54 protein-coding genes and 4 pseudogenes are annotated in these 53,656 nt (G+C 60.9%); 33 read left to right on the top strand and 25 right to left on the bottom strand.

Annotated features, from left to right (window positions below):
• Positions 1-263: 263 nt before the first annotated feature.
• Entirely contained in the window at positions 264-941 is a 678-nt protein-coding gene (locus VNX23_RS18715; RefSeq protein WP_325632411.1) for an alpha/beta hydrolase, read from the bottom strand.
• A 169-nt stretch (positions 942-1,110) separates the two neighbouring features.
• Positions 1,111-1,431, bottom strand: coding sequence for a hypothetical protein (locus VNX23_RS18710; protein WP_325632410.1), 321 nt, complete (start codon positions 1,429-1,431; stop codon positions 1,111-1,113).
• A gap of 449 nt (positions 1,432-1,880) precedes the next feature.
• Here VNX23_RS18710 and VNX23_RS18705 point away from each other — a divergent pair, with 449 nt between their 5' ends.
• The 4 genes from VNX23_RS18705 (at position 1,881) to VNX23_RS18690 (ending at position 5,039) form a co-directional block, all read left to right on the top strand.
• Positions 1,881-2,942: an amidohydrolase family protein gene (locus tag VNX23_RS18705; RefSeq protein WP_325632408.1), complete on the top strand. Its 1,062-nt coding sequence runs from the start codon at positions 1,881-1,883 to the stop codon at positions 2,940-2,942.
• A gap of 17 nt (positions 2,943-2,959) precedes the next feature.
• Positions 2,960-4,072 (top strand): amidohydrolase family protein, encoded by a 1,113-nt coding sequence (locus VNX23_RS18700; RefSeq protein WP_325632406.1) that lies wholly within the window; start codon positions 2,960-2,962, stop codon positions 4,070-4,072.
• A 232-nt stretch (positions 4,073-4,304) separates the two neighbouring features.
• The gene (locus VNX23_RS18695; protein WP_325632404.1) at positions 4,305-4,718 is read left to right on the top strand and encodes a Rieske (2Fe-2S) protein; all 414 of its coding nucleotides are present in this window, start codon (positions 4,305-4,307) and stop codon (positions 4,716-4,718) included.
• Between the two features lie 114 nt (positions 4,719-4,832).
• Positions 4,833-5,039, top strand: coding sequence for a hypothetical protein (locus VNX23_RS18690; RefSeq protein WP_325632402.1), 207 nt, complete (start codon positions 4,833-4,835; stop codon positions 5,037-5,039).
• Positions 5,040-5,864: 825 nt separating this feature from the next.
• Here the strand turns inward: VNX23_RS18690 and VNX23_RS18685 are convergent.
• Positions 5,865-6,257 (bottom strand): annotated as a pseudogene (locus tag VNX23_RS18685) (alkene reductase); the annotation flags it as partial.
• 316 nt (positions 6,258-6,573) lie between these two features.
• Here VNX23_RS18685 and VNX23_RS18680 point away from each other — a divergent pair.
• The 4 genes and pseudogenes from VNX23_RS18680 (at position 6,574) to VNX23_RS18665 (ending at position 10,458) form a co-directional block, all read left to right on the top strand.
• Positions 6,574-7,315: pseudogene (locus tag VNX23_RS18680) on the top strand (hypothetical protein).
• 145 nt (positions 7,316-7,460) lie between these two features.
• Positions 7,461-7,940 (top strand): GFA family protein, encoded by a 480-nt coding sequence (locus VNX23_RS18675; RefSeq protein WP_325632400.1) that lies wholly within the window; start codon positions 7,461-7,463, stop codon positions 7,938-7,940.
• A gap of 121 nt (positions 7,941-8,061) precedes the next feature.
• Positions 8,062-9,723, top strand: coding sequence for a thiamine pyrophosphate-binding protein (locus tag VNX23_RS18670; protein ID WP_325632398.1), 1,662 nt, complete (start codon positions 8,062-8,064; stop codon positions 9,721-9,723).
• A gap of 207 nt (positions 9,724-9,930) precedes the next feature.
• Positions 9,931-10,458, top strand: coding sequence for a hypothetical protein (locus VNX23_RS18665; RefSeq protein WP_325632396.1), 528 nt, complete (start codon positions 9,931-9,933; stop codon positions 10,456-10,458).
• A 132-nt stretch (positions 10,459-10,590) separates the two neighbouring features.
• On the opposite strand, the gene VNX23_RS18660 is transcribed toward VNX23_RS18665, so the two are convergent.
• Together VNX23_RS18660 and VNX23_RS18655 are read right to left on the bottom strand one after the other, a co-directional pair.
• Positions 10,591-11,967 carry an LLM class flavin-dependent oxidoreductase gene (locus VNX23_RS18660; protein ID WP_325632395.1) on the bottom strand — a complete coding sequence of 459 codons (1,377 nt, stop codon included), beginning with the start codon at positions 11,965-11,967 and terminating at the stop codon, positions 10,591-10,593.
• Between the two features lie 60 nt (positions 11,968-12,027).
• The gene (locus VNX23_RS18655; RefSeq protein ID WP_325632393.1) at positions 12,028-12,654 is read right to left on the bottom strand and encodes a carboxymuconolactone decarboxylase family protein; all 627 of its coding nucleotides are present in this window, start codon (positions 12,652-12,654) and stop codon (positions 12,028-12,030) included.
• Between the two features lie 133 nt (positions 12,655-12,787).
• Between VNX23_RS18655 and VNX23_RS18650 the strand changes: the two genes are divergently transcribed.
• The 9 genes from VNX23_RS18650 to VNX23_RS18610 all read left to right on the top strand — a co-directional run bounded on the left by VNX23_RS18650 (position 12,788) and on the right by VNX23_RS18610 (position 21,463).
• Positions 12,788-14,170, top strand: a complete 1,383-nt coding sequence (locus tag VNX23_RS18650; RefSeq protein WP_325632391.1) for a M20 family metallopeptidase — start codon at positions 12,788-12,790, stop codon at positions 14,168-14,170.
• A gap of 364 nt (positions 14,171-14,534) precedes the next feature.
• Positions 14,535-15,452: an amino acid ABC transporter substrate-binding protein gene (locus VNX23_RS18645; RefSeq protein WP_325632389.1), complete on the top strand. Its 918-nt coding sequence runs from the start codon at positions 14,535-14,537 to the stop codon at positions 15,450-15,452.
• A 161-nt stretch (positions 15,453-15,613) separates the two neighbouring features.
• Complete coding sequence (locus VNX23_RS18640) at positions 15,614-16,531, top strand: amino acid ABC transporter substrate-binding protein (protein WP_325632387.1); 918 nt, start codon at positions 15,614-15,616, stop codon at positions 16,529-16,531.
• An 81-nt stretch (positions 16,532-16,612) separates the two neighbouring features.
• Positions 16,613-17,344 (top strand): amino acid ABC transporter permease, encoded by a 732-nt coding sequence (locus VNX23_RS18635; RefSeq protein ID WP_325632386.1) that lies wholly within the window; start codon positions 16,613-16,615, stop codon positions 17,342-17,344.
• Positions 17,345-17,347: 3 nt separating this feature from the next.
• The gene (locus VNX23_RS18630; RefSeq protein WP_325632385.1) at positions 17,348-18,040 is read left to right on the top strand and encodes an ABC transporter permease subunit; all 693 of its coding nucleotides are present in this window, start codon (positions 17,348-17,350) and stop codon (positions 18,038-18,040) included.
• A gap of 13 nt (positions 18,041-18,053) precedes the next feature.
• Positions 18,054-18,785, top strand: coding sequence for an amino acid ABC transporter ATP-binding protein (locus VNX23_RS18625; RefSeq protein WP_325632383.1), 732 nt, complete (start codon positions 18,054-18,056; stop codon positions 18,783-18,785).
• Between the two features lie 255 nt (positions 18,786-19,040).
• Positions 19,041-19,898 carry a D-amino-acid transaminase gene (locus VNX23_RS18620; RefSeq protein ID WP_325632382.1) on the top strand — a complete coding sequence of 286 codons (858 nt, stop codon included), beginning with the start codon at positions 19,041-19,043 and terminating at the stop codon, positions 19,896-19,898.
• 346 nt (positions 19,899-20,244) lie between these two features.
• Positions 20,245-20,859, top strand: coding sequence for a hypothetical protein (locus tag VNX23_RS18615; protein ID WP_325632380.1), 615 nt, complete (start codon positions 20,245-20,247; stop codon positions 20,857-20,859).
• Positions 20,860-20,917: 58 nt separating this feature from the next.
• Complete coding sequence (locus tag VNX23_RS18610) at positions 20,918-21,463, top strand: heme-binding protein (protein ID WP_325632379.1); 546 nt, start codon at positions 20,918-20,920, stop codon at positions 21,461-21,463.
• A 49-nt stretch (positions 21,464-21,512) separates the two neighbouring features.
• Here VNX23_RS18610 and VNX23_RS18605 read toward each other — a convergent pair whose 3' ends face one another.
• The 10 genes from VNX23_RS18605 to VNX23_RS18560 all read right to left on the bottom strand — a co-directional run bounded on the left by VNX23_RS18605 (position 21,513) and on the right by VNX23_RS18560 (position 29,309).
• Positions 21,513-22,532 carry a tripartite tricarboxylate transporter substrate binding protein gene (locus tag VNX23_RS18605; RefSeq protein WP_325632378.1) on the bottom strand — a complete coding sequence of 340 codons (1,020 nt, stop codon included), beginning with the start codon at positions 22,530-22,532 and terminating at the stop codon, positions 21,513-21,515.
• A gap of 151 nt (positions 22,533-22,683) precedes the next feature.
• Entirely contained in the window at positions 22,684-24,417 is a 1,734-nt protein-coding gene (locus tag VNX23_RS18600) for a thiamine pyrophosphate-requiring protein (RefSeq protein WP_325632376.1), read from the bottom strand.
• Positions 24,414-25,214 (bottom strand): fumarylacetoacetate hydrolase family protein, encoded by an 801-nt coding sequence (locus tag VNX23_RS18595; RefSeq protein ID WP_325632374.1) that lies wholly within the window; start codon positions 25,212-25,214, stop codon positions 24,414-24,416. The genes VNX23_RS18600 and VNX23_RS18595 overlap by 4 nt, the downstream gene beginning before the upstream one ends.
• A gap of 14 nt (positions 25,215-25,228) precedes the next feature.
• Positions 25,229-25,522 (bottom strand): hypothetical protein, encoded by a 294-nt coding sequence (locus tag VNX23_RS18590; RefSeq protein ID WP_325632373.1) that lies wholly within the window; start codon positions 25,520-25,522, stop codon positions 25,229-25,231.
• A 57-nt stretch (positions 25,523-25,579) separates the two neighbouring features.
• Positions 25,580-25,717, bottom strand: a complete 138-nt coding sequence (locus VNX23_RS18585; protein ID WP_325632371.1) for a hypothetical protein — start codon at positions 25,715-25,717, stop codon at positions 25,580-25,582.
• A gap of 38 nt (positions 25,718-25,755) precedes the next feature.
• Entirely contained in the window at positions 25,756-26,055 is a 300-nt protein-coding gene (locus VNX23_RS18580; protein ID WP_325632370.1) for a hypothetical protein, read from the bottom strand.
• Positions 26,056-26,517: 462 nt separating this feature from the next.
• Complete coding sequence (locus VNX23_RS18575) at positions 26,518-27,477, bottom strand: DUF5996 family protein (RefSeq protein ID WP_325632368.1); 960 nt, start codon at positions 27,475-27,477, stop codon at positions 26,518-26,520.
• A gap of 176 nt (positions 27,478-27,653) precedes the next feature.
• On the bottom strand, positions 27,654-27,785 hold the full coding sequence (locus VNX23_RS18570; protein ID WP_325632367.1) for a hypothetical protein: 132 nt from the start codon (positions 27,783-27,785) through the stop codon (positions 27,654-27,656).
• Between the two features lie 91 nt (positions 27,786-27,876).
• Positions 27,877-28,476: an NAD(P)H:quinone oxidoreductase gene (wrbA, locus tag VNX23_RS18565; protein ID WP_325632365.1), complete on the bottom strand. Its 600-nt coding sequence runs from the start codon at positions 28,474-28,476 to the stop codon at positions 27,877-27,879.
• Between the two features lie 134 nt (positions 28,477-28,610).
• Positions 28,611-29,309 carry a pirin family protein gene (locus VNX23_RS18560; RefSeq protein WP_325632364.1) on the bottom strand — a complete coding sequence of 233 codons (699 nt, stop codon included), beginning with the start codon at positions 29,307-29,309 and terminating at the stop codon, positions 28,611-28,613.
• A 114-nt stretch (positions 29,310-29,423) separates the two neighbouring features.
• Between VNX23_RS18560 and VNX23_RS18555 the strand changes: the two genes are divergently transcribed.
• Both VNX23_RS18555 and VNX23_RS18550 read left to right on the top strand, forming a co-directional pair.
• The gene (locus tag VNX23_RS18555) at positions 29,424-30,347 is read left to right on the top strand and encodes a LysR family transcriptional regulator (protein ID WP_325632363.1); all 924 of its coding nucleotides are present in this window, start codon (positions 29,424-29,426) and stop codon (positions 30,345-30,347) included.
• 639 nt (positions 30,348-30,986) lie between these two features.
• A complete protein-coding gene (locus VNX23_RS18550; protein ID WP_325632361.1) occupies positions 30,987-31,301 on the top strand; it encodes a hypothetical protein in 315 nt (104 codons plus the stop codon).
• 157 nt (positions 31,302-31,458) lie between these two features.
• Here VNX23_RS18550 and VNX23_RS18545 read toward each other — a convergent pair whose 3' ends face one another.
• The 4 genes from VNX23_RS18545 to VNX23_RS18530 are packed head-to-tail and all read right to left on the bottom strand — an operon-like array spanning position 31,459 to position 34,548.
• A complete protein-coding gene (locus tag VNX23_RS18545; protein ID WP_325632360.1) occupies positions 31,459-31,917 on the bottom strand; it encodes a YbaK/EbsC family protein in 459 nt (152 codons plus the stop codon).
• Positions 31,914-32,654, bottom strand: a complete 741-nt coding sequence (locus tag VNX23_RS18540; RefSeq protein ID WP_325632359.1) for a haloacid dehalogenase type II — start codon at positions 32,652-32,654, stop codon at positions 31,914-31,916. Before VNX23_RS18540 ends, VNX23_RS18545 begins: the two co-directional genes overlap by 4 nt.
• A 54-nt stretch (positions 32,655-32,708) precedes the next feature.
• A complete protein-coding gene (locus VNX23_RS18535) occupies positions 32,709-34,232 on the bottom strand; it encodes a cation acetate symporter (RefSeq protein ID WP_325632357.1) in 1,524 nt (507 codons plus the stop codon).
• 4 nt (positions 34,233-34,236) lie between these two features.
• Positions 34,237-34,548 (bottom strand): DUF485 domain-containing protein, encoded by a 312-nt coding sequence (locus tag VNX23_RS18530; RefSeq protein ID WP_325632356.1) that lies wholly within the window; start codon positions 34,546-34,548, stop codon positions 34,237-34,239.
• Between the two features lie 169 nt (positions 34,549-34,717).
• On the opposite strand from VNX23_RS18530, the gene VNX23_RS18525 reads away from it, so the two are divergent.
• The gene (locus VNX23_RS18525) at positions 34,718-35,602 is read left to right on the top strand and encodes a LysR substrate-binding domain-containing protein (RefSeq protein ID WP_325632354.1); all 885 of its coding nucleotides are present in this window, start codon (positions 34,718-34,720) and stop codon (positions 35,600-35,602) included.
• Positions 35,603-35,726: 124 nt separating this feature from the next.
• Here VNX23_RS18525 and VNX23_RS18520 read toward each other — a convergent pair whose 3' ends face one another.
• Positions 35,727-36,611: an amidohydrolase family protein gene (locus VNX23_RS18520; RefSeq protein ID WP_325632353.1), complete on the bottom strand. Its 885-nt coding sequence runs from the start codon at positions 36,609-36,611 to the stop codon at positions 35,727-35,729.
• 273 nt (positions 36,612-36,884) lie between these two features.
• Between VNX23_RS18520 and ykgO the strand changes: the two genes are divergently transcribed.
• Positions 36,885-37,010 (top strand): type B 50S ribosomal protein L36, encoded by a 126-nt coding sequence (gene ykgO, locus VNX23_RS18515; protein WP_002718645.1) that lies wholly within the window; start codon positions 36,885-36,887, stop codon positions 37,008-37,010.
• A 213-nt stretch (positions 37,011-37,223) separates the two neighbouring features.
• A complete protein-coding gene (locus tag VNX23_RS18510) occupies positions 37,224-37,817 on the top strand; it encodes a tetratricopeptide repeat protein (RefSeq protein ID WP_414643030.1) in 594 nt (197 codons plus the stop codon).
• A gap of 222 nt (positions 37,818-38,039) precedes the next feature.
• Here the strand turns inward: VNX23_RS18510 and VNX23_RS18505 are convergent, their stop codons facing one another.
• A complete protein-coding gene (locus VNX23_RS18505) occupies positions 38,040-38,222 on the bottom strand; it encodes a hypothetical protein (protein ID WP_325632350.1) in 183 nt (60 codons plus the stop codon).
• Positions 38,223-38,492: 270 nt separating this feature from the next.
• On the opposite strand from VNX23_RS18505, the gene VNX23_RS18500 reads away from it, so the two are divergent.
• The 3 genes from VNX23_RS18500 to VNX23_RS18490 are packed head-to-tail and all read left to right on the top strand — an operon-like array spanning position 38,493 to position 40,104.
• Positions 38,493-39,536 carry an alpha/beta hydrolase gene (locus VNX23_RS18500; RefSeq protein ID WP_325632348.1) on the top strand — a complete coding sequence of 348 codons (1,044 nt, stop codon included), beginning with the start codon at positions 38,493-38,495 and terminating at the stop codon, positions 39,534-39,536.
• On the top strand, positions 39,499-39,765 hold the full coding sequence (locus VNX23_RS18495; protein WP_325632346.1) for a class I SAM-dependent methyltransferase: 267 nt from the start codon (positions 39,499-39,501) through the stop codon (positions 39,763-39,765). Before VNX23_RS18500 ends, VNX23_RS18495 begins: the two co-directional genes overlap by 38 nt.
• A gap of 9 nt (positions 39,766-39,774) precedes the next feature.
• The gene (locus VNX23_RS18490; RefSeq protein ID WP_325632345.1) at positions 39,775-40,104 is read left to right on the top strand and encodes a hypothetical protein; all 330 of its coding nucleotides are present in this window, start codon (positions 39,775-39,777) and stop codon (positions 40,102-40,104) included.
• Between the two features lie 57 nt (positions 40,105-40,161).
• Here the strand turns inward: VNX23_RS18490 and cycA are convergent, their stop codons facing one another.
• Complete coding sequence (gene cycA / locus VNX23_RS18485; protein ID WP_325632343.1) at positions 40,162-40,560, bottom strand: cytochrome c-550 CycA; 399 nt, start codon at positions 40,558-40,560, stop codon at positions 40,162-40,164.
• 233 nt (positions 40,561-40,793) lie between these two features.
• Between cycA and VNX23_RS18480 the strand changes: the two genes are divergently transcribed.
• The 3 genes from VNX23_RS18480 (at position 40,794) to glcF (ending at position 44,983) form a co-directional block, all read left to right on the top strand.
• The gene (locus VNX23_RS18480; protein WP_325632341.1) at positions 40,794-42,287 is read left to right on the top strand and encodes an FAD-linked oxidase C-terminal domain-containing protein; all 1,494 of its coding nucleotides are present in this window, start codon (positions 40,794-40,796) and stop codon (positions 42,285-42,287) included.
• 156 nt (positions 42,288-42,443) lie between these two features.
• Positions 42,444-43,673: an FAD-binding protein gene (locus VNX23_RS18475; RefSeq protein ID WP_325632339.1), complete on the top strand. Its 1,230-nt coding sequence runs from the start codon at positions 42,444-42,446 to the stop codon at positions 43,671-43,673.
• Positions 43,670-44,983 carry a glycolate oxidase subunit GlcF gene (gene glcF, locus VNX23_RS18470; RefSeq protein ID WP_325632337.1) on the top strand — a complete coding sequence of 438 codons (1,314 nt, stop codon included), beginning with the start codon at positions 43,670-43,672 and terminating at the stop codon, positions 44,981-44,983. The genes VNX23_RS18475 and glcF overlap by 4 nt, the downstream gene beginning before the upstream one ends.
• 445 nt (positions 44,984-45,428) lie before the next feature.
• Here glcF and VNX23_RS18465 read toward each other — a convergent pair whose 3' ends face one another.
• Entirely contained in the window at positions 45,429-45,797 is a 369-nt protein-coding gene (locus tag VNX23_RS18465) for a hypothetical protein (protein ID WP_325632413.1), read from the bottom strand.
• Here VNX23_RS18465 and VNX23_RS18460 point away from each other — a divergent pair.
• Positions 45,727-46,698 carry a TorF family putative porin gene (locus VNX23_RS18460; RefSeq protein ID WP_325632336.1) on the top strand — a complete coding sequence of 324 codons (972 nt, stop codon included), beginning with the start codon at positions 45,727-45,729 and terminating at the stop codon, positions 46,696-46,698. The genes VNX23_RS18465 and VNX23_RS18460 overlap by 71 nt on opposite strands.
• Before the next feature lie 68 nt (positions 46,699-46,766).
• Positions 46,767-47,204 (top strand): annotated as a pseudogene (locus VNX23_RS18455) (HPP family protein); the annotation flags it as partial.
• Here VNX23_RS18455 and VNX23_RS18450 read toward each other — a convergent pair.
• Positions 47,134-49,014, bottom strand: a complete 1,881-nt coding sequence (locus tag VNX23_RS18450) for an ABC transporter ATP-binding protein/permease (RefSeq protein WP_325632334.1) — start codon at positions 49,012-49,014, stop codon at positions 47,134-47,136. The pseudogene VNX23_RS18455 and the gene VNX23_RS18450 overlap by 71 nt on opposite strands.
• A gap of 300 nt (positions 49,015-49,314) precedes the next feature.
• Between VNX23_RS18450 and VNX23_RS18445 the strand changes: the two genes are divergently transcribed.
• The gene (locus VNX23_RS18445; RefSeq protein ID WP_325632332.1) at positions 49,315-50,979 is read left to right on the top strand and encodes an L-lactate permease; all 1,665 of its coding nucleotides are present in this window, start codon (positions 49,315-49,317) and stop codon (positions 50,977-50,979) included.
• 295 nt (positions 50,980-51,274) lie between these two features.
• Here VNX23_RS18445 and VNX23_RS18440 read toward each other — a convergent pair.
• Positions 51,275-51,907: pseudogene (locus tag VNX23_RS18440) on the bottom strand (recombinase family protein); the annotation flags it as partial.
• 172 nt (positions 51,908-52,079) lie between these two features.
• Between VNX23_RS18440 and VNX23_RS18435 the strand changes: the two are divergent.
• Both VNX23_RS18435 and VNX23_RS18430 read left to right on the top strand, forming a co-directional pair.
• The gene (locus tag VNX23_RS18435; RefSeq protein WP_325632330.1) at positions 52,080-52,877 is read left to right on the top strand and encodes a DUF3800 domain-containing protein; all 798 of its coding nucleotides are present in this window, start codon (positions 52,080-52,082) and stop codon (positions 52,875-52,877) included.
• Between the two features lie 465 nt (positions 52,878-53,342).
• Positions 53,343-53,645: a hypothetical protein gene (locus VNX23_RS18430; RefSeq protein ID WP_325632329.1), complete on the top strand. Its 303-nt coding sequence runs from the start codon at positions 53,343-53,345 to the stop codon at positions 53,643-53,645.
• The last annotated feature ends 11 nt before the right edge of the window (positions 53,646-53,656 follow it).

Raw genomic sequence — 53,656 nt, 5'->3', positions numbered from 1 at the left:
GACTGTTCGGGTTCGATGGACTGACGGACGGGGCACCTGTCTCACCCACGGTCTGCAACGACCTTGGGGTCTGCGGACTCCCGTCCGTCACCGCACCGTCTACAATACCAGACGAACGGACTTTCGACTTACAAGGGGGTTTAACCCGCCGAAAATGTCTAGACCGGGTACTGGACCGGCGCGTCAAACGCGCCGGTTGTTTCTCGCCACCGCCTTGCGACGGTCTCCCCTTGCGGCACGCCTGCCTATTGGTGTCAGGACATTCACACCGCGCTGGCGGCCTTGCGGATGACATCGAGCACCACATCCGGCTTCGACAACATGGGGACGTGCGAAGACGCGACTTCGGTCGTGGTGGCCTTCATGCGCTTGGAGACAAAGCGTTGCAGATCGGGGGGAACCGTCTGGTCCTGGGTGGCGAGGACATACCAGCTCGGCTTGGCGTTCCACGCTGTGCCCTCGACCTTTTGGTTGAAGAGGTCTGCCACCGGCGCCGCCTGCGTCGCATACACCAGCTTTTGTTCCGCCTCGGGCAGATCTCCCGCGAAGTGTTTGACGCCGCTTTGTTTGAGCCAGATGCGCCCTTCCGGTACATCGAGATGGCCGAACACGGGGGACGTCGGAAACTTGCCAAGCAGGCTCTGAGAGGTTTCGTCGGCATCCGGCGCGAGGGCCGCGATATAGACGAGCCCGGCCACCCGCGTATCGGTCCCGGCGTGCGTGATCAGCGTGCCGCCATAAGAGTGGCCGACGAGGATCGTGGGGCCATGGACGCGAGCAAGACACGCTTTCACGGCGGCGACATCGGTCGCGAGTGAATCGAGGCCGTGCTGGCTTGCCATCACCTCGTGGCCCTCGGCTTGGAGCGTCGGGATCAGCTTGCCGAAGCATGATCCATCGGCCCAGAGGCCATGTGCGAAAACGATGCTTGGTTTTGCCATGCTAGTCTCCCTTGGTTGGACGAAGGTGGGTTGACTTCCGCGCACTGGATGCGTTCGGATCGACGTTCATGTGGTATCGGACCGGACGATCGGGAACCGTCATCAGGTATTTATTCGGCGTGTGCGAAGCGGCGGCCGCGCGGACGTCCGGCACCCGCAGCGAACTTGCCTACTTTGCCGGGCACAAATTGAGCAACGGCTCACACAGCGCGTGCCATCCGTCTTGCCGAAAATGCGGAATGATCTGTAGAACGATGCCGGCGACAAACATCGACCAGCCCATGCGAGATAGCGTTCGGTTTTTTTGAACCGCGTGGTCCATTTGATCATCTACACCGCTGATCCGATCCGTGTCACCGTGGCCAACAAGCGAACCCAAAGTGGCTTCATGGGCGCGCAGCCATCTGTCGGTCACTCCCGCGACGATATCCTGGCCCGTTGCTATCAGCACAGCTCCAAATCCGCTAAGGATCAATCCCCATACATCCATTGCTGAATCCTCCAATTTCCTTCAAGTGCTCGCGCCCCAAAATATAGCGCCGAATGCCCAGTTTGGGTCATTCGCGACTGTGCCAGCAGCTCCCGGCTACCACTTGGAGGCCGCTTTGCGCCAAAATGCGCGCGGGGGCGGTCATTACCGGTTCCCTCCCGCACGGCGGACTCCGACAAGGTCCGACCGAGGGCGTGAACCAGTCTTTTGGCAGGGTCACTCTGCACAACCTCATCTTGCGCTGAAGCTTCGCGAACGGCACATTTGTTTGCAAAGCGCGCGGTCTAGAGCATGATCCGGACCCGAAGGGCCGCGTTAGCGCAAAGTGGAAACCGGTTTTCCGAAAGATCATGCTCGAATAAGGAGATGAGATCATGATGCGATTCCACTTAATCGCATCATGATCCAAGACCGCCAAGAACGATAACGGCGACCTTTCAGGAAACGACATGGTGGCCACGCGGATCGATTGCGATATCCATCCCGCCGTTGGCGGGACGCGCACCACGCTATTGCCTTACCTCGACGATCACTGGAAGGAGCAGGTGGTGAGCCGGGCCATCGATGGTCTCGATCTCGCCAGCTATCCGCCGAACATGCCGCTGTCCGCTCGCCCCGATTGGCGGCCGGCCGCCGGCAAGCCCGGCAGCGATCTGGCGATGGTGCAACGCGGGGCGTTCGATCAGCTCGGGGCGAGCCACGCGATCTGCAACGTGCTGTATGGCGCGCAGGCCGTCTATGATCCCTACATGGCCGCCGCCTTCTGCAAGGCGATCAATGACTGGATTGAAAAGGAATGGCTGGCGCGCGATTGCCGTCTGCGCGCCTCGATCGCGATCCCCTTGCAGGCGCCAGACCTGGCGATCGAGGAAATCGAACGTCGTGCCGGTGACAACAGGTTCGTCTCGGTTCTGGTGCTGGCGCAAGGCGAGAACCTGCTCGGAAGGCGGCATTACTGGCCGGTCTGGCAGGCAGCCGAGAAACACCGACTGCCGATCGCGATCCACGCCGGCAGCCAGTACCGCTACGCGCCGAGTTCGGTCGGCTGGCCGTCCTATCGATATGAATATTATCTCGCCGAGGCGCAGGCGTTTCAGGCCCAGGTGCTCAGTCTGATTTACGAAGGCGTGTTCGTGAAATTCCCCGACCTGAAGGTGGTGCTGATGGAATCCGGCGTCACCTGGCTGCCGGCCTTCATGTGGCGCGCCAACAAGACCTGGCGCGGCGTCCGCGTCGAGGTGCCCTGGGTCGACCGCGAGCCGGCATCGATCATGCGCGACCACATTCGCCTGACCACGCAGCCGTTCGACAGCCCGCCCGATGCGGCTGGTGTTGCCGACATCATCGACATGATCGGTTCGGACAGGATGTTCCTGTTCTCATCCGATTATCCGCACTGGCAATTCGACGGCGACGATGCGATACCGCCGCATCTGCCGCCAAGCATCGTATCGCGCATGTGTGCCGACAATCCGCTTGAAACCTTTCCGCGGCTTTCGCTTGCCGCTTGATCTTCGAGGAGGATCGCATGAGTGATGTCATCGACCGCCCCATGCTCGAGCAGGAGACGTCTGCAAAGAGCCGGCTCAGGATCATCGATTGCGATATCCATCCGAGCCTGCACGCGCGAAGCGACCTCAACCCGTTTCTTGCCAGGCGATGGCAGGAGCATCTGAAGACTTTTGGCGATCATCTGCGCACGCCCTATATCGGCACCACGCCCTATCCGAGGTCTTCGCCGCTGATCGCCCGCCGCGATGCGTGGCCGCCGACCGGTGGACCGCCGGGCTCCGACCTCGACTTCATGCGCAAGCAACATCTCGATCCGCTCGACATCGAGTTCGGCCTGCTGCAGGTGCTCGATATGTTCATCTTCTCGCAGCAGAATCTCGATTTCGGTGCTGCGATCCAGCGCGCCGTCAACGAATGGCAGCTTGCGCACTGGACCAGCCGGGAGCCGCGGCTGAAAGCGGCGATCCTCGTCGGTCAGGACGATGCCGAGGCGGCCGTCGCCGAGATGAAGCGCTGCGCCAGCATCGGCCAATATGTGCAGATCAACGTGTCGCCGCGGGCCAATGAGCCGCTCGGCCGCCATCGCTACTGGCCGATCTATGCGTGTGCGCAGGAGCTTGGCCTCCCGCTTGGCATTCACGTCGGCGGCTATGGCGGCCACGCGCCGACCGGCGGCGGCTGGCCGTCCTACTATGCCGAAGAGCACCAGTCGAATGCGCATACCATGGCGGCAACGCTGACGAGCTTGATTCTCGAAGGCGTGCCAGAGCGTTTCCCGCGTCTCAAGATCGTGTTCATCGAAGGCGGCTTCGGCTGGATATCGTCGACGATGTGGCGAATGGACCGGCATTTCGAACGCTTCCGCGCCGAGGTTCCGCATCTGACGCGTCGTCCGTCCGAATATGTGCGAGAGCATTTCTGGTTTACGACCCAGCCCATCGACGAGCCGGACGAGGCAAGGCATCTGCGTTCCCTGATCGAATGGGTCGGCCTCGATCGCCTGTTGTTCTCGTCGGATTATCCGCACTGGGATTTCGACGATCCGCGTTCTGCCTTCAGGACGCCGCTCACCGAGGCGGAGCGGCTGAAAATCTTCAACGCCAATGCGCGCGCGCTTTACAAATTGTGAGGCGCGTTTTCACCTCTCCCCAGCGGGGAGAGGTCGGCGCGAGGCGCCGGGTGAGGGGACGCAGCTCTCTCGAGAGACCTTAACCCCTCACCCGATTTGCATTGGACGATGCGGAGCCTGTCATCGGGCGCGCGGTCGCGCGACCCGTTGGCATCGCCAGGAGCAAATCGACCACTCCCGTCGGGAGAGGTAAGGTCGGCAACGTCATCTGGTCGAAGCAGTTGGGAGTCACATGGCCCGTCACATTGTCGCCCGCACCACGGAAATTCCGCCCGGCGGCAACAAGGTGGTCACGCTCGATCGCCGCGACATCGTCGTGTTCCACGTCAACGGCGAGTTTTTCGCGCTTCTCAATCGCTGCCCGCACGCCGGCGCGCCGTTGGACAAGGCGGCTTGCGTCGCGCGCCTGACTTCGCCAGAGCCCGGCGTCTATCAGCGCTCGCGGGTGGGCGAATTGCTCCGCTGCGCCTGGCATGGATGGGAGTTCGACATGCGCAACGGGCAATCCTGGTTCGATCCGAAGCGCGTCAAGGTCAGAACCTATCCGGTTGTCATCGAGGACGGCGAAACGCTCGCCAAGGGTCCCTATGTGGCCGAAACCTTTCTGGTCCACATCGAGGACAGCTACATCATCGTCGAGACGTGATCATTTGGTCGCCCCCATTCGGTTGCGGAGGGGTGCAATGCTGGCGAGGTCACTCGCAATACTCTATCGACGTGCTATAAGCCTCTCAACTTTCAACAGGCAGGTGCGGATCGGATGTCGAAGCAGTTGATGCGTGAAGAGGCCGAGCGCCTGATTCGTGAGACCATGGCGCGCAAGGCGCTCGTCGTGAAGCAGGGCGACACGCGCATCGAGGCGACCTGCGGCAAATGCGGCGCGCCAAACCGCGTCTCCGCCGAAAGAGGCGTCACGCGGGTGAAATTCGCCTGCAAGAAATGCGGCCACAGGCAAGAGACGCTGTGAAAATACGGCCCGTGCGCTTGATCCGGGCTCTAGTGCTCCGATTCCGAAGTTCGCAAGCTATCGCGGCGCCGTCTGATGCGAACTTCGGAATCATAAGGAGCACTAGCAACCTGGTGTTTTCTAGTGCGGGTTTTGAATTTGAAGTTCCTATGATTAGGTTGCAGCAAGACTGATAGGAACTTCAAATTCACCGCACTAGGCGGATTTCCCGAAAAAACCGATTTATTGAACCGTTTCAATCTGTTTCTACCTGTCCAGTCCCCTTCGCGAAAATATTTCGCTTCGCGTTTCACCCAAATCAAATTTAGACCTCCGCCGTTCCGCCTCCTATCGAGGGGCGTTTCGCGATCGTCACGAACGTAGAGCGCGGGATGCGATGGACGCGGGCTGCGCTTCTGACGAGGGCGCATCTCGTGGACGGCGAAGTCGTGGCGTCCTGATACCCCGACGCTGGTATCAAGTTTGCGGTGAATTCCGCAGGCGACGGAGACAACAAGCCCGGCTCTCCGGGGAGACCACGAAGGAAACCGTTAAAACCATTCGCGCAGGGAGTGCCGGATCGTTTCGGCGTACCTGTGGTGTACTTACTCGTGTGGTTTTTTCACCTCCACGCGAGGCTGCGGGTGTGCACGTCGCGCCCGGCATTCCCTGCGCCCTCTTCATTGGAGGGTCACGCGGCTTGCAAGCCCCGGGCGTCTTTCGCGTCGCGGGAAGGCGGAGCCGCGTCTTGAATCGCAGCGTTATTCCGGGATGGTCAGAGGAGCCCGCGTAAGACGCGAACTCTTCTTTACCCTCCCCTGGAGGGGGAGGGTCGGCTCACATGAGCGCCCCGCTCGATCGCGGCTCGATGAAATGCAGGTACGCAAGGCCGAGCTTGTCGAGCGTCTTGATGACGTAAGTATAAAGCGGCATCGGATCGACCTCGCCGCTGCCGTTGGCAACGCCGTATGGCGACAATCGCACGCCGACGCGCTCAGCGCCCCATATTTCGACCGAGGCTCGCGTGATTTCCATGAGCAGCCGCGCGCGGTTTTCGATTGAACCGCCGTATCGATCGGTGCGCAGATTGGTGTGCGATTGCAGGAATTGTTCGAGCAGATAGCCGTTGGCGCCGTGGATCTCGACGCCATCGAATCCGGCCTCTTTCGCATTGCCGGCAGCCTGGCGAAACGCTTCCACAATGTCCTCTACTTCGCCAGTCTCAAGCGCACGCGGCGAGGCGAAATGTGAGACGGGGTGGGGTGCGCGGTGCATGATCACCCCACCCCGATCGCTCATTCGCGATCGACCCTCCCCCTCCAGGGGAGGGTGACAGCAGGGCGGAGGGCGATGCGTTCGGTGGCGCAGCGGCAGAGCATGGCCGTTTGAGATTTGAATCGGTGACGGTTCAATTGCGTGCGAACGTGCGATTCTCAAGCGGTCGTCCGCGCGTTCGCGGGAATGACATCGAAGGGCTGCCCTGCCGCCCGCCGGCCTTTTGTGAACGACGCGAACCGGCTACAAATCGGAGCTCATCAGGACGTTCGGGGCAGGGATGAACTTTCCGCATCTGTTTTCGCCGCTCAATGTCGGCCCTTACCGGTTGCAGCATCGTGTCGTGATGGCGCCGTTGACGCGGATGCGCGCCGACCGCTCGAGCTTCGCGCCGCGCCCGCTCAATGCGGAATATTACGGACAGCGCGCCACGCCGGGCGGCCTGATCATCGCCGAGGCCTCGCCCGTCATGGTGACGGGGCGGGGCAATCCCGCAACGCCCGGCATCTATTCCGATGAGCAGGTCAGGGGATGGCGGGGCGTGGTCGATGCGGTGCACGCCAAAGGCGGGTTGATCTTCCTCCAGCTCTGGCACGTGCGCCGCGTCTCGCATTCATCGTTCCAGCCGGGCGGGGCGCTGCCGGTTGCACCCTCCGCGGTGCCGATCACGGGCAAGGGGATGCTGGCGATGACGGCCGATGGAAAGGTCGTGCCTTACGAAACGGGGGCGCGCCGAAGTCAACCATCAGAACGTGCCGTCGGCGATGGTGCTTTTCCGTCCCATCTGGCGCGGCGTCCTGATCTCGGCCGGCGGATTCACCGGAGAGGCGGCGGAAGCCGCGATCGCCCAGGGTCACGCCAATGCCATCGCGTTCGGTCGCATCTTCATTTCCAATCCGGATCTGCCGCGCCGCCTGCGGCACGGCTTTCCGCTGACGCCGTATAACCGCGCAACCTTCTACGGCGGCGAGGCGACGGGTTACACCGATTACGCGAGTTACGACGGGCTGGCGCCGGCTTGACAGTCATCGTCATTCCGGGGCGATGCAAAGCATCGAAACCGGAATCCCGAGATTCCCCGATGCGCAATTGCGCATCTGAGGTCTGGTGCTAACGCACCATCCCGGAATGACAACCGAGTGCCTTCATGACTGCGCGAGGTCGCCAATGGCAAAATCACCGGCAGCAGGAATAGCCCAAGGCCAATGCCTGTGCGGAAGCATCTCGTTCGAGATCGATGTTCCGGCTCGCTGGGCCTGGCACGATCATTCGGCCTCAAGCAGGCAGGCCCATGGCGCGGCCTACGCGACCTATGTCGGAAGCTGGCGCAAGCGCTTCCGTATTGTGCGCGGGGAAGCGGACATCGCGCATTTCGAGGACAGGCCTGCGAAGGCCACGCGCAGCTTCTGCAAAAATTGCGGCACGCCGCTCCTCTACGCGCGCTCGCGATCGCCACACATGGTCAACATTCCGCGCGCGCTTTTTTCCAGCCGTACCGGCCGGCAGCCGCTCTATCACGTGGCGATCGAAGAGCTGCAGGAATGGGCCTATACCGGCGAGAAGCTGGTGCCGCTGAAGGGCTTTCCAGGCATCGTCTGGCAGCGCTCGAAGACGAGGAAACGTGGGGATCGCGACGGCATGTTTTGATCGGCGGCGGTTGTCGCCGTGCAAGGCTGCCATGAGCACCCTTCCTTGCATCGCACCGTCAACTTTGATCATCATGCGATAGCACGATGGCTTTTGGAATCGCCGTCGGGCGGGAGGAAACATGAAGAATCGCATAACCGGGCGCTCCGCCTTCCTCGCGCTTTTGAAGGACGAGGGCATCACCCATCTGTTCGGCAATCCCGGCACCACCGAGCTGCCGATCATGCATGCGCTGAAGGATCATCCCGATCTGACTTATGTGATGGCGATGCAGGAGAGCCTCGTCGTCGCCATCGCCGATGGTTTTTCCCGCGCCTCGGGCCGCCTGGTTGCCTGCAATGTCCATGTCGCGCCTGGCCTCGGCAATGCGATGGGCTCGCTCTATAACGCGCAGTTCACGGGTACGCCGATGATCCTGACCGCAGGCCAACAGGAGCAGGGCCACGGCCTGATGGAGCCCTTGCTTTACGGCCCGCTGCTGCGAATGGCCGAGCCGCTGGTGAAATGGGCGGTCGAGGTGACGCGGCTGGAGGACTTGCCGCGGATCGTGCGCCGCGCCGCCAAGGTCGCGACCACGCCGCCGACGGGGCCGGTGTTCATCTCTCTGCCGGGCGATATTCTCAATTCCGAGGCCGGTATCGAGCTCGGCCGCTCGACCCGGGTCGATACCCGCGTCAAGCCGTCCGACGAGGCGCTGCAGTCACTGGTGTCGCGAATCCTCAAGGCCGAGCGACCGGTCATCATTGCAGGCGACGAGATCGTCAAAAGCGACGCGTTACAGGAAGCGGCTGCGCTGGCGCAAACGCTCGGTTGTCCGGCCTATCAGCAGTCAGCGCCTTATGGCGCGCATTTTTTGTCCGAAAGCCCGTGCTTCATGGGCGCGCTGTCGCGCTCGCAGACACAGGTGCGCGAGGTGCTTTCGGCTTACGATCTGTTGATCGTGCTCGGCGCGGACCCTCTTCGGATGTCGGTGCACAGCGAGGTCGAGCCGCTGCCTGACGGGATGCCGATCGTGCAGGTGGGTCTGGTCGACTGGGATCTGGCAAAAAATTTCGGCGCGGAGATCGCGCTGAAGGCCGACGTCAGGGAAACTTTACGCGCGTTGGTCCCCGCGCTGAAGTCCAAGGGCGGTGCGGCGTTGGAAGCGCGCGCCAGAGAAGGGGTCACCTCGCTCGCCTCGAAGAACTGGACCGCGAGACGCGCGGGCTTGGTCGAACAGATTTCCAAAGCGAGGGATCGCGCGCCAATCGATCCGGATTATCTCACCCTGCAGATCGTCGAGACGATGCCGGCAAACGCCATTCTCGTCGACGAGGGACTGACTTCCTCGCGTCCGATGCTTGCGCTCCGCCCACATCGCGAGCGCTATGGTTATCATGCGCTCGCCTCAGGCGGCATCGGCTGGGGACTGCCAGCGTCGGTGGGCGTCAGCCTCGCCAATCCCGGCCGGCCGGTGGTTTGTTTTTCAGGCGACGGCAGCGCGATGTATTCGATCCAGGCGCTGTGGACCGCGGCGCATCACAAGCTGCCGCTCAACGTGGTGATCGCCAACAATGGCGGTTACCGCATCATCAAGCAGCGGCTGCTCTCCTTCCATGGCGATGACAATTACGTCGGCATGGATTTTGCCGATCCCTCGGTCGACTTCACCGGCATCGCCAGATCGCTCGGGTTGGAAGCGATCCGGATCACGAAGCCGAAGGATTTGCAGGCTGAACTTGCTTCCGCGTTCAAGCGCCCTGGCACGAAACTGATCGAAGTCGTGGTCGACGGGAATGTATAGCGCTGTCATTCCGAAATGGTCCCAACGGGTCGCGCGAAATCGCGCCCGATGACAGGCTCCGCGCGCGCCGGCGCCGGCACTGAAAGTTCGGCTAAATTCACAATAGCGAACGAATGAGGCGCGTCATCTTTAATTGCTTGTTAGTTAATTGCGGTTCGTTGTTCCGCATCAGTCGGGATATGCACAGCCTTCGTGCGAGAGGATGACATGAGAGGATCGATAGTTATCACCGCGATCGCTTTTTTGCTCGCGCCGGCCGCTCTCGCGGCGCAGACAAGTGACTCCGATACAGCCGGCTGGCAAATCTACCGCAACGCATCCGGTGAGTATGAGTTTAAGTATCCCGACAAGCTAAAACTTGACCTGCCGACGGGAACGCGTTGCACCAATGGGGATTGCAAGGCCATAGAAGATGTAAGTTTGAGAGGCCAAACTGTCACGGACGGAAAAATTACCGTCAGGAATATGCTTTTCGTGATACAGAGAGGCATCAATCCTCAGCGTCTCCCCGTTCAGCAATGGTACGAGGCATTGGCGCATCGGCCGCTCAACGCCTCGGAAAGCGTCACTAGCCTTGGTGGAACGACGGCAATCCATCGCGGATATGTGCCGGACAACGCGACCTATGTGCCGCTCAATGAAACGGACATACTGACGATTGCTATCGTCAATGGGCCGCCCGAATGGACGGAGCTTTGCGACAAGGTCCTTTCCACGGTCACCGTCATCAGGTGAAGCGGATCATGTGTCTGGCAAGAGTGTGACAAAGCCGGCGGAAGGCAAGGAAACCTAAATCGAGCCGATGTCACACGATCGATGAACCCGGACGTCTACACCCAAGTCCATCTCGCAATGAGACCCTACTGCTTACTCCGCAGCCCTCGGCCGATACCTCACCGCCGGATGAGGCGCCTCAAGCCGCGCGCGGCCGGCGCCGAACAGTTTTTCGCGCAACGTGCCCTTTTGGTACGCCGGTTTGTAACGTCCGCGCCGCGTCAGCTCCGGCACCAGCATGTCGGCGATATCCTCAAAATCGCCGGGCGAAACCGCAAACGGCACATTCAATCCGTCGACGTCGGTCTGGTCGAACCAGGCTTCGATCGCGTCGGCCACCTGTTCGGGCGTGCCGACCACGACCGGTCCGATGCCGCCAATGCCGACATGCTGCGCCACCTCGCGCACGGTCCAGACCCGGTCCGGATCGGCGCGGGTGACGTTGTCCATCGCGCTGCGGCCGGCATCGTTCTCGACATGGCGAACTTGCTGATCGAGGTCGTAGGTCGAGAAATCAACTCCGGTCCAGCCCGACATCAGCGTGAGAGCGCCTTCCGCGCTGACATGGCTGCGGTAGTCTTCGTATTTGGCTCTGGCCTCGGCTTCGGTGCGGCCGAGAACGACGGTGAACATGGAAAACATCAAAATTTCACGCCCGTCGCGTCCGGTCTTCGCGGCGAGTTCGCGAATGCCCGCGACCCGCGGCGCGATGATCTTCGCCGATGGCCCTGACATGAAAACGCATTCGGCATGCTCTGCGGCGAACTGGCGGCCACGGGGCGAGGTGCCGGCCTGATACAGCACGGGGGTGCGTTGCGGCGACGGCTCGGACAGGTGAATGGCATCGAGGCGGTAGTTCTTGCCCTGGTGCAGCACGCGGTGCACCTTTGAGGGATCGGCGAAGACGCCGCGTGCGCGATCGCGCACCGCCGCATCGTTGTCCCAGCTTCCTTCCCAGAGCTTGTAGACGACTTCCATATATTCGTCGGCGACGTCATAGCGGTCGTCATGCGCGGTCTGTCTGTCCTTGCCGGCAGCCTTCGCGGCGCTGTCGAGATACCCGGTCACGACGTTCCAGCCGATGCGTCCTTCGGTGAGATGGTCTAGCGTCGACATCCGCCGCGCGAACGTATAGGGCGGCTCATAGGACAGGTTGGAGGTCACGCCAAAACCGAGATTTTCGGTGACGGCGGCCATCGCCGGGATCACCAGCAGCGGATCGTTGGCCGGCGTCTGTGCCGCGTTGCGCAGCGCCGCGTCCGGGCTGCCGCCGAACACGTCGTAGACGCCGAGCACGTCAGCCAGAAAAAGCCCGTCGAAGCGGCCACGTTCCAGCGTTCTTGCCAGGTCGATCCAGTACGGCAGGCGGTTATAACCGGCGGTACGGTCGCGCGGATGGGTCCACAGCCCCGGCGATTGATGCGCGACGCAGTTCATCGCAAAGGCGTTGAGCCGGATTTCTTTTTTCATGGCGGGATCTTTCGACAGCGCGTCACGCGGCACAGCGCCGTGCGACGATCGAAGGACAAATTAACGGCCGGCCTGCTGGAAGGGCAATTGCGCGTCTGCCGGCGGCTTCACATGCGCGACGTTTAGCGTCATCGAAACCACGTCGTAGTATCCGTTGACCGCGATGAGATCGATGATTCCATTTTCACCGAACTTTTCCAGCGCGCTGGCATAGATCGCATCGTCAACACCATGATCGCGCCGCAGCTGCGTGGTAAACTCCCAGACGATCGCCTCGTCGTCCTTCATGTTGTCGGGCTTTCGGCCGGCTCCGATCGCCGCAACGATGGCCGGATCGAGTCCAGCCTTGAGCGCCAGCGGCTCATGCGCATACCATTCATATTGCGAGCCCCACGCTTGCGCCGTCATCAGGATCGCCATCTCGTTGATGCGTTTGTCGAGCGACGTATTGAACCTGACATATTCGCCGACCTTTTGCAGGCGATCGGCCAGTTCCGGGCTGCGCAGCCATGCGTTGAAGGGACCACCGATCGATTTGCGCGGCCCCGACATGATCACATCGGCGACACTGCGCTGAGCGGCAGACATTTTGTCGAGCGCAATTTCCGGCATCCGTTCGCCGGTCAACGCCAAAGCGGAGCCGGCCAACAGCATGCTGATGGCCGAGACGCGCAGGACGGTTTTCATGGTGTTCTCCCTTTCTCAAGATTGAATGCCCGATTTTACGGGAAATTGTTGCATTCCCCTTTGGCTTTCGCAAAGGCAATTATCCCGATAACGTAATCCACCTGAACGCAGTGACCGAAAACAAGAAAAAGTCATGACCAGATCCGATGCCATCGCCCGGGCCCGCCGGATGCTTCAATCCGGCGAGTTTCTCGCCGAGCTCGACCGAAGGGTCTCCTATCAGACGGAAAGCCAGAATCCGGAAAAGCGGGGCGCACTGCGATCCTATCTGATCGAGGAGCTTCAGCCTGCCTTCTCGAAACTTGGCTTCTCGACCAGACTGATCGAATCCCCTGCCGGAAAAAATCCCTATCTCGTGGCGGAATACCTGGAAAGCGCAGCCGCTCCGACTGTTCTGGTGTACGGGCACGGCGACGTCGTCGACGGCATGGCCGGAGAATGGCGCGACAATCTCGATCCGTGGCGCACCACGATTTCAGGCAATCGGGTGTATGGCCGCGGTACTGCCGACAACAAGGGACAACACAGCATCAATATGGCGGCGCTTGCCGCGGTGCGCGAGACGCGCGACGGACGGCTCGGCTTCAACGCCAAATTCATCATCGAAACCGCCGAGGAAATCGGATCGCCGGATTTGCGGCAGGTTTGCGAACAGCTCCGCGACGAGTTGAAGGCTGACCTGCTGCTTGCCTCCGACGGGCCGCGGCTTTCGGCGGATCGTCCGACGCTCTTCCTCGGTTGTCGCGGCGGAATACGGCTTCATCTGGACGTCAACTTGCGCGACGGCGCGCATCATTCCGGCAATTGGGGCGGCGTCCTCGCCAACCCCGCAACCATCCTCGCAAGCGCCATCGCCACGCTTGTGGACGGTCACGGGCGTCTGCAGGTGGAGCCTTTGAAGCCGCCGCGACTTACCAACCAGATCCGCGCGGCCCTTGCAGATGTGAAGATCGAACCGATGCCGGACGAGCCGGCGCTCTCGGATGACTGGGGCGAGGAGGGCTTGTCTGCCGCCGAACGGCTCTATGCATGGAACACGCTGGAAGTGCTGGCGATGTCATCAGGCAATATCGACAAGCCCGCCAATGCCATTCCGGGACAGGCCTCAGCCGTCCTCCAGCTTCGCTTTGTCGTCGGGACAAGGGTAGACAACATTGCCGATGTGGTCAGGACCCATCTTTCCGAGCGCGGCTTTCCCATGGTCGAGGCGCGGGCAACCCAGAGCTTTGCGGCGTCACGAACCGATTTCAACAGCCCCTGGATCAACTGGACGGCGGAATCGATCCGCAAGACCACGGGAAAATCAGCCGCGGTTTTGCCGAATTTCGGCGGCTCGCTGCCGAACGATGTCTTCTCCGACACCCTCGGCTTGCCGACGATGTGGGTCCCTCACTCCTATCCCGGCTGCTCGCAGCACGCCCCCGATGAGCACCTGCTTCTGTCGGTCACCGAAGAGGCGCTTGGCATCATGGCCGGCCTGTTCTGGGACTTGGGCGAGTTGAAACATCCGTTGTAGAATCGGCGCTGGCGCGCGGGGTTACCCGGACGACTGTCACGACGGCCCCGGCCGGCCGGCGAGGGGCGTGACGGAGTGGCGCAGCCGGGCCCTGCCTTCAAAGGCGTCTTGCGATGGCCGCACGTTCGGACCATAAGATAGATCGCTCCGATCCGAAGACCCGTTGCGTTCGGCTACCAGTGTCTGCTTTGCAAAAAGTTCCTGCTTGAAGCGTATGGCCTCACCCTCGAATGCAAGCGATGCCGCACTCGCGAGCGTATTCGCGGACATTACGGAGCTGCTCGACCAGACCCCTGGCTCGATCCATCGCGGCGTTGAAAGAAATTCTCAGACAGACCTTATCCGACAAACAAGGAGTTTACGTATGAAACGCACGCGCATTTTCGGGCTTGCGCTGGCCGTTGCGTTCTGCGGCTGCGCGGCGAACGCCGAGGAGCTCACGGGCACGCTCAGGAACATCAAGGAAACCGGCGCGATCACGCTCGGATATCGCGACTCGTCGATCCCGTTCTCCTATCTCGACGACAACCAGAAACCGGTCGGCTATGCCATGGAGATTTGCTACAGGATCGTGGATGCGGTGAAGAAGGAGCTCAAGCTTGACAAGCTCGAAATCAGGCTCAACCCCGTCACCTCGGCGACCCGCATCCCGCTGATGGCCAACGGCACCGTCGACCTCGAATGCGGTTCGACCACCAACAACGCCGAGCGCCAGAAACAGGTCTGGTTCACCAACACGCATTTTCTGACCGCGAGCCGCTTCGTTTCGAAGAAGTCGAGCAACATAAAGTCGATCGACGATCTCAAGGGCAAGTCGGTGGTCTCGACATCGGGTACCACCAACATCAAGCAACTCAACGAAGCCAACTCGGCCCGTAACCTCGGCATCAACATCATCCCGGCCAAGGATCATGCCGAGGCCTTCCTGATGGTCGAGACCGATCGGGCCGCAGCGTTCGTGATGGACGATATCCTGCTGGCAAGCCTGGTTGCCGGTTCGAAGGATCCATCCGCTTATGTCATCTCCACCGATGCATTCTCGAAGGCAGAACCCTACGGCATCATGCTGCGCAAGGACGACGTGGCCTTCAAGAAAGTGGTCGATGCCGCTACCGCGGCTCTCTATCAGGGTGCCGACGGCCAGAAAATATACGACAAATGGTTCACGCAGAAGATTCCGCCCAAGGGGCTCAATCTCAACGTGCCGATGAGCGCGGAGCTCAAGCACGAATTCGCCAAGCCATCGGATTCTCCGGATCCCGACTCCTACAAGGCGATGTAGGGATTTATCGGCTTTGGCGGCGGCCCGGTCCTTGCATGAGAGGCGCTGAGCATGAGAAGCGCTGGGCGCCGGGTCGTCACCATGGCCTAGGCCGAAGGTTGCATTCCACTCAAGACGGAAGGAGGCAAACATTGCTCAACTGTTCAATCGGGGAGAATTCGATGAAACGTCTGCGTGTGATGGGCCTTGCGCTCGCCGCGAGTTTTTGCGCTGCGCAGGCCGACGCCGAAGAACTTTCGGGCACGCTCAGGAAGATCAAAGAGACCGGCGTCATCAACATTGGTTATCGCGACTCCTCGATTCCGTTCTCCTATCTGGACGACAACCAGAAGCCGATCGGCTTTGCGATCGATATCTGTCTGAAAATCGTCGACGCCGTCAAAAAGGAACTCAAGCTCGACAAGCTCACGGTCGAGTTCAACCCTGTGACCTCCTCGACCCGCATTCCACTGCTGGCCAACGGCACCATCGACCTCGAATGCGGATCGACCACCAACAATCCCGAGCGCCTGAAGCAGGTTGCCTTCACCAACACGCACTTTCTGACCGCGACCCGCTTCATCTCGAAGAAGTCGAGCAAGCTCAGTTCGATCGAGGATCTCAAGGGCAAGTCGGTGGCGTCAACGTCGGGCACCACGAACATCAGGCAGCTCACCGAAGCCAACGCGGCGCGTAACCTCGGCATCAACATCATCCCGGCCAAGGAGCATGCCGAATCCTTCCTGATGGTGGAAACCGATCGTGCGGTCGCGGCGGTGCTGGACGACATCCTGCTTGCAAGCTTTGCCGCGGGATCGAAGGATCCGGACGCCTATGTCATCTCCACCGACGCGTTTTCGAAGCCGGAGCCTTACGGCATCATGCTGCGCAAGGATGATCCGGCTTTCAAGAAAGTCGCCGACGATGCTACCTCGGCGCTTTACCGGAGCGCGGAAGGCCAAAAGCTCTATGACAAATGGTTCATGCAGAAAATCCCGCCCAAGGGCTTGAATCTCAACGTGCCGATCGGCGCCGAGCTGAAAAAGGCCTTTGCGAAGCCGACCGATTCACCCGATCCTGACTTCTACAAATCCATGTAGCGTGACCTTTGCTATGGCGGGAACATTGCTTGACCGGATGGCCAATGCAGCGGGCCGGCCGGTAGCTGCGAGGGGGCGGCTTTGAACTATCACTGGAACTGGCGCGTGTTCTGGGAGCCGGCCCCGAGCGGGACCGGCACCTATCTCGACATGCTGCTGTCCGGGCTTGTGCTCACGATCGAAACCGCGCTTTGCGCCTGGATCATTGCGCTCGCTTTCGGCGCGGTCATCGGCGTGCTGCGGACATTGCCTTCGAAGACCGCCAGCCTGGTCGGCTTTGCCTATGTCGAATTCTTCCGCAACATGCCTTTGCTGGTGCAGTTGTTCCTGTGGTACTTCGTCTTGCCCGAACTCCTGCCGCGAGCTTCCGGACTGTGGCTGAAGCAACTGCCCGGTGCGCCGTTTTACACGGCGGCGATCGGAATCGGCCTGTTCATGTCGGCGCGCGTCGCCGAGCAGACGCGCGCCGGCATCTCATCGCTGCCGCGCGGACAGAAACTCGCCGCCACCGCGCTCGGCTTGACCACGGCGCAGACTTATCGATACGTGCTGCTGCCGATGGCGTTTCGCATCATCCTGCCGCCGCTCACTTCCGAATTCCTCTCCACCATCAAGAACACTTCGGTGGCGCTCACCATCGGCCTGATCGAATTGACGGCCGAGGCGCGCGCGATGCAGGAGTTTTCCTTCCAGGTATTCGAGGCCTTCACCGCCGCAACGGTGCTTTACCTTTTGATCAACATCGTCGTCGTCATCGTCATGCGGTTCGTCGAGCGCGGCGTGGCGGTCCCCGGCTACATCACCGGGAAATAGAAAATGTTCGCCAATTTCGACTTCGACGTCATCCGCCGCTCGCTCACTTACCTGTTTTTCGACGGCATGACATTCACGCTGACGTTGACCAGCCTTGCCACATGCGGCGGCATCATCTTCGGAACGTTGCTTGCCATGATGCGGCTGTCCGGTTTCTGGCTGCTGTCGCGTTTCGCAGGTCTCTATGTCGATCTCATGCGCTCGCTGCCGCTGGTGCTGGTGATCTTCTGGTTCTATTTCCTCGTTCCCTATATCGGGCAGTGGCTGACCGGAGCCTCGCGACCGATCCGGGTCGGCGCCTTTGCCTCCTCGCTTGTCACCTTCACGCTGTTCGAGGCGGCCTATTTCTCGGAGATCATGCGCGCCGGCATCCAGTCGATCTCCAGGGGGCAGCCCGCCGCCGCCCAGGCGCTTGGACTTACCTACGGCCAGACCATGCGCTACGTCGTGCTGCCGCAGGCGTTTCGCAACATGCTGCCGGTATTGCTGACGCAGACCATCGTGCTGTTCCAGGACACCTCGCTGGTCTATGTGCTGTCGATTCCCGACTTTCTCGGTGCCGCCAGCAAGGTCGCCCAGCGTGACGGCCGGCTGGTCGAGATGTACCTGTTCGCGGCACTGGTGTATTTCGTGATCTCCTGTGTCGCGTCCTTCGGCGTCCGGCGCCTTCAGGCGCGCCTCGCCTTTGCCCGTTAGCTTGAGTCAATCGATGATCGAAATCCGCCACATCGACAAATGGTATGGCTCGAGTTTTCAGGCTCTGAAAAACTGCACGACCAGCGTCGCCAAGGGCGAGGTGGTGGTGGTGTGCGGCCCGTCGGGATCGGGAAAATCCACGCTGATCAAATGCGTCAACGCGCTGGAGCCGTTCCAGAGCGGGGAAATCGTCGTGGACGGCATCAAGGTCAACGATCCGAAGACCAACCTGCCGAAGCTGCGCGCCCGCATCGGCATGGTGTTCCAGCATTTTGAACTTTTTCCGCATTTGCGGATCATCGATAATCTCTGTCTGGCGCAGGAAAAGGTTCTGGGGCGATCGCACGATGAGGCGATCGCCAGGGGAACGAAACTGCTCAATCGCGTCGGGCTGCAGGACCACGCGCAGAAATATCCGGCCGAACTATCCGGTGGCCAGCAGCAGCGCGTTGCGATTGCCCGCGCGCTGGCGATGGACCCGATCGCCATGTTGTTCGACGAGCCTACCTCCGCACTCGATCCCGAAATGATCAGCGAGGTGCTGGACGTGATGGTGGACCTGGCGCGCGAGGGCATGACCATGATGGTCGTTACCCATGAAATGGGCTTTGCCAGCAAGGTCGCCCGTCGGGTCATTTTCATGGACCAGGGCGAAATCGTCGAAGACGCCCTCAAGGACGATTTCTTCGGCAAGCCGCGCAGCGACCGCGCGCAAAAATTCCTGTCGAAGATCTTGTCGCATTGATTCGGTCTTGTCCCTCCCCCGCGGACGCGCGGGGAGGGTGGCCGGCCGAAGGCCGGTCGGGTTGGGGCGTTCTTGCTCCCAACGCATCCCTCCGGACGTAGGCGAGCCAGAAGTACGTCAGTGAGGAAGCGTTTCTCAGAGTCCCCCACCCCGGCGCTACGCGCCGACCCTCCCCGCGAGGGGAGAGGGATCACTCGCACCGATTTTCGTATATGCTTCACGAGCATTGCTTTGTTGCCGGAAAGGAGAATGGGTTTGAGCGAGATTGCCTATGTCAATGGCGCGTATGTGCCGCTCAACGAGGCCAAGGTCTCGATTCTCGACCGCGGTTTCCTCTTCGCTGACGGCATCTACGAAGTATCCGCCGTACTCGAGGGCAGACTGGTCGACAACGCCTCGCATCTGGCCCGGCTGCAGCGCTCGGTCGGCGAAATATCGCTTCCCCTGCCGGAACCGCTGGAGCGCATCGTGGAAATCCAGCGCGAATTGATCGCGCGCAACAGCCTCGAAAATGGCCTTGTCTATATCGAGGTTACCCGCGGCGCCGATGCGGGGCGGGACTTTGCCTTTCCGAAGGGCGTCAAGCCCACCCTTGTCATGTTCACTTCCGTCAAGGACATCGTCAATGCGCCGGCGGCGAAGACCGGCATCGGCGTCATTACCGTGCCCGACATCCGCTGGGAGCGGCGCGACATCAAAAGCGTGGCGCTGTTGGCGCAGGTGCTCGCCAAGCAGGCGGCGGCGCAGGCCGGCGCCGGCGAGGCCTGGATGATCGAAGATGGCAAGGTCACCGAAGGCGGATCGTCGTCGGCGTTCATCCTGACGCAGAACGACGTGCTGGTCACGCGGGAGAACTCGTCGTCGATCTTGCCCGGCTGTACCCGCAAGGCTGTGGTCAAGCTCGCGGAAGAGCGGCAGCTGCGCGTCGAAGAACGCTCGTTTACCGTCGAAGAAGCGCTCGAGGCGAAGGAAGCCTTCATCACCAGCGCGTCCCTGTTCGTCCAGCCGGTCATCAGTATCGATGGCAAAGCGGTCGCCAACGGCAAGCCCGGGCCGATGGCAGCGCGCTTGCGCGAAATCTATATCGATTTCGCCCGCGCCACCGGGGTGTAAAGCTGGCGGTCCAATCGGAGGCTTGCAAAAGGCTTGGCGCGAATGACGGGCTGGTCAAGGTCGCGCGTCCGCCGGAAGAGCTTGACCGATATGTGCGCGGCGAGGAGGCACGCTGGCGCCGGGTGATTCAGGACGCCGGGATCAGGGGTGAATAGCGAATAGCAATGAGAATGACGGTGGGATGACATCCTGTTGCAGTGCGGCGGCGGAGCTTGCGGAGCCCTTCATTAGGAATATTCTCGCCAGCTTGGGGTTGCAGAAAGCGCTTGTTTCAGGCACTTGGCGGGACGGCCTTCGGCCCGGTAGTCGATCCGTCAGCCGACAATCAGACCCATGGAGGATAACAATGCCCAGTACGCTTCAGCGCACGCTCGCTGCTGCGAGTTTTGCCCTGCTCTGCGTCGCCCTGCCTGCATCGGCGCAGGAAACGGTCCGCATCCGCGGCACCATCGAAAAAGTCGATGGCGCGGCCTATGTAGTCAAGAACCGCGATGGCGCGGAGTACAAGGTGACGGTCAGCGATCCCGGCCTTTACGTTGGCATCGTGAAGTCGACCATGGCCGACATCAAGCCGGGCATGTTCGTGGGCTCGACCGGAACGACGCAGCCCGACGGCAGCCAGAAGGCGATCGAGGTGCACATCTTTCCGGAATCGATGCGCGGCACCGGTGAAGGCCACTACGATTGGGACCTCAAGCCGAACACCAAAATGACCAATGCCAATGTCGAGCAGACCGTCGCTGGCGTCGACGGACCGGTTTTGTCGGTCAAATACAAGGATGGCGAGAAGAAGCTGATGGTGAGCCCGGAAACCGTCGTCGTCACCTATGTCATCGGCGACAAGAACGATCTCAAACCGGGCACCAAGATTTTCGTCGGCGCCGGCAAGAAGCAGGCTGACGGCACGGTGCAGACCCCGCGCGTCACCTACGGCAAGGACGGCCTGACGCCGCCGATGTGACGGGGCAACACCGATTGGATCTACTACCACGAAAACAAACCTGAACAGGGAGATTGTTATGCGTTCGATTGTTTCGATGATACTGGCGGCTTGCGCCGTTGCGGCGATCAACTCACAAGCCTTCGCGCAAGCCCCTACACCGGCTCCTCCGCCAGCTCCGCCGTCTGCAGGCGGCACGCCGGACAAGATGCCCTTCGATATTCCCTATGGCATGTCGATCGGACTTGAGCAGGCCAAGCAGTTGATGGCGGCTGCCGAAGCGGAGGCCAAGAAGCGGAATTGGAAGATGAACATCGCCATTGTCGACACCAATGGCGAGCTGGTGCTGTTTGAGCGGATGGAAGGGGCACAAATCGCGTCGGTTTCGATTTCCACCAACAAGGCCCGCACGGCGGCTCGCTTCCGCCGCGAAACCCGCCTGTTTTTCAATGCCTTTGAGACCGGGCACGGCTACATCGCCACGCTCGATCCAACGCTCACGGCGAGCCCCGGCGGATTTCCGCTTGTTGAAAACGGCAAGATCATCGGCGGCATCGGTTGTTCGGGCGGCACCGGCGATCAGGATGCTGTGATCTGCAAGGTCGGTGCCGACCTCGTGAAATAAAAGCCAAACTGCCTCGGCGCTGCCCGCGCCGAGGCTCGATTGCGCAGCGCTAAGGCTCGATCCTGATATTGCCGGCCCTGGCGACGTCGGTCCATCGCGCGATATCGGCTGCAAGAATGGCTGCAAATTCCGCCGAGGTGTTGCCCACCGGCAAGATGCCGAGCGACTTGAGCCGCGCGACGACATCCGGCGACTTCATGATGCGCATCAGCTCGGCCTCGAGCTTCTTCACAATGGCAGGCGGGGTCTGCCGCGGCGCAAAGATGCCGCTCCACAGCACGGCATCGACATCGGCGCCGGCCTCTTTCATGGTCGGCACTTCCGGAAAGTCTTCGGTGCGGCCCGGAGCGGCTATCGCAAGCGCACGCACCTGACCGGATTTGACCTGGCCCGATACCGGACCGGCATCCGCAATCGTCGCGGTTACCTGACCGGAGATCACCGCCATCACGGAGTCGTTTGCGCCCTTGTAGGGGATCTCCTGCATCGGCGCGCCGGTCTTCTGCTTGAACAATTCCGTAACCAGCTGGAACGCTGCCGAGGAGCTCGAGTAGTTCGTCTTGTCGGGATTTGCCTTGGCAAAGGCGACGAGGTCGGCGACCGATTTGATTCCTGAAGACGCATTGACGATCAGGATTAACGGAAATGATCCGAGCTCGGAGACCGCAACGAAGTCCCGGACCGGATCGTAAGGCAGCCTGGTGTAAACGGCCGGATTGATCGCCATCGCGCCGCTGGCGCCGACGAGGAGCGTGTAGCCGTCCGGCGCCGATTTGGCGACATATTCGGTGGCGACGATCGCGCCGCCGCCGGGCTTGTTGTCGACGACGACGGGCTGTCCGAGATTTTGGGACAATTTCTGTCCCACGATCCGCGCGATGAGGTCGTTGCCTCCGCCCGGCGTGAAGCCGACGACGATATGAATGACCCGGGTCGGATATTTCGATGGGTCCTGCTGGGCGAATGCGGAGCCGGTCACCGCCGTGAGGAGCGTCATCCATCCGAGACACAGGCCGATCGCCGCGCAGATCGCTTCACCACTCCACTTGAGGGAGAGGTCGGATCGCATCGCCAGATGCGATCCGGGTGAGGGGTTCTGCCCTCTCGATGGACCGCACCCCCTCACCCCAACCCTCTCCCGCCAGGGGAGAGGGAGCGCACCGTCACTGCGGCGAAAGATGAATTTCATCTCTGGGGTCCCGCATTCTGTCCCGATCGTTTCAAAGCCGCGTGACGTGAACATGCAGCACGGCGGCCTGACCCTCGTCGAGTGCGGCGAGGCACCGGTCGATCGCCGCTGCAAGTTCGTCCGGCTCGGTGACGCACTCGCCGTACGCGCCGAAAGCCTTGGCAAGTTCCGAAAAATCCCTCCGCTCGCCCTGGCGGCCCGAAGTCAAACGCGACTGAAACTGGTCGGTTTCAGCGGCTACGCCCTGGGGGTAGACGCGTTGCACCGCCGACTTCACCGCCTGCCAGCCGCCATTGTCTACGACGACCGTGAGGATGGGAAGCCGGTACTGCTGCGCCACGGCGTAGACGCTGTCGGGAGAGGAGAAATGAAATCCCCCGTCACCGATCACCTGCACGATGCGGCAATCGGATTGCGCAAGCCTGAGGCCCAGCGCCATGCCGCCCGAGAATCCAAGTCCTCCACCGGCCAGTCCGACATAGCTGCGCGGCCTCGTGCGCGTGATGTGTTCCTGCAGGACGGGCGCGTTGCGGATCGCTTCGTTCACCACAATGTCGTCCTGCGACAGTTTTCCGTTCAGGGTTGCGAAGACGAAGGCGGGATTAAGCGCACCCGGGACGCCCTTGGTTGCGCTCGCAGCCGGGCGGCGCTTTGCGCTTCTCTCGCGGTCGCCGCTCCAGCTTGCTATTCGTTTCTCGACGCGGCGCCGCCACGTGTCATCGGCGCGCGCCTCGATGGCCTGAAGCACCTGGCCCAGCACGGTCGCGCAGTCGCCCTGGATCCGAAGGTCGGTCGGAAATCCCCACATCGGAAAATCCGACTTCAGGGGATCGATGTCGATCTGGATCCATCTGATGGCATCGGCTCGCTTGGCATATTGCGGAATGAACGGCACATCGCAATCCAGGAGCAGGCCGAGATCGGCCTGTTCGAGCAGGGGCAGGGGATCGAAGCCCGCGAAACACGGCGAGGCCTGCGAAATATTCAGATCGATCGAATTGAACTCCGCAACCCTGATGCCGCAGGTCAGCGCCAGGCGTTCGAGCACGGCGACAGCCTCCGGCTTGCGGCCGAGATAGGCCGTCAGCGCAATCGGGTTTTCCGCCGCCATCAGGGCATCCGCAATGGCACTGACCCGCGCCGGTTCGATTCCGCCGGTCCGCACACAGCCATAGCGCGAAGGCGGATACGCCGGCATGTCCGCGTCGTCCCATTGTTCGGCAAGCGTTTCGCGCGGCAACATCATGTAGACCGGACCCGGCGGATCGCTTTGGGCAAAGGCGCCGGCCCGTGCAAGCGCCTCCTTCACCACGATTCCAGAAGGCAGGGAATATTCCCACTTGACGTAAGGCCTGACGATGCTGGCGATGTCGAACGGATCTTGTACGAAGTGCACATAGGTGTCGCGTGAGCCCGGCAATTCGCCGCGCAGCGTAAAGGGCGCGCGACCGGCAAACATCAGGACCGGCAGGCGATAGCGAAACAGGTTCTGGATCGCCATGCAGGCATTCGCGGTGCCCGCATCGACATGCACGAACACGGCTTGCGCGCGTCCGGTCGCGAGCGCATAGCCCGCGGCCATGTGCACGGCGACGATTTCATGCGGGCACAGGATCACTTCGGGATGCTTGCGCCCTTGCTTGTCCCAGCTCGCCAGGGCCTCGATCAGAGACACGTGATCGGTGCCGAGATTGGCGAAAATATATTCGACGCCGAGATCGACCAGGCCTTCGAGGAAATAATGCGCGGTAGAGTGGCGGCTCATGCCGTTTTACCAGGCGAAGTCTCGGCAACAAACTTGTTGCGCAAGGTGCCTATGGCGGTGATCTCGATTTCGACGACATCGCCCGCTTTCAGGTCGGGCGAGCTGCCGTCGGTTCCCATCCAGATCACGTCGCCCGGCCACAACGTGAAATATTTCGTCATCTCGACGATGAATTCCTTGATGCCGAAGATCATGTCGTTGGTGTGGAAGCGATTGCTCTCCTTGCCGTTCAGACGCACGACGGTTTCCATCCTGTCGAGATCGACGGAGGTTTCGATCCACGGCCCCATCGGCTTGAACGTGTCGGCATTCTTGGACCGCCACAATCCGCGGTCTGCCTTCTGCCAGGTGCGTTCGCTCACATCGTTGCCGATGGTGTAGCCGAATACGCAGGCCATCGCGTCGCGCTCACCAAGGTGCTTTGCTTTCTTGCCGATGACGACGACCAGTTCGCCCTCGTAGTGAATCCTTTCGGTCGCATCGGCAGGAATGACCACGTTCTCATCGTGCGCGATCAGGGCATTTTGGGCGCGGTAACCGACCTCGGGCCGATCGGGGACGTTGGGCACCTCGCCGCGCTTGTCGGCGGCTTCCTTGAGATGCTTGAGATAGTTCAGGCCGACGCAATAGAAGGTGCGCGGAATGAGCGGCACTTCGATTTTCACGCTCATCAATGAAAAGGTTTGCGGCGTGCGTTGCCATTCGCCCATGGGATCGCCGCTGACCTTGATCACGCGATCGCCGTCGACGATCCCCCAGGACGTCTGCCCATTCGCGGTGAACTTGAGCCAGCGCACGCAATCGTCCCGTTTTATCTGCAATCCGGCGGCGATGAATGCCCGGGAAATCCGTCCGCCGAAGGCAGCGATCTTTGATCGGCGAACAGGTGAAGAAGAAAGCGCGCCCCGTCGGCGTAGGTCGCTCCCTCAGCGAGTTGCAGGCCCTCACACCATTGCCTCGGCATCGGCCTTGTGACATCGCGCAGCTCGATCGCCGTGCCCCACCACCATGCCGGGGCCGGCGATCTCGCCTGCTCGGGGATTGCGCGCCATTTGGCGAATTCGTCCAACGCGCGCTCGAATTGCACATTCGAACCCTGATGCATCAATCCTCCAGGTGGTTCTCCGAGCGAATTGCGGGCCAAGCCTGCGTGAGGCCTCGATCATTTCGAGCTTGCGGGAATGAACGGATTCGCGGTCGCCGGACCCTCACCCATGATCAAGAGCACGGCATCCTCGTCCTTGGCGCCGTCCCAGTGAACTTCTTTGGCGAAATGGGTGACGAAGCTTCCCGCCGGCATCGGCGTTGTTTTTGCCGGATCGAATTCTGGCCCCGTGCCTACCCACCATGTCCCCTGCAACACCACGATGTAGCGATCATTCGGATGGAAGTGCGGCCGGCTGAAGTGGTTCCCCTTGGTCCATTTGGTGTAACCATGTAAAAGCCGGTCTTGTTCGGGTCGCCGACCACAACGGCATTTTGCGCACCGCGCGGATCGACTGCGCTCCATGGAATCTGATCCGGCAATTTGTAGCTGATCGCGGCCGGATTTAGTTCGGCCGCCGAGCCAATGCTCAACATGCCGGCGAACGATATCGGCATCACAAGATATCGCCAGAACCGGTTAGTGGCCTTCATCATTTCCTCCATCGAGTCCCGCGGACTGAATGCCGCGCGTTGATCACCGCTTTCATGCCCGCACGGTGGATTTGACTTTTGCTTTTACCCTCGCTGCACACGACGCGAACGCAAGAAGGTGGACACTAGTGTCCCGATTCCGAAGTTCGCATCATTTTGCGGCACCTCGTTTGCGAACTTCGGAATCGGAAGGACACTAGCAAGTCATTGTTTCTAGTGTGGCTTTGGTTCAGAAATCCGCACGACGAACTCGCGGGCTGCAATGATGCGGACTTCTGATCCGCCACACTAACCGGTCTCGCTTCGGCGTTGCAAGAGGCGGTGTTGCATGCGTTACGCGCGCGGCGCTTTTTCAGCAAGAGCTGCGTCAGCCGTTCTAAAGCACGGCCGCTTGTCCGCAGCCTTTGGCAGCCCGCCGGCGCCCGCCGCCGATGTTTAAGGCGGATAGCGGCTGCTTCCGATCTAGATCTGCCGCACCACGCCCGGCTTGCCGAGCGCGCATTCCAGCGCGTCGCGATCCCATTTGGCGGCCTCAGCCGCGGCCTCATAGCTGCTCTGCAGGAATGCCAGCAGCGCCTGATCCGGATCTGACGCGGTGCGGACGGCGTCATAAGGCAGGATGAATTCGCCCAGGGCTTCGCTGAAGAACGCGGCCTCGGGCGCGATACGCGCGGAGCGGAAACCTGGCGGTTCAGGATAGGCGTAGGAATAGAAAGCGGGATAGTCGATCGCACCGGAGCCCGGCCAAAAGCCGGCGCTGCTGACCTCGTGCGAATAGGCCTCGCATGCGACGGCGTCCGATAAATTCGGTACGCCGCCGGGATGACGCGGCGCGCGGCGGCCCGAGAAACGGGTGACGGCGAGATCGAAACTGCCCCAGAAGAAATGTACCGGGCTCGCCTTGCCGATGAAGCCGGTGCGGAAGCGCTTGAACACGCGGTCGGCATTGACGAGGATTTGCAGAAAACGTCCCACCGCGTCCGGGTCATAGGATGCGTGCCGCTCATCGTCCGAAAACCGGATCGGGTCGGGCAGCTCGTTCGGCATCTCGTCGATGGCGATGTGAATGTCGAGTTCCGCGAGCGCGGTCAGAACGGCGGTGTAGAAACTGGCAACCGAGTGCCCGGCGAGCATCAGCCGCCGCGTCGCGCCGTCGCTGGTTGAAATCCTCAAATCATGATTGATGAAATCAAAATCGATCTGGAAGGTGCGCGTGCCGTCGGGGATCGGAGAGGTCGTCAAGCCGGACGTCGTGACGTAAAGGGCGACATGCCAGGAGTGATTGAGCCAGGGCGTTCGCGCCAGACGAATCTTGCCGACGATCTGGGTCCAGAGATGCAACGTGGCGCAGGTCTCGCGCCATGCTGCGGTCGGCAATTCCGGCCAGGGCGCGGCCGAGGAGCCCGGCAATGCGTTGCTCATAGATATCACCCTTACGCTACGCTGTGATCGGCTTCCGGCACGAAAAAGCCGGATGCAACCTTCCGCCAAGTATACAATTTGTGTCGTTGAATTGCGATCAGTGGCGGCAATGCGCGCAGGTATCGCGAGCCTCGCGCCCACAAAAGGCGTATCGCCGCTGGCCGAACTTCAGGGCCTTACGAATTGGTGCATTCCGCGCATCGGCGCCGTCCACGCGACACGCGGAACAGGTTTCGGCACCACCAGCGTCGCGCAGCCGCCTGCAGCGGCTTGCGCGCCATCTGGTAGATGAAGAGCAGTTCGATCATCTCGCCCGTTCTCTGCGCCTGGTCCGACAATCCTTCGATTGCCGGGGCAGGTAGGGCTGCTTACCGTGAAGGGAATACCGCTCAGGTCGGATCAGCCATGCAATTTCCTTGCGGTCTCGGCGATCACGCGGCCTTGATAGCGCGCGCCGGCCAATTCGTTTTCGGATGGCTGACGGCTGCCGTCGCCGCCTGTGATCGTGGTTGCACCATAGGGCGCACCGCCAGTGACTTCATCGAGCTTCATCTGGCCCGCAAAGCCGTAGTTGAGGCCGACGACAGTCATGCCGAAGTGCAGGAGATTGGTGATGATGGAAAACAGGGTGGTTTCCTGACCGCCATGCTGGGTCGCGGTCGAAGCGAAGGCTCCGCCGACCTTGCCGTGCAGCGCGCCCTTCATCCAGAGGCCGCCCGCCTGATCGAGGAAGTTCGCCATCTGTGACGACATTCGGCCGAAACGGGTGCCGGTGCCGACGATGATGGCGTCATAGTTGGCGAGATCTTCGACTTTCGCGATCGGAGCTTGCTGATCGACCTTGTAGTATGATGCCTTCGCGACCTCCGGCGGTACAAGCTCGGGAACGCGTTTGATGTCGACCGAAGCGCCGGCTTCGCGGGCGCCTTGCGCCACCGCGTTCGCCATGGCTTCGATGTGGCCGTATGCGGAATAATAAAGAACAAGAACTTTCGCCATGATTGTCTCCTTGAAATCAGGTTGACTTTGCAGCGCCAATCGCCGGCCTGACCGGCAATTCGCCGTTTGGGATTTCCAATGCGCGGGAGCTACATCCCGCGCATGACGTCGTTGCTTTTCGAGCGCCGCGGTTCCTACGCAGCGTCCACCAGCACCAGTTCGGAATTTTCCAGCGCGGTTATCTTCAGCGCGGCTTCGTCGCGGATCGCGACGCCGTCGCGCGCGTTGACGCTGATGCCATTGATCTCGACCTTGCCGGCCGCCGGCACCAGATAGAGATGGCGTGCTTTGCCGGGCTTGTATTGCGCGCTCTCGCCGGCTTTTAGCGTGGTCGCAAGAACCCGCGCGTCGGCACGGATCGGCAGCGCGTCCTTGTCGCCGGCAAATCCGCTGGCAATGATGACGAAATTGCCGGAGCGGTCGGCCTTCGGGAAAGGCTTGGCGCCCCAGGTCGGCTGACCGCCTGGCTTCGTCGGTTCGATCCAGATCTGGAAGATCTTGGTCAGTTTCGGCTCCAGATTGTATTCGGAGTGACGAATCCCGGAACCAGCACTCATCACCTGAACGTCGCCTGCTTCGGTGCGGCCCTTGTTGCCGAGACTATCCTGGTGGGTAATGGCGCCTTCGCGGACGTAAGTGATGATTTCCATGTTGGCGTGCGGATGTGCGGGAAAGCCGGTGTTCGGCGCAATCTCGTCGTCATTCCACACACGCAAGGCGCCGTGGCCTATGTTGTCGGGGTCGTAATGACTGCCGAATGAAAAGTGATGCCTGGCCTTCAGCCAGCCGTGGTCGGCCGCCCCTAGTCTGTCGAAAGGTCTGTGTTCGATCATCGGAAACTCCGTTGAAGTCTGATTGAGCATCTGGATATGCGCTTCCCGATCGTGCATAAATAGAAACAATTGAAACTTATTGTTTCCGTTTATTAGCCATTGCGGAGCATCCAGATGACGAAACTTCCCGATTTCGAGGGGCTGGCGATTTTCGCAAAAGTCGTGGAATTGCGGTCATTTGTGGCGGCGGCCAGCGAATTGGCGTTGTCCAAGGCAACGGTTTCGAAAGCCGTCGGCCGGCTGGAGAAGCGGCTCGGCGCGCGGCTCTTCAACCGCACGTCGCGGCGGCTCGCCTTGACCGATGCCGGGCAGAAATTGTCCGCGCGCGCCCAACGTCTGCTCGCCGACGGCGAAGCCGCGGAGAACGAAGCGCTGGCGCTATCGGTGTCGCCGCGCGGCCTTGTTCGCCTCGCGGTGCCGATGACGTTCGGCGTGAAATCGGTGGCACCGATCCTCCCGGAATTTCTGCACGCCTATCCCGACGTTTCCGTCGATCTGCACCTTAGCGACGCCATGGTGGACTTGATCGGGGAAGGGTTTGATGCGGGCTTGCGGATCGCGCGGCTGCCGGATTCGTCACTGATTGCGCGAAGGTTATGCGGGGTCGCACGTTACACCGTTGCGGCGCCGTCCTATATCAAGCGCCACGGCCGGCCGACCCATCCGATGCAGCTCGCGCAACACAAGTGCTTTGGCTACGCCTATATGACCACGCCCGAAGTCTGGCACTACAGCAATGCGGCCGGAGAGCAGGCGAGCGTGCGGCCGGCAGGCCAGTTGCGCGTCAACAACGGCGAAGCACTGTTGCCGGCTGTGATCGCAGGGCTCGGTATCGCCGATCTGCCGGACTTCATTGTCGACGACGCGATCGAATCCGGTGAAATTGAAGTGATCCTCACAGGCTGGAAGCAGGCCGAAGGTGCGGTGCACCTGGTGACGCCGCCCGGCGGTCCGCGTCCGGCGCGCGTCGAGGTGCTCGCGGATTTTCTGGCCAGGCATTTTGCCAAGGCAAGGCGATTGAAAAAGCAAAACGGCTGATCGCCTCAACGACAGCACGAGACTGGGGCGCCTTTGCCCGTGTGCCGGTTCACGCTATAGGCTGTGACCGCCACAACCTTTTGATCGTTGATATCACGTGTGATATGGGCAGTCCCGTCAAAGCTGTCGTGATGCGCGCCTGCTGCACCTGGGCGAGGGACGACAAATCCCGCAAAGACCTGCGCGCGCCGGAATCTGGATGCGCGATGACGCGCCCCCGGCGTCAACAACATAGGCGACGCCTCGATTGCCGACCTTGGTCTGTTGCACAATGTCCGACACTTGGCTGAGATTGAGCTCGACGCACGCTTAGCGAGTCTGCCCAACGTCAGCTCGCACCAGCGGACATTTAAAAAGGCAGGCCCTTCTCATGTCGCGGGCCTGAAGCCCGTATCATGGTGCCGCCTATTCCTCGTACGGACTTCTAAACCAAGACCGCGCCAGATCCATAGGTTGGCTCGCGCCCCTTCGATTCCGAAGTTCACAAATGAGAACCGCACAATCGTTCGGAATCGGAACACCAGCGCCCCTCACATTTTGTTGTTCGAGGAGAACCATCGCTTGGCCTCATTGCTTTGACTAGCTTGCTTGGGCCGGCTGAACCGTTTGAAGAGCATGCCAATCGAAGGAAAATCGGACATGCGAGAGCACCGGGTTATCCTGAGCTTTGTGGTTTCGATCGCGATCCTCGCCGCGAGTGGAACTTCCGTCTTTCCACAGGAGTATCGCGGAACCATGGAGCAGCAGATGGCCTGCACGCCCGACGTGTTTCGGCTGTGTGGGGCACAAATACCGGACGTGAACAGGATCGTTGCCTGTTTGCGGCAAAACACGCCGGTGCTCAGTGCACCGTGCCGCGCGGTGTTTGAATCAAGCAACAGCGCCGTCAATCCGCCGCCGCCGACTCCGCCGGCGCCAGTGACGCCGCCGGTTCGGCGCAACTACCAATATTGACCAAGGCGCGCGCGTCCTTAGAGCCTATTCGGTTTTGATAGAATCAAAACCGAGGCTCGAATCTTTTGTTTGACGCGTTTTCTTCACGCGAACCGGTTTCCACTTCGCTCGAAAACGCTTTAGGGCGTGCGATGAGATGATGCGAAAGAACGTTCTGCTATTCGCAGACGTCGACCCATTCGGCGGCGACCAATTCCGCCATCCGTGATGGCGCGATCCGCACAGCGCTGTGGATCGAGCCCGCCGCCGGCACCACCTCATCGAATTCCCGCAGCGAGACGTCGCAGTAGACCGGCAATGGTGCCTTCAGTCCGAACGGGCAAACACCGCCGACTTCATGGCCGGTGATGTCGGCGATCTCGTCGAGCCCCAGCATTTTCGGCTTGCCGCCGAAACGCGCCTTGACCTTCTTGTTGTCCATCCGCGAGGTGCCGCTGGCGACGATCAGGATCACCTGGTCGCCGATCCTCAAGCTCAGCGTCTTGGCGATTCGCGCCGGCTCGACGCCATAGGCTTCCGCGGCGAGCGCCACGGTCGCCGAACTCTTCGGCGATTCGATCACGGCGATGTCGGGGGCGTTCTCGGCGAAAAACGCGCGGACGGATTCAAGACTCATGAACGGGCAATAAGATCGGGCAATTCCGAAAGCGCGTGAATACGATAATCCGGTTTGACGCCAAGTTCGTCCATTTGCGTGCGGAGCGCCTTGAACATCGTGAGCGGGGGAACGACGTCGCTTTTGACGCAGGCCAGCGCCATGGCTTCGGGGGTCACCCGCTCGATCCAGGCGACATTTAGTCCAAAGGCTTTCGCTCCACAAGCGTCCCACGGGTTCGACGAGACGAACAGGACCTCGGCGGGACGCACGCCGAGCCTTGCTTCGATCAGGGCGTAGGTGTCTGGCGACGGCTTGAATATTTTTTGCTCGTCGACGCTGATGGTGGCGTCCAGAATGCGGTCGAGGCCGGTGTTGTGCACCAGCGTGTTGAGCATGCCGCTCGAGCCGTTGGAAAGAATCGCGAGCTTACGGCCTTTCAGCCTCTCAAGCGTGGCCCTCACATCGGGATAGAGATCAAGGTGAAGATATTTGTCCATGATGCGCTCGAAGGTTGCCGCATCATGCGTCAAGCCGAGCAGTCCGATGGTATAGGCAAGCGAATCCCCGGTGATGACCGAGAAATCCTCGTAGCGGCGCATCAGCGAGCGAAACCAGGTGTATTCCAGTTGCTTGATGCGCCAGATCTGGGTGATGATCTCGCCATATCCGGGAAATGCCTCCTCGGTAACGGTGGCCACCGACTGGATGTCATAGAGCGTGCCGTAGGCATCGAACACAACAGCTTGGATCGTCACGGAATATCTCTCTCGTTAACAAACAAATGAATCGGCGTCGCCGTGGTGGCGCATCTATTTTGATGCGACCCCGGTATGGACCTGCAGCAGGAATGCGTCAAAACGCTGCTCGTTTTTGACGTCGCGTCCCCACATCAAGGTCCCGAGAACGGCACCTAAAAAGCCCAGGGGCAATGATACCACGGTCGGATTGACCAGTGGCCATAACGCGTCGGCGCCGCGCATTGCCGGGCCGATCATCGCCAGTACGACCGAAGATAGTAGCCCAACCGCCATTCCGCCGACCACCCCGCCGGTGTTGAAACGCCGCCAGAACAGCGAAAGGATCAACACCGGAAAGTTGGCGCTGGCGGCGACGCAGATCGCCAGAATGACCAGCACCGCGACGTTGACGCCTTGTGCGAGAATGCCGAGTGCAATCGCCAGCACGCCGATCACCACCGCGGTCGCGCGGGCCAACCAGACCTCCTGCCTGCCCTCCACCCGACCACCTTTGACCCAGTTGACGTAGAAGTCGTGCGCGATCGCGCCCGAGGTCGAGAGCGTGAGCGCGGAAACCACAGCGAGAATCGTCGCGACCGCCACGGCCGCGACAAAGCCGAGCATGAGGTCGCCGCCGAGGCTACCTTTGCCGCCGCCGAGATATTGCGCCAGAAGCGGCAGCGTCAGGTTGCCGCCCTTGTCGGCCGCGCGGATGACATCCTGTCCGACGAGGTTCGCAGCCGCCAACCCGAACAGGGTTGTACCTGCGAAAAAGGCGCCTGCCAGAAACATCACCCACACCACCGAGCGCCGCGCGGTCCTGGCGTCCGGGACGGTGTAGAACCGCGTCATGACGTGCGGCAACCCGGCAAGGCCAAGCGTGTAACCCAGTCCGAGCGATATCTGGTCGAACGGATTCTTCAGATAGTTGCCCGGGAGCAGGAATTTTGCGCCGTATTTCTGTTCGGCGTCCGCAAACAATGTGAGCGGATTGAAATGGATCATCGACAGGATCATGATCAGGATGATCGCGCCGGCGCTCAACATCAGCACCGCCTTGACGATCTGAACCCAGGTGGTCGCCAGCATGCCGCCGAAGGCGACATAGACGATCATGCTGACGCCGACAAAAATCACCGCCCAGTCGTAGGAGATGCCAGTGAGCAGGCGCACCAGCACGCCGGCGCCGGCCATTTGCGGCATCAAATAGGCGAAGTTGACGACCACCGTTCCGGCGATCGCCGCCAGAAGCGAGGTCCGCGTCTGCATGCGGCTGCGGATAATGTCGCCCAGCGTATACTTTCCGGTATTTCGCATCGGCTCGGCGATCAGGAACAGCACGGTGCAGAACGCGACCAACGGTCCGAGCGCATAAAACGCGCCGTCCATGCCGTAAAGCGCCGTCAATCCGGTGAAGCCGAGAAAGGCGGCGGCGCTGCACCAGTCGCCGGCGAGCGCAAAACCGTTCTGCGCGGCGGTCAATCGGCTGTCGGCGGCGTAGAAATCGGCCGTCGTCGAGGTGCGTTTTGCTGCCCAATAAGTGATGCCAAGCGTGATCAGAAGGATCAGGCCGAAAATACCGAGCGTCAGGTTCATTACATTATCCCCGATCGGTGGTTTCGCTTGCGGCCTTTGCCGCAAGCGGGTCGAACCTGTCCGCGGCGATGCGCCCGTAGACGATCGCCAGCACCCACGACAGCAGGTAGTTGAATGCGATCAACGTGAAGCCGAGATTGACCGAGCCGACTACCCTCGTTCCCATCAAATCCTTCGCGAAGCCGGCAAGCCCGGTCAGGCCGATGTAGCCGACCACGAAGATGATGGTCATCGGCACCAGAAACCTGAGCTTCTCGGCGATCAACCGCCTGACCGAGGCGTGCGCAGCCTCAAGCGATGCGCCGTCGCGAGCCATGATCCCTCCCTCGATGTCCTGAGTCGCCCCGCACTCCGGCGGGTTGGCTGGAAGCGTCGCGCAACCAAAGCGCCTGTTCCGAGCCAGGTTTGGTTATCCGCAAAATTTGAAGTGACAAAATGAATAATCGTGATGATCAATATCGCGTTTGACGATGATGGAGCGTGCTATGAATTTCGATATCGACTGCCTTCGTTCATTCATGGTGGTCGCCGACACCATGAGCGTCTCGCGCGCCGCCGAGAGCGTCGGCCGTTCGCAGTCGACCGTCAGCCAGCAGATCGCCAGGCTCGAGGCCCAGATCGGCAAGAGCCTGTTGAGCCGGCGCAAGGGCCGCGTGATCAACCTGACGTCGGAAGGCAGCAAGCTCGTGCAATACGCGCGCCGCATCCTTCAGCTCAACGACGAGGCCTATGCCTCGATGTCCGACGATGTGCTGAGCGGCTTTGTCCGGCTCGGCGTGCCGCTCGACTTCTTCGGCCGCGACTTCACCTCGTGGCTGGCGCGATTCAAGAACAGACATCCGATGGTGGGGCTCGAAGTGGAAGCCAACCAGTCGGAAAACCTGATGAAACGCAGCGCCCGCGGCGAATTCGATCTGGCGTTCTTCAAGCAGCCGACCGGCGCAAGGAGCGGCACCGTCGCGCTGCGCGAGCAACTGGTGTGGGTGAGTGGCCCCAACTATTCCGCCGATGCGGCCGCCTCCGTGCCACTCATCCTGTTTCCGGAAGGTTGCGCCTATCGCAATTGTGCCGTCGCCGCGCTGAGGGATCACAAGCAACCGTGGCATCTCAGTTTCGTCAGCCCGAGCTTTGAATGCCTGAAATCGGCCGCCGTGGAAGGGATGGGGATCACGGTGCTGGCGCGGGCGCTGGTCACACCGCCGCTGCGCGTGGTCCCTCACGGCTTGCGCTTGCCGCAACTTCCGACCATTGAACTGGCCTATTCATTCGGGCGCCGCAGCAATTCCCGCCTCGTCGGCGAACTCGCCCATTATCTGGCCGACAGTCTGGTCAATGCCGGAACCACGCTGGCTCCAAGGATGGCATCCTGATCGGCCCGCGCAGGTCTCGAGCAATCGCCGCCGCACATCGCTGCATGCTGGTGTGGCGGTTCAGAAGTCCGTATCGTTACGGCTGCTAGTTCGAACTTCGGAATCGGGACACTAGGGACGAAAATCAAATATTCAGTAACCTGCGCGCATTGGCCTTCAGCACTTTCGGCCTGATCTCATCGCGGATGTCGAGCTTGGCGAAGTCCGACAACCAGCGGTCCGGTGTGATCACCGGCCAGTCCGAGCCGAACAGCATCTTGTCCTGCAGGATCGAATTGATGTAGCGCACGAGAATCGGTGGAAAATATTTCGGCGACCATCCCGAGAGGTCGATATAGACGTTCGGCTTGTGGGTCGCGACCGAGAGCGCCTCCTCCTGCCAGGGAAAGGACGGATGGGCGAGGATAATCTTGAGGTCGGGAAAATCCGCCGCCACATCGTCCACATGCATCGGATTGGAATATTTCAGCCGCATCCCCATGCCTCCAGGCATGCCGCTTCCGACCCCGGTCTGGCCGGTGTGGAACAGCGCGATGGCGCCGCCGTCGCTGATGGCCTCGTAGAGCGGATAGGCCATGCGGTCGTTCGGATAGAAGCCCTGCATGGTCGGATGGAACTTGAAGCCCCTGACGCCGAACTCCTCGATCAGCCTTCTCGCCTCGCGAACACCGAGCTTGCCCTTGTGGGGATCGATGCTGGCGAAGGGGATCAGCACGTCGGAATTCTGCGCGGCGACCTCCAGCATCTCGTCATTGTTGTAGCGGCGGAAACCGGTCTCGCGTTCGGCATCGACCGGGAAGATCACTGCCGCGATCTTCTTGGCGCGGTAGTAAGCGGCCGTCTCCGGCACCGTCGGCGGATGCTTGTTGGGGGACTTGAAATACTGCGCCATCTGCGCCTGGAAATCGTCATACCCGTCGTCGCCATGCATGCCGCAGGGTTCTTCGGCGTGGGTGTGGATGTCGATCGCCACGACGTCTTCGACATTGGGCAGCTTCAGGTTGGCCATTTCAGCTCCCGGGGACGACGGTCTCGAAATTGATTATACCATATAACGATATGGCCGGCACGGACAGGACCGTTGAAAAAGGCAGATACCCGGTGGCGGGCCAGGCGATGCGGCTCCACGAGGACCTGTTTGGATTGACATTTGCGGGCGCAATGGCTTAGAAACCGCGCGTCCCGGGCGGCGCGGCCGCCGGCGGGGGAAAGATGATTTGCCATTTTGGCTTTCCCGAACGATCGTGCCGGACGCGGCCTTTCAAAGCATCAGGATTGTCTCATGAAGGTCCGTAACTCGCTGAAATCATTGCGCGGTCGTCATCGCAACAACCGCCTGGTCCGCCGCAAGGGCCGGGTGTACGTGATCAACAAGGTCCAGCGCCGTTTCAAGGCGCGCCAGGGCTGATCTGACGCCGATCCGCATCAAGGCTGATAGGCTGATCCGAATTCCAACCCAATCGGGCTTGACTGCCGTTTCGGCCGCCGTCCGTCTGTTCCCTTTCACGGGTCTTTGACGCGCCGTTGCTTTGCAAGCGGCTTTCCCTGCGTCTAGACTTCGAAAATGGTTACGAGATTCCACGCCGAGCGAGGTTGCAAGATAGCCGTTCTTGTCGCCGCGATGACCGTTGCGGCGCCGGCCCTTGTGCCGGCACAGGACTTGGGGACGCCGCCGAAGCAGCAGAAGAAATTGCCCGAGGCGCCAGGCAAGCTGCCGAAGGTCGGTGCAGACAAGACGCGCGGGCTGGATTTCCTGTTCGGCGCGCTGAAGGCCGCTCCCGACGAGGCCAGCGCCAAACATGTCGAAGCCCGGATCTGGGCGATCTGGTTGCAGACGCCGAGCGATACCACGGCTTTGCTGATGCTGCGCGCCAAGGCGGCGATGGAAGCCCAAAAGTCCGATGTCGCGCTGAAGCTTCTCGATGCCGTGGTCAAGCAGCGCCCCGACTACATCGAAGGATGGAACCGGCGCGCCACGCTGTATTATCTGAAGAACGACTACGCCCATTCACTGCGCGACATCGAGCAGGTGCTGATCCGCGAACCCCGCCATTTCGGCGCGTTGGCGGGGCTCGGGATGATCATGCAGGATCTCGGTGACGACAAACGCGCGCTCGATGCGTTCCGCAAGGCGCTCGCCATCAATCCACACCTCGAGAAGGTCCCCGAGCTGGTCAAGACGCTGAGCGAGAAGGTCGAAGGCCGCGACATCTAGTGAATTTGAGGTTTCTATCGGTATTGCGGCAAGTTCGTAACAGGAACTTCAAATTCAAAGCCGCTACTCAAATCAACAAGTTGCCAGAGCTCCTTTGATTCCGAAGTTCGCATCAGAGGTCGCCGCAATGGCTTGCGAACTTCGGAATCGGAGCTCTAATCGTGGCGATCCGACATCCGCTTGCTTAAAGGCGTGACAGCGGTTCGCCCGGCAGATCGCGCTTTAGTGCAAAAGACCGCTGCCTTGTGCCGTCAGGCCGCCATGTGCCACCGCCGCCTGGAGCTGTTGAAGCTCAGCTTCGAGCTGCTCATTGATCAAAAGAAGCGCCTGCAGCGCTCCCCGAATGTCGCCGTTGCACCTGGCGACGATCTCGTCGATGGCCGATTCGTTCAATCTGGAAGTCATCGAAAACCCTCCAATGTTGGCGGTGCGATAATGCTTCTATGACAAAAGCGTTGCTGTGAATTGCGAGGATAAGCGAGGCGGTGAAAAGTTTGAGGGCGGCTCGCGAGAGTTCCAGCTGCGCTTATAGAAAGCCGGCGATGACGGCTGTATGAAGTGCGCTGCGGTATGCCTTCCGCGCGGTGGAAAACCCTTGGGGTCGCAGGCCAGGCGAAACCCGCCTGTTTCCCCGCCGTAACATTGTCCGTGCCCAAACCGATCCGGATTCCCTTGATGATAGTGGTCATATTCGCGACGGCGCTGTTGATACTGGCGCTGGTCACGTGGGGTGGTGTCATCGCCCTGCAACGTATCTATCCGGCACGGGGTGTGATGATCGACGTCACGGGCGCCACGCTCAACGTCGTCGACATAGGACCGCGCGGCGGCCAGCCCGTCGTGCTGATCCATGGGGCGAGCTCGAATCTCGAAGCCATGCGCAAACCGCTCGGCGACAGACTGGCCGAAAAGCATCGCGTGATCCTGATCGATCGGCCCGGCCATGGCTGGAGTTCGCGCGCCCGCCGCGAGGATTCGACGCCAGAGGCCCAGGGCCGAATGATCGAGGAGGCGCTGGCGAAGCTTGACGTCGGGCGCGCGATCCTGGTGGTGCATTCATGGTCCGGCGCGCTGGGTGCGCGGATGGCGCTTGATTTTCCACAGCGTATCGCGGGTCTGGTGATGCTGGCCCCGGTCGCCTATCCATGGCGAGGTGGCGTCGGCTGGTACAACGAGCTCGTCACCATGCCCGTGATCGGACCTCTGCTAGCCTATACGATCACGCTGCCGCTTGGCCTGTTCCTCACCGCGCCGGGCGCCCGCAACGTGTTCCTGCCGCAAATCATGCCGGACGATTTTGTCCGCGAAAGCGCGACGCCCCTTTTGCTTCGTCCGCGCGAATTCCTTGCCAATGCTCGCGATCTGGTGACGCTGAAGGCGGCCGTAGCAGAGCAGGCGCCGCTCTACGCGGAAATAAAAGTGCCGACCGTGGTGATCTCAGGGGATGTCGACAAGACCGTGTCGACCAACATTCACTCGCGGCCGTTCGCCTCTGCCGTCCCTGGTGCAAAGCTGATCGTGCTGGAAGGCATCGGGCACATGATCCAGAACGGCGCGCCGGACGTCGTTGTGTGCGAGATCGATGCCATGATCGAAGCGCAAGCGCGCGGAACCGCCGTTGCGGCCGACTATTGGTCCGGTCAGGATTCGCAAGTCCAGGTCACCCATGACGCATCACCCCATGACGCATCCGGCAGGCCGTATCATCCGCCACTATGAAAAACACGCGATCGCGTGGGCCGGCGATCGGCGGAATAGTTTATGGAACGACAAGGTCTGGCACGACCGCTTTGTGGAAGCTTTGGCGCCGGGCGAGAGCGTTCTCGACCTTGGCTGCGGGCCGGGTTTTCCCGTTGCGGCCCATTTGCAGGCACATGGGCTGAAAGTGACCGGCGTCGACTCGTCGCCGACCATGATATCGCTTTGCCGGCAGCATCTGCCCGATTAGGAGTGGATCGTGGGCGACATGCGCAACGTTTCACTTGACCGACGCTTTGGTGGCATCCTTTCGTGGGACAGTTTCTTTCACCTGGATCATGAACACCAGCGGAGGATGTTCGCGGTGTTCGCGGCGCACGCATCACCCGGCGCGATGTTGATGTTCAACACCGGCCCGCAACATGGAGAGGCAATTGGTGATTACCGCGGCGATCCGCTGTATCACGCCAGTCTCGCGCCGGAGGAGTACCAAAGCCTGATCAACCAGTCAGGTTTCGAAACGATCGACCATGTTGTCGAGGACCCGCAGGCCGGCGGACGTACGGTTTGGCTTTGCCGATCGCGCTGAGGGTATGGCAAATGCCACGGAGGAGGGGCCTCGCGCCGCTCCCCCACGCCCGATGGCTTATTTGCCCTTGGTCTTGCCGTCCTTGTCGAATTGCGAAAGATAGGCCCAGAGGTCGTTGACCTCTTTCTCGTTCTTGATGCCTGCAAAGACCATTTTGGTGCCCGGAATCTTCGCCTTCGGGTCCTTGATGTATTCCTTGAACTGGGCCTCGTTCCAGGTAATGCCGGAATTCTTGTTGGCATCGGAATAATTATAGTCGGCCGCGGTGCCGGACTTGCGGCCGTCGATCCCGTTGAGCTCCGGTCCCACCTTGTTCTTCGCGCCCTCTCCGATCGCGTGACAGGCGAGGCACTTGTTGAACGATGTCTTGCCGGCCTCCGCATCCTGCGCCAGCGCAGCGGTTGCGGCCGCCGATGATGCGATGATGACCAGCGCGCTCAATGCAAATTTTTTCATTATCTGCCCTTCGTTGCTTCGGGGTTGCACATGTGGCCTTCCACTGAGCATGCTTGTGGCATAGGGCGTGCCCGATGGACAAGGGCTGCCAATACCGGCGGCTTGGCAGAGCCGTCGGATATTGCCGGCACCTCCACCGCTTGCGGCCTATCCAAACCTTTCCAGACGTGCTTGATTCCTCTTCATAAATCGGCAATGTCGCGGACCTTCTTTGCCCGCCGGGAGGAGCTCACATGGCCATCATGATGCCCGCGCCGGACCAGGCGGTATTGGACCGCCGCGCCACCATCGTCAAAGCGTTGCGCGCGATCGTGCCGGGCGAAGGCGTGATCGACAGCGCCGCCGAAATGGTCCCCTACGAGTCTGATGGCCTGATGGCCTACCGGCAGCCGCCGATGGTGGTGGTGTTGCCGGACACCACTGAACAGGTCTCACAGGTTCTCAAATATTGCTTCGAGCAGGGCATCAAGGTGGTGCCGCGCGGGTCAGGCACCTCGCTGTCCGGCGGCGCATTACCGCTTGCGGACGCGGTGCTGCTGGGTCTCGGCAAATTCAATCGCATTCGCGAGATCGATTTCGACAACCGAGTGGTCGTTACCGAGCCGGGAGTGACCAATCTTGCGATCAGCCTGGCGGTTGCGCACGCCGGCTTCTATTATGCACCCGATCCGTCGTCGCAAATCGCCTGCTCGATCGGCGGCAATGTCGCTGAGAATTCCGGCGGCGTGCATTGCCTGAAATACGGCATGACCACCAACAACGTGCTCGGCTGCGAGATCGTGCTGATCACCGGCGAGATCGTTCGCATCGGCGGCAAGTGCGCCGAGAGCGGCGGTTACGATTTGATGGGGATCATCACCGGTTCAGAGGGCTTGCTCGGTGTCATCACCGAGATCACCGTGCGAATCCTGCAGAAACCTGAGACCGCTCGCGCCCTGATGGTGGGCTTCGCCGAGGTCGAAGCGGCGGGCGAATGCGTAGCGCGGATCATCGGCGCCGGCATCATTCCGGGCGGCATGGAAATGATGGACAAGCCGGCGATCCACGCCGCCGAGGCTTTCGTTCATGCCGGATATCCGCTCGACGTCGAGGCGCTCCTCATCATCGAACTGGACGGTCCCGGCATCGAGGTCGATCAATTGATCAGGCGCGTGGAGACGATCGCGCAAGCGTGCGGCTCGACGTTCTGTCAGATCTCGAATTCGGAAGTCGAACGCAACCTGTTCTGGGCCGGGCGCAAGGCGGCGTTTCCGGCCGTGGGGCGGATTTCGCCGGACTATCTCTGCATGGATGGGACCATTCCCCGCGGAGCGCTGCCGAAGGCCCTGGCGAGAATTCGCGAGCTGTCGCAAAAATACGATCTGCGTGTCGCCAACGTGTTTCATGCCGGCGACGGCAATCTGCATCCGCTGATCCTCTTCGACGCCAATCAGCCCGGCGAGATGGAGCGGGCGGAGGCCTTCGGCGCGGATATCCTGCGGGCCTGCGTCGAACTCGGCGGGGTGCTCACCGGCGAGCACGGCGTTGGCATCGAAAAGCGCGATTTGATGGGCGAGATGTTTTCCGAGATCGATTTGAACCAGCAGCAGCGATTGAAATGCGCTTTCGACGCGCAAGGTTTGCTCAACCCCGGCAAGGTGTTTCCGACGCTGCACCGCTGCGCCGAGCTTGGCCGCATGCATGTGCACGCCGGCAAGCTCGCTTTTCCCGATATTCCACGCTTCTAGCCGGATGAATGACGAACTTGCCATGCGGCACTATGTGTTATCAGCCCATTTGAAGCGCCACTCGTTTCTATCCCTCCCCACATGGGGGAGGGATAAGAGAGTGCGCATTCGAATGCGAACGCCCTGCCTTTGCCGAGAAGGGTATGCGGAGCGATCGTGGATATTCTGAAAGTACGTGACGCAAAGGATGTCGAGCAGGCGGTACGCGCGGCCATTGCCGGCGAGCAGCCGCTCGAAATCATCGGCCACGGCTCGAAGCGGTTGATCGGTCAGCCAATGACGACCAATGCGGTGCTCGATCTTTCGGCGCTCAATGCCGTCAAATCCTATGAGCCGAACGAGCTGATCATCACGGTTGAAGCGGGAGCGCCGCTCAATGACGTCAAATCGCTGATCGATTCCAAAAATCAGCAGTTTGCATTTGAGCCGATCGACACCGCGCCGCTTCTAGGAGCTCCCGCTGTCGGTACCATTGGCGGCACGATCGCCTCGGGCCTTGCGGGGCCGCGCCGTATCCAGGCGGGAGGTGGGCGCGACCATCTGCTCGGTGCGCATGCGGTGTCCGGGTTCGGCGACAGCTTCAAGACCGGCGGGAAGGTGGTGAAGAACGTCACCGGATATGATGTTTGCAAGCTGCTGGCGGGCTCGTGGGGAACGCTCGCAGTCATGACTGAGTTGACGCTGAAGGTCGTGCCCAGGCCGGAGAGCGAGCGCACCCTCGTGTTGCGCGGACTTGACCACACCGCGGCGAACAAGGTGATGACGGCGGCGCTGGGCTCGCCGTTCGACGTTTCCGGTGCGGCCCATGTTCCGAAATCGGCATTTCGCGGCGCCTCGGGCGCACTTGGCCAACTCGGTTCGCCGCTACATGCGGTGACGCTGTTGCGCCTGGAAGGCATCACGGAATCGGCGGTCCATCGCGCGGCCGCACTTGCAAAGGCACTCTCGCCGTTCGGAGCCGCCGAGATCGTCGAAGACGGAACCTCGGCCTCGGTATGGGCTTGCGTTCGCGATGTCGAGCCGTTCGAGGTCAAGGGCGCGCTCGGCGCGTGGCCGGTGTGGCGGATCGTCTGTCCACCCGCCGCCGGCGGCGCACTCGGCGAGGGGCTGGCGCGCGATACCGGCGGCGACGTGATCTACGACTGGGGCGGTGGCCTGATCTGGGCGGCGCTGCCTCCCAAGCCGGACGCCCAGGCAGCCCTGGTGCGGACGCGCGCCGACGCGGCAGGGGGCCACGCCATGCTACTGCGGGCGTCCGAGGAAGTGAGGTGCAACGTGGAGGTGTTCCATCCGTCAGAAAGCGGCGTCGCCGCGTTGAGCGAACGGGTCCGTCAGAGCTTCGATCCCAGGAACATTCTCAACCGCGGCCGGATGACACGGGCATGAAGACCGAATTCAGCCTCTCTCAGCTCGCCGATCCCGATATCGCCGAAGCCGACAAGATCCTGCGCAAATGCGTGCATTGCGGGTTCTGCACCGCGACCTGTCCGACCTATGTGCTGCTTGGTGACGAGCTCGATAGCCCGCGCGGCAGGATCTATCTCATGAAGGAGATGCTGGAAAAGAACCAGCCGCCGACCGAAGAAGTGGTCAAGCACATCGATCGCTGTCTCTCCTGTCTTGCCTGCATGACCACCTGTCCGTCGGGCGTGAACTATATGCATCTGGTCGATCAGGCGCGGGTCAGGATCGAACGGGAATACAGGCGGCCGCTGCCGGAGCGGCTGTTGCGCTCGGCGCTTGCGCTGGTGCTGCCGCGGCCGGCCTGGTTTCGCTTCAGCATGAGGCTGGCGCGACTGGGCCGGCCGCTGGTTGCCTTGCTGCCGCCAGCAGGGCCTTCGGCCTCGCCGAGCCTGTTGGGGCGGATCAGGGCGATGCTGGCGTTGGCCCCGGGCCGCCTGCCATCGCCCGGCGCCGCAGCTGGCAGCGTGTTCCCGGCCACAGGCGAGCGGCGCGGACGGGTCGCGCTGCTGCAGGGGTGTGCGCAGCAGGTTCTGGCACCGCGGATCAATCAGGCCGCCATCAATGTTTTGACGCGTCATGGCATCGAGGTGGTCCTGGTCCGGGATGAGCAATGCTGCGGTGCGCTGACCCATCACCTCGGACGGGACGACGACGCGTTGGCGCGCGCCCGCGCCAACGTCACGGCCTGGCTGACCGAGGCCGAACGCGGCGGCCTTGATGCGATCCTGGTCACGACATCGGGCTGCGGCACCGTGATCAAGGACTATGGTTTCATGCTGCGCAAGGACCCCGGTTTTGCGGCCGGTGCCGCGCGGGTCTCGGCGCTGGCCAAGGACGTCACCGAATATCTTGGCGGCCTCGATCTGATGCCGGCACAGCATCTCGGCGAGATTGTCGTCGCCTATCACGCGGCCTGTTCGCTACAACACGGGCAGAAAATCACGCAAGCCCCGAAAGAATTGCTTTCCAAGAACGGATTCGTGGTGAAAGATGTGCCCGAGAGCCATTTGTGTTGCGGTTCGGCGGGGACCTACAACCTTCTCCAGCCTGACATTGCGAACAAATTGCGCGATCGAAAGGTCGCCAATATTGCGATGGTCAAGCCGGATATGATTGCCGCAGGCAATATCGGATGCATGGTGCAGATTGCCGGCGGCACGTCAGTTCCTGTGGTGCACACGATTGAGCTTCTCGATTGGGCGACAGGGGGTCCCCGGCCAGGATCGAACTGATCGATTGGCGTTGCATGGAAGCAGACGACCTCAAGCGCTCGATAGACACGGCTCAACAGGAGGATCACGATGGCTAAAGGCAGAAAGAAAAAAGGCAAGAAGGCTAAGAGCAAAAAGGTAATGGCAGCGAAGAAGAGATCGGCCAAGAAATCTGTCAAAAAATCCGCCAAGAAGTCCGCAAAGAAATCGGCGAAGAAGGCCAAGAAATCTGCAAAGAAGGCCGCCCCCAAAAAATCGGCCAAGAAGGCCAGCGCGAAAAAGGCATCCGCGAGAAAGGCCGCTCCCAAGCCGGCCGCACCCAAGCCGGCAGAGGCGCCTACTCCGGCTCCGTCGGAATCAAGCTGGGCGATGCCCAGTTCGCCTTCATCGAGCCCCGCGCCGTCGTGGGAGCATTCGCCCTCCTCCGGCGGGGAAGAAAGCCAATAGAAGGAAACTTCCTTCGGGCTCATTCACCTTGATCGAAAGGCCGCAGCCCGCGTTCGCTGCGGCCTTTCGCCGTTATGGGCCGAGCCGATTCGCCGGTGATCGGGGTGCGAGACCGAGCAGTAATCCAGCACTTGTCCCCGGAAAAGCTGTTGTCGCCATACAACAGTCGCAGGATATGATTCCAAACGCGCATGAAAAATGTGCATCTGATCACTTCTTTTGCCTCATAATCGAAATACCCCGCAACAGATTGCAGCTCTTTGATTGGGCCGCCGTCCTGTCGTTCCGACGCCGGGGCGACAGTGATGGGACTTCCAATGAAAAAGATGGCTGTATTCGCCACTCTGTGGGCGATGACCGGTTCGGCTTTCGCCGCGGATTTGCCCATGAAGGCGACGCCGCCAGCGCCGTTCGATCCCTGGGATATCGCGTTCGGCGGCGCGGTCATGAACGACTACATCTTCCGCGGCATCACCCAGTCCAATCACAAGCCATCGGTCGCGGTCTATTTCGAGCCGCGCTACAACATCAACAAGGACTTGCAGCTCTACGTCGGCACGGCCGCGGAAAGCATTTCCTTTGCCAACCACGCGGCCGCCGAGGTCGACGTCTACGGCGGTATTCGACCGACCTTTGGCGCTTTCGCCTTCGATGTTGGTCTTTGGGGCTATCTCTACCCGGGCGGACAGTGCCAGGAGAGCTTTCCCGGCGGCGTTCCCGTTTGCCCGCCCGGTTCGCCTTTGGCGCAGGGCCCCGATTTCACCCAGATCAAGCAGAACCTCAGCTTCTTTGAGGCTTACGGCAAGTTCAACTGGACCATCAACGACACCTTCGCGGTTGGTGCCAATGAATTCTATACGCCCAGTTTTTTGAACTCAGGCGCCTGGGGTGATTACGCCTCCGTGACGGCACGGGTAACGGCACCGAAGCCGTGGTTCGGATCCAGCGGGGTCGGCGCCTACCTGTCGGGTGAATTCGGCCGTCAGTGGTTCGGGACAACGGATGCATTTTATCGCATTACGGCGGCACCCGTCGGGATTCCCTATCCCAGCTACAACACCTGGAATGTCGGAATCAGCTTTACCTACAAAGTGTTCACCCTGGATTTGCGCTATTCGGATACGAACCTGAGCAAGGGCGATTGCGCCTCCCTCACCAGCGCGTTCAATGCAAACATTCCAGGCAATGTGACCCCCGTCAATCCAAACGGGTTCGGCTCTGACTGGTGCGGCGCAGCCGGCATCGTCAAGCTCTCGGCCGACCTGACCGCGGTGAGCAATCTGAAGTAGTTTTTCTTCCATGATGTCGTAGAAGGAGCGGCAAGGGCGTTTGCCGCCTTTTCGTTTTGGGGGGACCGATGGTTCCAGACTGGCAGGAGGTCGCGAAGAAGGCGCATCGCCGCGTCGACCCCTCCAATATCGCACAGGCGGCCGCTGCAGGGCTCGGAGTGGCCTTTGCCATCGGCGGCATGGAATGGTCTTCGCTGGCGGCCCACTACCCGCTGGTCCTCATTCCCTTCGCCACCTCCATCGTCCTGGTCGTGGGATCGCCGGATGTGGAGCCGGCCCAGCCCCGTGCCTTGGTGGGCGGCCATCTGGTGGCGACGCTGGTCGGACTTCTCGTGCTCCACCTGGCGGGGCCGCAAGCCTGGGCCGCCGCCGCCGCGGTCGGATTGGCCGTGCTCGCGATGTACCTCACAGGAACGTTCCACCCGCCGGCCGGAATCAATCCCCTGTTGGTGGTCTCCGGCGGCCTTCCCTGGTCGTTCCTGGTCGCACCGGTGCTCTCGGGGGCGCTGTTGCTAATGGCGTTCGCTTATCTCTGGCATCGCCTGATTCTGGGCCGAGCGTGGCCGCTGCGCTGGCTGTAGAGGAAGGCTCGACGCCCTGGTCCAGTAGCGCAAATCGGTCTCCCTTTGGGGCCAGCACGACCTTGCGCTCGTGGAAGGCCTCGAGCGTGCTTCGGTGGCCGATCGAGACCACCGTGGTTGCCGGAAGCTTCTCGGCAAGGAGACGATAGAGCGCGGCTTCAGAAGTCTCATCGAGCGAGGCGGTCGCCTCATCGAGGAACAGATATTGCGGCCCGTGCAGGAGCGCACGTGCGATCCCGAGCCGTTGCTGTTCGCCGAGCGATAGCATCCGGTTCCAGTGCCCGTCCTCTTCCAGCCGCGATGCGAGTTGCGGCAGGCCCACCGACCTCAACGCGTTTGCAACGGCCAGCGAATCGTATGTGTCCGGTTCGGAGGGGTAGACGATGGCCGCCTTCAGCGTGCCGACCGGAAAATACGGTCGCTGGGGCAGCATCATCAACGTGGCCTTGGATGGGATCGTGATCACGCCGGTTCCGAACGGCCAGATGCCTGCGATGGCGCGGAACAAGGTCGACTTGCCGGCTCCGGACGGGCCCGTGACCAGCGTGCGCTGGTTGCTTCGAATGTCGAAACAATCGGCTGCGACCAGGGGTTTTCCGTTGGGCAGGCGGAGCAGAAACCGCCGGATCTCGATCCGGTTCTTGTCGTTTGAGGCCTGGATGTCGATCGCGTCGGCGGCCAGTTTTGCGGCGCTGGCAATCGCCTCCTCGAAGCCTTCGAGGCGCGCGATCACCGCGCGCCATTCGGCGAGCGCGCGATAGACAGAGACGAAAAACGACAGCGACTGTTGCACGGTGGAAAAGGCGGATGCGGTCTGCGTCATACCGCCTAGCTGGATCTTGTCCGCGAAAAAGGCCGGCGCAACCAGAATGTAGGGGAAGACTACCGCGGCTTGAGCATAACTTGACGTGAATGCCGTCAGCCGCTTGGTCCGCTCCATTATCTTATACCAGTTCTGGACGACGTGGCCGAAGCGCTCCGAAAGCCGCTGCCGTTCCGCGCCCTCGCCTCGCAACAGCGCGATCTGCTCGGCGTTCTCGCGCACCCGAACGAGGTTGAAGCGGAAGTCGGCCTCGAAGCGCTGCTGTTGAAAATCAAGCGCGACCAGCGGCGAGCCGATCCAATGGGTCAGCGCGGTTCCGAAGATGGCGTAGATCAGCGCGCCCCATACCAGATAACCGGGGATGTGCAACTCGCTGCCGGATATCGTCAATGGAGATTCAGCCGACAGGCCCCAGAGGATGACCACAAAGGAAGCCAGCGTCACCACCGCGCTCAAAAAGCCGACGCTGATGGTCAGGGTTTGATCGACGAACATTTTGACGTCGTCGGTAATGCGCTGGTCCGGATTGTCGGCGGCATCGCCCTGAAGCTGCATCCGGTAGTGGTTGGCGTCATGCAGCCATTGGCCGAGGTAGCGGCGCGTCAACCAGTTCCGCCAGCGGATCTGAAGCCATTGGTTGAGATAGAGTTGGTAGACAGCGAGTGCGATGTAGCAGAAGGCCAGGATGCAAAAGATACCGATCTCCCTGACAAAGCTGTCCCAATTCTTCTCCTGCAGCGCAGTAAAAAAGCGGTTGTTCCACTGGTTCAAGAGGACGTTGATCCCGACCACCAGCAGTTCGATCGCGATTACCGACGCCAAGAGCAGGCGGCCTGCAAATTTGTCTTCCGAGCGGAAATAGGGAGCAGCGATCCGCCATACGGTCGCGGGCCTGAAGCGGATGTTGTTCACAGATTGCGGTCTCCGGGAAATGGCCGCAAGGCCCGAAATTTCAGCGAAAAAAGGAGCTTCTAGACTAAAGTTGTAATCTCCGCAGTCTGCGTTCGCTTGTCCCGGGCTCCGAGTCAACCCTAGCATGCCGATTACGGCGAAGGGCAGGGGGCCTTCACACGTCGCGCGTTTGTGAGCGGGCTTGGCAAAGCCAAATTCGCCTCGGATTTCGTGCTTTGCCAGAAAGACCCCGACAATCGCGCCAGGCGTACCGACTGTTCACGCGGGTTGGGTGTAAAACAGCGCGTGGGAGGAAACCTAATGTGGAATCAGGTCTATAATCCTTTCGGCAACACCGTGTTATCGACGATCGCCGCGGCGATACCCGTCGTCACGCTGCTGGTTTTGATCGCAAGCGGCAAAGTCAAGGCGCATATCGCTGCCATCATTGCGGTGATCCTGACCAATCTCATCGCGATCTTCGTATTCACGATGCCGGCGAACATGTCGATTCGCGCCTCACTGCTCGGCGTGGTGGCGGGTTTCTTCCCAATCGGCTGGATCGTGCTGAATGTCATCTTTCTCTACCAGCTTACGGTCGCAACCGGTCAATTCGAATTATTGAAGCGAGCCGTCGGTGGCGTCACGGAAGATCGTCGGCTGCAATTGCTTTTGATTGCTTTCTCGTTCGGCGCCTTCTTTGAGGGGGCGTCGGGGTTCGGAACGCCGGTGGCGGTGACCGGTGCCGTCCTGATCGGTCTTGGCTTCTCGCCGCTTGCGGCCTCCGGTCTGTCGTTGATTGCCAACACGGCGCCTGTTGCCTATGGCGCGCTTGGTACGCCGATTCAGGGCCTTTCTTCAGTCACCGGTCTTGATCCTTACATCCTCGGTGCGATGGTCGGCCGGCAGTTGCCAGTGTTCTCGCTGATCGTTCCGTTCTGGGTGGTGTGGGCCTTTGCGGGCTGGAAAGGCATGAAGGAGGTCTGGCCGGCCATTCTGGTCACCGGCGTCTCGTTCGCGGTCCCGCAATTCGTGATCTCCAACTTCATCAATCCGTGGATCGTCGATATCGGCGCTTCGCTGATTTCGATGGGGTGCCTGATTCTGTTCCTCAGGGTGTGGCAGCCGAAACAGCTTTGGTTGTCGCCGGCACTGCGTGGCAATGACGAATCCATGGCGACGATGACGCCGGCGAAGCCGCTTGATAAGACACCCCTAACTCAGGGGCAGCTCTGGAGCGCTCTGTTGCCATGGATCATCGTCTGCATCGTGATGCTGATCTGGGGGAGCGGCGAGTTCAAAACCTGGGCGAACAAGATCTTTGTCTGGAATTACCAGGTCCCCGAATTGCATCAAATGATCAACAAGGTACCGCCGGTGGCTGCGAAGCCGACGCCGGAAGGGGCGGTGTTCGGGTTCACCTACCTGTCGTTCACCGGAACGGGCATGTTGATCGCGGCGATCATCGCTGGCTTCCTGGCAGGATTTTCGCCAGCCAAGATGATCGCGGAGTATGGCCGCACTATCAGGCTTTGCGCGATTTCGTTGATCACGATCTCAGCAATGCTTGCGATCGGCACACTGACGCGCCTCTCCGGCATCGATGCGACGTTGGGCCTCGCGTTCGCGGCGACCGGCATTCTGTATCCGTTCTTCGGCACGCTGCTCGGCTGGCTCGGTGTCGCTTTGACCGGATCGGATACCGCATCGAATATTCTGTTCGGCAATCTGCAGAAGATCACCTCGGAGCAGCTGGGTCTGTCGTCGGTCCTGATGGCCGCGGCGAACTCATCCGGCGGCGTCATGGGCAAGATGATCGACGCGCAGTCGATCGTCGTCGCCTCCACCGCCACCAACTGGTACGGACATGAAGGCTCGATCCTGCGTTTCGTCTTCAAGCATTCGATCGCGCTGGCCTGTCTGGTCGGCCTCTATGTGATGCTGCAGGCCTATGTCTATCCGTTCACGCTGATGGTCTTGAAGTAGAGCATCAGGGGCGGAATCAAGTCGGCCAGGTCCCCGCGTCTTTCGGCCGCGGGGTCCGGGGTTCGATCCCCCGCGCACTTACCAGCAAAATAAAGCACTTACCACTGATCTCTCACCGGTCCCGGTCCTCGGAAATCGCCCGTAGGACCGCCATAGGACCGGCCCGTGCGCGCGGCGGAGCCACCCAGGCGCGCGGGCGGGCTGGGACACCGGCCAAGGGTCAAACCCGCGCCAGCGACCGCCGTACCGGGGCGTTCTGCCGCATCGCAGGTTCGTCGGGATAGGCGTGTTGGTGCTACGCGGCGTCCAGGCTATTTGCTTCGCTTGCGCCGCCCTCGACGAAAGGGTCGAGGCGTTCCAGTACGCGCTGGACCTGGACGGCCTGCCATTCGCCGTTGCCGCGCGCAGTGGGAATGCCCTTGGCATTCAACCCGTCCGCAATGGCCCTCAGGCTCGTCGCGCCGGCGTCCCGGAGCGCTTTGATTGTCGGGCCGATGTCCGCCGCCCTCGCATCAGCACGCGCCTGTAGGGCCGCCCGAGACAAGGCCCGCATCTTTGCGGTTGGTTTCACGCCGCGATTTCCGCCAAGCTTCTTGCCACGCTTCTTCGCCGCCGCCAGGGCCGCCTTGGTTCTGGCTGAGATCATGCCGGCTTCCAGTTCGGCGACAGCAACCATCTGCTGCAACATGAAACGCCCGGTAGCACCCTCAATCTGAGGCAGGTCGGCGAAGCGGACGTCGACGCCAGCCTCCAGCAATCGCGATAGGAAGGCCACAGAGCGCGTCAGGCGATCGACTTTGGAAACAACCAAAGAGGCCCGATGAAGCCGTGCAGCGGCCAGGGCCTTCTCCAGGGCGGGCCTATCCGACCGCTTCCCGGACTCGACTTCCGTGTGCTCGTCAACGATCTGCCAGTCGCCGCCGTTGAGGTAGGTTTTGACGCGCCGTCACTTCGACTGAATCGGACAGAAGGCTACAGCTTTTTACTTTCGTTAGTTTTACTGGAAATCTCTCCGAGCACTTCATCGGAGCGTTCGTCGTCGTCAATTTCGAGACCGCTCGCGGCTTGTTTAAACTTGTCGAGTTGGCTCTGTTAAGAATATGACATTCATCCATCCCACACGCCGGTACAGACTGTACTTCGACGAAACCGGAACTGGCGATCTTAAGGCGCATAGGAAGGACCAGAATCAGCGGTACCTCAGCTTAACCGGCATTGTCTTTCGGCAAGACGTGCACGATTTGACCTTCACCGTTCGACTTTCCGCTCTGAAACGACGCATCTTTAAGAGCACCGACGTTATACTTCACAGAAGAGAATTGATTGCCCGAGAAGGCATTTTTTCGGTCCTAAGGGATGAAGCCCTCAGAACCAAATTTGACGAGGAGTTTTTAGATCTGATCGGGTATTTGCCTGGTCCTGCCTTTACAGTTTCGATCGACAAGCAATCGCACTTTGAAAAGTATAAGGCCTGGCACTTCGATCCTTATCACTACGTTCTCAGGTGCCTGGTAGAGCGGTTTATCCTATGGCTGACCCGCAATGCTGCCCTTGGCGATGTGATGGGAGAAGCCAGAGGTCCTTGGCACGATATGCGATTGCGCCGCGCCTTTCGTTACCTGTACGACAACGGGACCGACTTCATAAAGCCTCACATCGTGCAGGCGCGGCTTATCTCCCGCGAACTACGCCTTGAGCCCAAGACTGCAAACGTCGCCGGATTACAGGTGGCGGACCTGGTTGCTCACCCCGCCCACCGAACATTCAAGTTCATGCAGCAAAACATCACGATTCCTGATGACTATGGAGCGGCGATCATTCAGGCGCTGGAAAAAGTCTATGACCGCCACCCCACGAGCAAGCTCATAAGGGGATGCGGCAGAAAATGGCTGCCATAAAAGAAAAACGGGGGCCTTACGCCCCCGGCGATCGCAAGCGATCTCCCTTCGACCGCAGCCGAATTGATTCTAATATAGCGAATTGACCTCCCTTTTTGAATCGTGGGGATAATTATTTTTTCCGGTCCGCTTTCTTAAGCATTTGGAAAGGCATGCCCCAGTTCCTGCTTGCACCAGGATACATCTCGTCAATCGAAAGACCGGCAAGCTTTTGGGGCACGAGGACGAATAGGACCCGCGTTGCCCCGTTGCGGATGGTTTCAGTGCAGCACTAGGGACGGCGTCGGCGACGGCGCCGTTTCTAATTGCGGTACTGCAGCATCCACCTGTTGCAGCGAGCGTTGAGCGCGCTTGCGCCGTCAGTACCATCAGATCGTTGAAAGTTGGTGACCGAACCATTACCGATGTTCGCGCCTGTATAGCAGATGTGAACGGCTCGCTACTGCTGGGATGGCCTAACCCGCTATGACCCTTCTCATCATCATCCATCTTGTTGGTCCGATATGGGAATGGCCGATGACAGGGATGGTAGAATGCAATGTGATGGCCGCAGCACTTGAGCGTAGCGACAGGCTCCTTTACTGCATCAATGTCGCTGCCGGTTATACGCCGCTGGTTGATTATAGCCCAGGTCGGCCAGATGATATGCCAGCGTTTTCTTTCCCGACGCCGCATTCTCTTGAAAAAATACAGCCCATACCGCCTTCTCGGAGAGAATTATTCCGTGAGCACATTCACCGCATCAAGTTCGAGCATCTGAAGCGATGACCGTTCCAGTG

The sequence above is a fragment of the Bradyrhizobium sp. genome, assembly GCF_035570375.1.
In the GTDB taxonomy this organism is placed as follows: Bacteria; Pseudomonadota; Alphaproteobacteria; order Rhizobiales; family Xanthobacteraceae; genus Bradyrhizobium.
Note: the sequence above shows the minus strand (reverse complement) of the source record. Positions and strands in the feature narration are given on the sequence as shown.

Excerpts from the sequence above, each read along its gene's own strand:
- ykgO (WP_002718645.1), top strand. The coding sequence starts at position 36,885 with ATGAAGGTCCGTAACTCGCTGAAATCATTGCGCGGTCGTCATCGCAAC.
- VNX23_RS18625 (WP_325632383.1), top strand. The coding sequence starts at position 18,054 with ATGATCGAAATCCGCCACATCGACAAATGGTATGGCTCGAGTTTTCAG.
- VNX23_RS18675 (WP_325632400.1), top strand. The coding sequence starts at position 7,461 with ATGGCAAAATCACCGGCAGCAGGAATAGCCCAAGGCCAATGCCTGTGC.
- VNX23_RS18525 (WP_325632354.1), top strand. The coding sequence starts at position 34,718 with ATGAATTTCGATATCGACTGCCTTCGTTCATTCATGGTGGTCGCCGAC.
- VNX23_RS18575 (WP_325632368.1), bottom strand. The coding sequence starts at position 27,477 with ATGAGCAACGCATTGCCGGGCTCCTCGGCCGCGCCCTGGCCGGAATTG.
- VNX23_RS18430 (WP_325632329.1), top strand. The coding sequence starts at position 53,343 with ATGACCCTTCTCATCATCATCCATCTTGTTGGTCCGATATGGGAATGG.
- VNX23_RS18530 (WP_325632356.1), bottom strand. The coding sequence starts at position 34,548 with ATGGCTCGCGACGGCGCATCGCTTGAGGCTGCGCACGCCTCGGTCAGG.
- VNX23_RS18570 (WP_325632367.1), bottom strand. The coding sequence starts at position 27,785 with ATGATCGAACTGCTCTTCATCTACCAGATGGCGCGCAAGCCGCTGCAG.
- VNX23_RS18445 (WP_325632332.1), top strand. The coding sequence starts at position 49,315 with ATGTGGAATCAGGTCTATAATCCTTTCGGCAACACCGTGTTATCGACG.
- VNX23_RS18700 (WP_325632406.1), top strand. The coding sequence starts at position 2,960 with ATGAGTGATGTCATCGACCGCCCCATGCTCGAGCAGGAGACGTCTGCA.
- VNX23_RS18715 (WP_325632411.1), bottom strand. The coding sequence starts at position 941 with ATGGCAAAACCAAGCATCGTTTTCGCACATGGCCTCTGGGCCGATGGA.
- VNX23_RS18545 (WP_325632360.1), bottom strand. The coding sequence starts at position 31,917 with ATGAGTCTTGAATCCGTCCGCGCGTTTTTCGCCGAGAACGCCCCCGAC.
- VNX23_RS18580 (WP_325632370.1), bottom strand. The coding sequence starts at position 26,055 with ATGAAGGCCACTAACCGGTTCTGGCGATATCTTGTGATGCCGATATCG.
- VNX23_RS18495 (WP_325632346.1), top strand. The coding sequence starts at position 39,499 with ATGACGCATCCGGCAGGCCGTATCATCCGCCACTATGAAAAACACGCG.
- VNX23_RS18610 (WP_325632379.1), top strand. The coding sequence starts at position 20,918 with ATGCGTTCGATTGTTTCGATGATACTGGCGGCTTGCGCCGTTGCGGCG.
- VNX23_RS18660 (WP_325632395.1), bottom strand. The coding sequence starts at position 11,967 with ATGAAAAAAGAAATCCGGCTCAACGCCTTTGCGATGAACTGCGTCGCG.
- VNX23_RS18690 (WP_325632402.1), top strand. The coding sequence starts at position 4,833 with ATGTCGAAGCAGTTGATGCGTGAAGAGGCCGAGCGCCTGATTCGTGAG.
- VNX23_RS18630 (WP_325632385.1), top strand. The coding sequence starts at position 17,348 with ATGTTCGCCAATTTCGACTTCGACGTCATCCGCCGCTCGCTCACTTAC.
- VNX23_RS18560 (WP_325632364.1), bottom strand. The coding sequence starts at position 29,309 with ATGATCGAACACAGACCTTTCGACAGACTAGGGGCGGCCGACCACGGC.
- VNX23_RS18550 (WP_325632361.1), top strand. The coding sequence starts at position 30,987 with ATGCGAGAGCACCGGGTTATCCTGAGCTTTGTGGTTTCGATCGCGATC.
- VNX23_RS18640 (WP_325632387.1), top strand. The coding sequence starts at position 15,614 with ATGAAACGTCTGCGTGTGATGGGCCTTGCGCTCGCCGCGAGTTTTTGC.
- wrbA (WP_325632365.1), bottom strand. The coding sequence starts at position 28,476 with ATGGCGAAAGTTCTTGTTCTTTATTATTCCGCATACGGCCACATCGAA.
- VNX23_RS18655 (WP_325632393.1), bottom strand. The coding sequence starts at position 12,654 with ATGAAAACCGTCCTGCGCGTCTCGGCCATCAGCATGCTGTTGGCCGGC.
- cycA (WP_325632343.1), bottom strand. The coding sequence starts at position 40,560 with ATGAAAAAATTTGCATTGAGCGCGCTGGTCATCATCGCATCATCGGCG.
- VNX23_RS18600 (WP_325632376.1), bottom strand. The coding sequence starts at position 24,417 with ATGAGCCGCCACTCTACCGCGCATTATTTCCTCGAAGGCCTGGTCGAT.
- VNX23_RS18590 (WP_325632373.1), bottom strand. The coding sequence starts at position 25,522 with ATGCATCAGGGTTCGAATGTGCAATTCGAGCGCGCGTTGGACGAATTC.
- VNX23_RS18510 (WP_414643030.1), top strand. The coding sequence starts at position 37,224 with ATGACCGTTGCGGCGCCGGCCCTTGTGCCGGCACAGGACTTGGGGACG.
- VNX23_RS18435 (WP_325632330.1), top strand. The coding sequence starts at position 52,080 with ATGACATTCATCCATCCCACACGCCGGTACAGACTGTACTTCGACGAA.
- VNX23_RS18535 (WP_325632357.1), bottom strand. The coding sequence starts at position 34,232 with ATGAACCTGACGCTCGGTATTTTCGGCCTGATCCTTCTGATCACGCTT.
- VNX23_RS18465 (WP_325632413.1), bottom strand. The coding sequence starts at position 45,797 with ATGGGCAAATCCGCGGCGAAAGCCGAACCGGTCATCGCCCACAGAGTG.
- VNX23_RS18650 (WP_325632391.1), top strand. The coding sequence starts at position 12,788 with ATGACCAGATCCGATGCCATCGCCCGGGCCCGCCGGATGCTTCAATCC.
- VNX23_RS18695 (WP_325632404.1), top strand. The coding sequence starts at position 4,305 with ATGGCCCGTCACATTGTCGCCCGCACCACGGAAATTCCGCCCGGCGGC.
- VNX23_RS18665 (WP_325632396.1), top strand. The coding sequence starts at position 9,931 with ATGAGAGGATCGATAGTTATCACCGCGATCGCTTTTTTGCTCGCGCCG.
- VNX23_RS18500 (WP_325632348.1), top strand. The coding sequence starts at position 38,493 with ATGATAGTGGTCATATTCGCGACGGCGCTGTTGATACTGGCGCTGGTC.
- VNX23_RS18520 (WP_325632353.1), bottom strand. The coding sequence starts at position 36,611 with ATGGCCAACCTGAAGCTGCCCAATGTCGAAGACGTCGTGGCGATCGAC.
- VNX23_RS18705 (WP_325632408.1), top strand. The coding sequence starts at position 1,881 with ATGGTGGCCACGCGGATCGATTGCGATATCCATCCCGCCGTTGGCGGG.
- VNX23_RS18670 (WP_325632398.1), top strand. The coding sequence starts at position 8,062 with ATGAAGAATCGCATAACCGGGCGCTCCGCCTTCCTCGCGCTTTTGAAG.
- VNX23_RS18645 (WP_325632389.1), top strand. The coding sequence starts at position 14,535 with ATGAAACGCACGCGCATTTTCGGGCTTGCGCTGGCCGTTGCGTTCTGC.
- glcF (WP_325632337.1), top strand. The coding sequence starts at position 43,670 with ATGAAGACCGAATTCAGCCTCTCTCAGCTCGCCGATCCCGATATCGCC.
- VNX23_RS18505 (WP_325632350.1), bottom strand. The coding sequence starts at position 38,222 with ATGACTTCCAGATTGAACGAATCGGCCATCGACGAGATCGTCGCCAGG.
- VNX23_RS18555 (WP_325632363.1), top strand. The coding sequence starts at position 29,424 with ATGACGAAACTTCCCGATTTCGAGGGGCTGGCGATTTTCGCAAAAGTC.
- VNX23_RS18605 (WP_325632378.1), bottom strand. The coding sequence starts at position 22,532 with ATGCGATCCGACCTCTCCCTCAAGTGGAGTGGTGAAGCGATCTGCGCG.
- VNX23_RS18585 (WP_325632371.1), bottom strand. The coding sequence starts at position 25,717 with ATGCCGGCGGGAAGCTTCGTCACCCATTTCGCCAAAGAAGTTCACTGG.
- VNX23_RS18460 (WP_325632336.1), top strand. The coding sequence starts at position 45,727 with ATGAAAAAGATGGCTGTATTCGCCACTCTGTGGGCGATGACCGGTTCG.
- VNX23_RS18710 (WP_325632410.1), bottom strand. The coding sequence starts at position 1,431 with ATGGATGTATGGGGATTGATCCTTAGCGGATTTGGAGCTGTGCTGATA.
- VNX23_RS18615 (WP_325632380.1), top strand. The coding sequence starts at position 20,245 with ATGCCCAGTACGCTTCAGCGCACGCTCGCTGCTGCGAGTTTTGCCCTG.
- VNX23_RS18480 (WP_325632341.1), top strand. The coding sequence starts at position 40,794 with ATGGCCATCATGATGCCCGCGCCGGACCAGGCGGTATTGGACCGCCGC.